Below are 57671 nucleotides of genomic sequence, written 5' to 3'. Positions count from 1 at the left end.
TCTTCAGTTGTGAAAATAGAGTAAGAAGTAAAACGTGTTTTTGATAGGCCGCTTATATGTGTAGGTAAAGAAATGTAGTCGTTATCGCGGAAGAATTCCATCAGTTCAATATCCTCAAATTCTTTTCGGTCAACTTGTTTGTTTGTATAGCGGCGTTGAAGTTGTTTTAAAGATTCATTCCAAGAAATTGCTTTTGTGTCGTATACCATTGTTCTATCTCCTTACTGTATGTAATTATTAAGAACATACGTTCCAATCTAGTATACTCTTTTTATTAGAAAAGGGAAAGCAAAAAATAATGTAAGCTTGGATTTCCAAGCTTACATTATTGATGCGTCCGTCATAATCTCTATTTTTCATTATAAGTTAGATAAGAATAAGAAACAAGATGATATATATAATGTTGAGAGTTTTCAAATTTCTGTATATTATAGGTGTACTAAAGTGTAAGGGAATGAGAGGCATGGCATACGTAATTTCACTGCAAGGGCCGATGGCAAGCGGAAAAACAACATTGGCTAAAAGATTAGAAGAGAGAGGATATTCGGTTATATATGAAAATCCTTATCCAATTGTAGAAAAGCGAAAGCAATTAAATTTGGATGTGAATTCAAAAGAAGGGTTTATCATAAATCAAAAAATGTTTATCGAAGTAAAAATAAAGGAGTTTCAAAATGTGAAAGATTCAGTTGTTATTTTTGATCGTGGACCTGAAGATATTGAATTTTATACACTTTTTTATCCAATGATTATAGGGAAAGAGTGGGATATAGAAACTGGATTGAAAGATGAATTATATAAATTAAGAGAATGTCGTTCAGATGCTATTTTTTATTTAGATGTGACGAAAAAGAATGTATATGATAGAAAAAATAACGATAGGACAAGAAAACGAAGTACATTTGATGAGCAATTTAAATTAGTAGAAACGGAAAAAGATTGGTATAGACAATTTCCTGTAACTTATTTGGACACGAATAGATTAACAGTGGACGAATTAGAGGCATATTTTATGAGATGGTTGAAGGAGAAAGCGTTATGAAAAAAATACTTTTATTCGTATATCCAACATTTGCGGAGTTTGAAATAACGGTAGCTACAGCATTGCTGAAAAAGAAATATGACATCATTACAGTAGGTTTAACTAAGGAATTGGTTATAAGTGAAACTGGGTTGCAAGTGCAGCCGCATATAGAAGTAAGTGAAGTACGTGTAGATGAGTATGAGGGGATACTTATTCCAGGTGGAGAAGAAGTACAGTTAAAAGATGCAAAAACTCTTTTTTCAATCATTCGTCAATTTCATGAACAAGAAAAATTAGTGGCGGCAATTTGCGCTGGACCGTATGCGCTAGCAAAAGCAGGCTTATTTAAGGGGATTTCTTATACTGCGACCATAGATTATCAAAAATTCGATTGTTTTCCAGTAAAAAATTTTGTGTATGAAGAAGTTGTGAAACATTCAAATATTATTACAGCACAGGGGCATGCATTTGTAGCATTTGGAATAGTGATTGCCTCTTATTTTGGAGTGGCAGACGAACATAATACAAATTTTTATTGTGGTAAAGGCAATGTAGTAATGGAGAAACTTTTACGAGAAAACGTGTAAAAGCTAGCAAATGCTAGCTTTTTTCTTTTTTACACCGATAAATTACTAACGTTTTTGGATCGCGCCATATACCGTTATGGAGAGATAATTCCTTGTTGATTTCTTCTGTTAGCCATTCTTTCATCTCGGCTTGAAGATACATATTATCGGGTATATTTAGCGATGGAAACATGCTAGAAATATAGTTTACTATTGGGGTAGCATGATGAAAAACGAGCGCATTATGAATAACTGTTTCTTCAACAGTTGGAAAAACGGATTGTAATATCTCTTTACCGTTTTCTAAACAAAATGGAGTGACTGATGATGTTGTTTTCGGTAAATCAAATGCGTCTAACATGCGGTTGCACATTTCAATTATACGAGGTAGTGTAACGTTAGAATTTGTTGTAGCTAAAAGTGAGCCGCCGGGACGAATTACTTTATGTAATCCTTGAATTGTTGTTTCAACGTCTTTCACATGGTATAACATATGTCTTGCAATTATTAGGTCATAACAATTTGTTTCAAAAGGAAGTTTATTAGCATCCCCTCGTTTCCATTCTATTAAGTTATTCGTCTTAGCAGCTTGAGCAAGCATAGCTTCGGATTGATCCAACCCGGTTAATGGGCCTTTATGACCATTTGTTTGTAAAAGGGAAAGGAATTTTCCACTAGCGCACCCAACCTCTAATATGCTTTCTTCCCCTTGAAGTTGTAAATGTTCAATAACGATTTCATCTAAATTCACTTGTTTTTCTTCGTAATGTTTATGCGTATCGATACGTGTTTGTAAATTGTTACTGACGCTATATTGCCGTTTTACATCATTCATTTTTTCACATTCCACCTTCGTGCAAAATTGCTGAATCACATGTGTTAATACGTCGGTTTTCTTTAAACCTTCATATTGAAGTGCAGATTCAAACCTTTCAAGTAATTTTTCTTCAATTCGAAAATGAATATCTTTTCGCTTCGTCATTGAAATATCGCCCCTTTGCATCTGTTAGTGAGACTATAGCATGTCTGAAAAATTTGTGTAAATCATTTGTGTACACAAATGGAGAAGATGAAAAAAATGTTTGAATGTGAGTTTAAACTATTGACGATTTAACCGTTTTCATATATTCTTAAATTAAGAAATATTCAAATAATTAAAAGAAATGAGAGAGTCACATGCTTCTTCAAGGAACACATCGAATTGGTCGTATGGCCATGTTGTTGGCACTTGCGGATGAGAATGAAAGCCCTGTATTATCTATTCCAAAAGGTTGGAAGTATTGTACGGGGAAAGTGGGTTCGATGAATTCGCAAAAAGTTGTAGCAGCAATGGAAACAGCGGCTAAGAGCAACCAAGTTATTGAAACAGATGTTTACAGAGAAACACATGCACTTTATCATGCAATTATGGAAGCATTGTACGGAGTGACGAGAGGTCAAATTCAGTTAGCAGACGTTCTTCGTACAGTAGGACTTCGATTTGCGATTGTGCGCGGTAGACCATACGACGGAAAAAGAGAAGGCGAATGGGTTGCTGTTGCGCTATATGGAACGATTGGTGCACCTGTAAAAGGATCTGAGCATGAGGCGATTGGTTTAGGAATTAATCACATATGATTTGCCCATAGTCTATTAGTTAGAAGGGGGCCTTACTTTTTTAGGACAGAAGTCTGTCTTAAAAAGATAAGGTCCCCTTTTGCCTTTTTAAGGAGGAAAAAAAGAATGATTACGTTAACAGGACACACATTGACAATTGAAGAAATGAAGAGATTGTTACTTGAAGGGGAAGGTGTAACAGCCTGTCCAACTAGTATGCAAAAGGTGGCGGAGTGCCGCGAAGTTGTTGAGAAAATTGTCGAGGACGGAAAAGTCGTTTATGGTATTACAACTGGATTTGGAAAGTTCAGTGATGTGCTTATTCAAAAAGATGATGTAAAGGCACTTCAACACAATTTAATTCAGTCACATGCATGCGGTATAGGCGAGCCATTCCCTGAAGAAGTATCACGCGGTATGTTAATTTTACGAGCGAACACGATGCTTAAAGGAGTATCTGGTGTTAGACCGCTTGTTGTAAATATGCTTCTTGAGTTTGTAAATCGTAAAATTCACCCAGTTGTCCCGCAACAAGGTTCACTTGGTGCAAGTGGAGATTTAGCACCTTTATCTCATCTCGCTCTCGTATTATTAGGCGAAGGTGAAGTGTTCTATAAAGGGAAACGCGTTCATGCAATGGTTGCTCTTACAGAAGAAGGGCTTGAGCCAATTGAACTTGAAGCGAAAGAAGGTCTTGCGTTAATTAATGGTACGCAGGCGATGACAGCACAAGGAGTTCTTTCTTATATAGAGGCAGAAGCAACGGCGTATCAAGCTGAACTAATTGCTTCGATGACAATTGAAGGGTTACAAGGCATTATTGATGCATTTGATGAAAATGTTCATAAAGCACGTGGTTATAAAGAGCAAGTAGATGTAGCAAGCAGAATTCGTGACATTCTTCATGATAGTAAGTTAACAACAAAACAAGGAGAACTACGTGTACAGGATGCCTATTCACTTCGCTGTATCCCGCAAGTACACGGTGCTTCTTGGCAAGTTTTGAATTATGTGAAAGAAAAATTAGAAATTGAAATGAATGCAGCAACGGATAATCCGCTAATCTTTGATGGCGGAGAAAAAGTAATTTCGGGCGGGAATTTCCATGGTCAACCGATTGCGTTTGCGATGGACTTCTTAAAAGTAGGAATGGCGGAACTTGCAAATATTTCGGAGCGTCGTATTGAGCGTTTAGTAAATCCGCAATTAAATGATTTACCTCCATTTTTAAGTCCAGAACCAGGACTTCAGTCTGGTGCAATGATTATGCAGTATGCAGCAGCATCACTTGTTTCTGAGAATAAAACGTTAGCACATCCAGCGAGTGTAGATTCAATCCCGTCGTCAGCTAACCAAGAAGATCATGTAAGTATGGGAACAATTGCTTCACGCCATGCACATCAAATTATTCAAAATGCAAGACGTGTTCTTTCAATTGAGATGATTTGTGCAATGCAAGCAGCAGAATATCGTGGTATTGAAAACATGAGTACAGTGACGAAGAGCTTCTACCATCAAGGTCGTCAGCAAGTACCTTCTATTACAAATGACCGTATATTCTCAACGGATATTGAAAATATTGCGCATTGGTTAAAAACGAATTATTCGATAAAAGAAAGATTAGATGTAAACGCAGCACTATAAAATGAGAAAAGGGAGAGATTGAAATGGAAAAAGTACAACAAACAATTCGCGCGCCAAGAGGTACAGAGTTACAAACGAAAGGGTGGGTGCAAGAAGCTGCACTTCGTATGTTAATGAACAATTTAGATCCTGAAGTTGCTGAAAAACCAGAAGAATTAGTTGTATATGGCGGAATTGGCCGTGCAGCTCGTAACTGGGAAAGCTACAATGCAATTGTAGATTCATTAAAAACGTTAGAAAGCGATGAAACGTTACTTGTTCAATCAGGAAAACCAGTTGCCATTTTTAAATCACATGAAGATGCACCGCGCGTTCTGTTAGCGAACTCAAACTTAGTACCAAAATGGGCGAATTGGGATCACTTCCGAGAACTAGAGAAAAAAGGACTTATGATGTACGGACAAATGACAGCTGGTAGCTGGATTTACATTGGAACACAAGGGATTCTACAAGGAACATATGAAACATTTGGTGAGGCAGCTCGTCAACATTTCGATGGTTCATTAAAAGGTACATTAACACTTACTGCTGGTTTAGGTGGTATGGGTGGTGCACAACCTCTTGCTGTAACGATGAATGGCGGTGTTGTCATTGCTATTGATGTAGATAAGCGCAGCATCGATCGTCGTATTGAAAAGAGATATTGTGATAAGTATACAGAATCATTAGAAGAAGCATTGGCTATTGCAAACGAGTATAAAGAGAAGAAAGAGCCTATTTCAATTGGATTATTAGGTAATGCAGCAGAAATTTTACCTGAGTTAGTAAATCGTAATATTATCCCTGACTTAGTTACGGACCAAACATCTGCTCATGATCCATTAAACGGTTATATTCCAGTAGGTTATACGTTAGAAGAGGCAGCGAAACTTCGTGAAGAAGACCCAGAACGTTACGTACAATTATCAAAAGAAAGTATGACAAAGCACGTAGAAGCAATGCTTGCGATGCAAGAAAAAGGCGCAATTACATTTGATTATGGAAATAACATTCGCCAAGTTGCTTTCGATGAAGGTTTGAAAAATGCTTTCGATTTCCCAGGATTTGTTCCAGCATTTATTCGTCCATTATTCTGTGAAGGAAAAGGACCATTCCGCTGGGTAGCTCTTTCTGGTGATCCAGAAGATATTTATAAAACAGATGAAGTAATTTTACGAGAATTCGCTGACAATGAGCATTTATGTAACTGGATTCGTATGGCGCGTCAACAAGTGGAGTTCCAAGGGCTTCCATCACGTATTTGTTGGCTAGGTTACGGTGAGCGTGCGAAGTTTGGCCGCATCATTAATGAAATGGTGGCAAATGGTGAATTATCAGCACCGATCGTTATTGGTCGTGACCATTTAGATTGCGGTTCAGTAGCATCTCCAAACCGTGAAACAGAAGCGATGAAAGACGGTAGTGATGCAGTAGCAGACTGGCCAATTTTAAATGCATTAATTAATAGTGTAAACGGTGCGAGTTGGGTATCTGTTCACCACGGTGGCGGCGTTGGTATGGGTTATTCACTTCACGCTGGAATGGTTATTGTTGCAGATGGAACAGAAGCAGCAGCAAAACGTATTGAGCGCGTATTAACTTCTGACCCTGGTATGGGTGTTGTTCGTCACGTTGATGCAGGATATGACTTAGCAGTGGAAACTGCGAAAGAAAAAGGCGTTAACATTCCAATGATGAAATAAGGGGGAGAAAACATGCTGGACACTTTACTAATAAATATCGGTCAATTACTAACAATGGATCAAGAAGATGGCTTGTTAAGGCGGGAAGCGATGAACACGCTTCCTGTTATCGAAAACGGTGTGGTTGGAATTGAAAATGATGTAATCACTTTCGTTGGAACAGCGGAAGAAGCGAAAGGACTTCAGGCGAAAGAAGTTATTGATTGCGGCGGGAAAATGGTTTCTCCTGGTCTTGTTGATCCGCATACTCATCTTGTATTTGGTGGATCTCGCGAAAATGAAATCGCACTAAAATTACAAGGAGTTCCGTACTTAGAAATTTTAGAACAAGGCGGAGGTATTCTTTCAACTGTAAATGCAACGAAACAGGCGTCGAAGGAAGAACTTGTTCAAAAAGCGAAATTCCATTTAGACCGTATGCTATCTTTCGGAGTTACTACTGTAGAAGCGAAGAGCGGTTACGGATTAGATGATGAGACGGAATGGAAACAATTAGAGGCAACAGCACAATTACAAAAAGAGCATCCGATCGATTTAGTTTCCACATTTTTAGGTGCTCATGCAGTTCCGAAAGAATATAAAGGTAGATCGAAAGAATTTTTACAATGGATGTTAGACTTATTGCCAGAAATGAAAGAGAAGCAATTAGCGGAGTTCGTTGATATTTTCTGTGAAACAGGTGTGTTCTCTGTCGAAGAATCAAAAGAGTTTTTATTAAAAGCGAAAGAGCTTGGCTTTGATGTGAAAATTCATGCGGATGAAATAGACCCTCTTGGTGGTGCGGAAGCAGCGGCAGAAATTGGTGCAGCATCAGCGGACCATTTAGTTGGCGCTTCTGATAAAGGGATTGAAATGCTTGCAAACTCGAATACAGTAGCAACATTATTACCAGGAACAACTTTCTATTTAAATAAAGAAAGCTTTGCTCGTGGTCGTAAAATGATTGATGAAGGTGTTGCAGTTGCGTTAGCTACAGACTTTAACCCAGGTAGCTGTCCAACTGAAAATATTCAGCTTATTATGAGCATTGCGATGCTAAAACTGAAAATGACACCAGAAGAAGTGTGGAATGCCGTAACGGTTAACTCATCATATGCCATTAACCGTGGTGATGTAGCTGGGAAAATTAGAGTTGGTCGTAAGGCAGATTTAGTTTTATGGGATGCTTATAATTATGCTTACGTACCGTATCATTACGGCGTAAGTCATGTGAATACAGTATGGAAGAATGGTAATATTGTATATACAAGAGGTGAACAATCGTGGAGCACGGCCACTATTTAAAGAAGAATGCAAAGTTTATTGATCGTGAAGTGACAAAATGGAGTGAGATGATTAAAGATTGGGAGGAAGGCGTAGAAATATTCGGTGCTGCCTTAATTGGAGCACCCCTTTCTAAGCCATCTATTAGTCATTCAGGAGCAAGTTTTGCTCCAAAAACAATTCGTGCGATGTTAGATGCATATAGTACGTACGCAATTACAGAAGAACACGATATGAAAGAAAGTGTCTTATATGATTGCGGCGATATCACGATGCATGTGACGGATATAAAAGAAAGTCATAACCGAATTGCGAAAACAGTTGGTCATGTAACGAAAGTAAATCCGAACATGATACCAATCGTTCTTGGTGGTGACCACTCGATTAGTTTTCCGAGTATAACAGGCTTTACAAACAGTAAAGGAAAGGTCGGGATTATTCAATTTGATGCTCATCATGATTTACGTAATTTAGATGATGGAGGCCCGTCAAATGGTACACCATTCCGTAGTTTATTAGAAAATGATGTCATTACAGGGAAACAACTTGTTCAAATTGGAATTCGTAATTTTTCTAACGCACGTGCGTACCATGAATATGCAATAGAGCATGGCGTAACAGTGTATACAATGAAAGACGTACGAGAGCGAGAAATAAAAGATATTATCACGGAAAGTATTGAAGTATTAAGAAAACAAGGTGTGACTTCTATTTATATTTCTCTTGATATGGACGTACTAGACCAAGCGTTTGCACCAGGTTGTCCAGCAATTGGGCCTGGTGGAATGGATAGTACGACTTTACTAGATGCGATTGAATTCCTTGGTAAAGAACCGCTCGTTCAAGGAATGGATATAGTAGAGATTGATCCAACTCTTGATTTTAGGGATATGACGAGCCGAGTAGCTGCGCAAGTAATTATGAGTTTTCTTTTAGCGAGGGAACCAATTAGTAAGCGGGTTAGTATATAGACGGAAAAGTAGATCTTTATCTATGCATTATCAAAAACACATTACTACTTAAAAGTAGTGATGTGTTTTTATGTTAAAAGAGAATGAATGTGTATGGAACCGTTAATAAAATTGCGGGTTGTTATAGTGTATTGTGTAAATTTAATTTCTTGCTTCTGAAGTGTTGACTTGTAAAATAATTTTATGATAAAATAAAATTTTTGCTAAAAAACTAAAAGTATGTTAAGCTTGAGAAGGTTACCATATATGGAGGTGGATTATTTGTTTCAAATTGGCGATAACATTGTTTATCCAATGCAGGGAGCAGGTATAATTAAAGCCATAGAAGAGAAGGAAATCTCAGGAGAAAAACAACAGTATTATGTTATAAAAATGTCGGCTAGTAATATGGAACTAATGATTCCAGCAGGGAGAATATCGAATTCGAATATACGACCAGTTACGGATATAACCGCATTAGTACACATAATGGATATTTTTCAACATGGGGAGTCAGATAGATTACTTACGTGGAAACAAAGGTATAAATTGAACACTGATAAAATAAAGACGGGTAAAATGCAAGAAGGTGCTGAAGTTGTGCGTGATTTAATGCGTATACAGAAAGAAAAAGCACTTAATGCAAGCGAAAAGAAGATGTTAGATAACGCATATGAATTTTTGATTAGTGAGCTGGGATTAATTGAAGGTATCACAGAAAATCAGATAAAAAGCTTTTGTTAAGGTTCATTACAAATAATGTATTATATCCCAAAAAAGATCTTGAATTTTTTGGGAACATAATTATAGAAAATTTATCATTTCAAAGACATTCAACTCTTTCACACCACTTTTAGAGCATTACCTCTATTGTTATTACTACAATCAAATCCATTTTTATTTTTTAATTTCATTTATGAATGTTCGAAGTTTAATTGAATACTTCGATAAAATAGTTACTTGATTTTTGCAATCCTGATTCACACTGGCACGGACGAGGAGCCGTAAGGATGAAAGAGAGGTAGGGCTTTCATTGTTTTAGGTATATAAGTTATTATTTTTAGAAGAATACTGAACCATATTCACTTCTATTGATAAGGTATTTTTTATATTAAAGAGATAAATGAATTGACAACCATATATGTTCAACAAAAAAGGTTTCCTTCTAAGGAAACCTTTTTAATATTATTTATAGCATTTTATTTTTTTTTATATTCGAATTTTTTATTGTAAAGTCGTAAAAATTGACGTTACTATCTAAAAGTAAGTATGATGCGATTATAGTAAGATTTTTTAGGGGGAAGAAAGATGACAAGTTCAAGTAATAAAGCAGCGAGTATTTATGAAGGAACAAATGTAAACGCTGGGGGATCTTTTGAAAACGTTGAAGAAACAAAGTTGTTTGATCCAATTCAAATTGGAGCTTGGTCTCTTCGTAATCGTATAGCAATGGCACCAATGACAAGATGCTTTGCAGATAATGAGACTGGAGCAGTGGGTGCTGATGTAGTGGAATACTATAGAAAGCGTGCTGCTGACGGAGTTGGATTAATTATTACAGAAGGAATTGTCATTAGTCCAAGAGCGAAAGGGAATCCAGGAGTACCAGGAATTTATACACAAGAACAAATCGATTCTTGGAAACCTGTTACAGAGGCAGTACATAAAGAAGGCGGGACGATTATTGCTCAAATATGGCATGTTGGGCGTATGAGTCATCATGAAATAATTGGTGGACAAATGCCGCAAGCACCATCTGCTATCGCTGCAGAGGGAAATGTTCCACGTTTTCGTAAACCGTTTGATACGCCAGAAGCAATGACGTTAGAAGAAATACAAGAAGTGATTGGTCAATACGCACAAGCTGCGAAAAATGCAATCGAAGCTGGATTTGATGGAGTAGAAATTCACGGTGCACACGGATATTTAATTGATCAATTTACGTATGAGTCTGCGAATAAGCGAACAGATAAATATGGCGGTAATTTAAAACAAAGGTTAACGTTTATGAAAGAAGTAACGGCTGCTGTAATAGAAGCTGTTGGAGCTAATAAAACACTTCTTCGCTTCTCTGCTTTCAAAGGTGATAATCCTACTTATATGTGGGAAAATCCTGAGCTTGCAATTGAAACGTTCGTAAATATGTTCAAAGAAGTTGGATTAACGATGATCCATCCTTCAACGATGAATTATACGCAAGGAATTGCTGACGGAAAGAATTTTCATCAACTAGTAAGAAAATATTGGGATGGTACAATTGTTGGGGTTGGTAATTTAAATCCGAAAGAGGCCGAAGAAGCGTTGCAAGAAGGAACGATTGATGTAGTGGCATTCGGCAGACCGTTAATTGCTAATCCAGACTTTGTTCATCGAATTAAACATGCTGAAAGTTTAGTTGAATATGACGCGAAAGAGCATCTTGTTACGTTAGTATGAATAAAGATAAAAGGAGAACACATCGAGTGTTCTCCTTTTATTATGGGATTTTATAGGGGGAAGCGGGATGAGTGAAACGCTACTCGTTATTATTAGTATATTACTATTTTTAATGTTGCTTTTAATCGTCTTTTTTATCATTACATTTTTTATAAAAAAACGAACACATCATTCTATTTTAAAGTTACATCCATACTTAGGAAGAATGCGCTACTTACTGGAAAAGATAGGGCCTGAATTTCGACAATATTGGTTTGATCATGATACGGATGGAAAGCCTTTCTCACGTTATGATTTTCAAAGTGTTATGTTTTTAGCGAAATATCGCTCTGAAATACTTGGTTTTGGATCAAAACGAGATTTTGAAGCTTCTGGCTATTATATTGCTAATACATTATTTCCGATATTGACTGAGGAATTAAGTGTGAATCTCACGCAAGAGCGAGAAGGTAAAAAGTACGTGATTCATAAAGAAGGGTTATTTTCAAGAAGAGAAAAATTGACAGCGGATACAACGAATCTTTGGCTGTACGAAGAAGATGATGCAATTATAGTCGGTGAGAACCGTAAATATCCGTGGAAGCTACATGGTATGTTTGGTGCATCTGCGACTTCTTACGGCGCGATTGGAGAAAATTATATTTTAGCGAGTGGTTTTGGAGCAAAAATGGCAGGCGGATCGTGGATTAATACTGGTGAAGGTGGCGTTATTCCAGAACATTTACATACAGGAGCAAATATCCTTGCGCAAATTGGTCCAGGGTTATTTGGATACCGCGATGAGGACGGTAATTTTTCAATGGGAAAATTCAGGGAGAAAGCAAAAGAAAGTAATATTAGAGCATTCGAATTGAAATTTGGGCAAGGTGCTAAAATACGTGGTGGTCATCTAGAGGGACAAAAAGTAAATGAGAAAATTGCTTCTGTTCGCAACGTCAGAAAGGGAGAGACGATTAATTCACCGAATCGATTTTCATTTTTAAAGAATGCAACGGATACACTTTGTTTTATTCAACAGTTGCAAGAAAGCGGCGGTAAACCAGTTGGAATGAAAATTGTAATTGGTCAGCAGGAGCCTTTGGAAGATTTATTTAAAACGATGAAAGAGTTAAATATCTATCCAGATTTCATTACAATTGATGGTTCAGAAGGTGGATCAGGAGCGACGTATAAATCGATGGCAGATAGTATGGGAATGCCGCTTATTCCAGCGTTACTGACATGTATTGATACAGCGAATCATTATGGTGTTCGGGACAAATTCAAAGTGTTTGCATCGGGGAAATTAATCACACCAGATAAAGTGGCGATTGCTTTAGCGATTGGAGCGGATGCTGTAAGTTCAGCCCGCGGATTTATGATGGCAAGCGGCTGTATTATGGCCCTTCAATGTAATTCTGGCCAATGTCCATCTGGTGTAGCCACGACGAATCCGCATTATCAAAAAGCGTTAGATCCGTATGAGAAGAAGTGGCGAGTCATGAATTATATTATTAGTATGAGATATAGTTTATTTTCATTAGCAGCGGCAGCGGGAGTGAAGAGCCCGCGCCATTTAACTAGAGAGCATATTGTGTTTAAAGACGAGATGGGGAGAGTAGTTCCTCTTTCGGAATTGTTTCCTATAGTAAATCAAATCTAAAAGTATATTTGATATGTAAGATTTTTCAGAGGAATAATCATATTGTTTGGAAAAATTAGGAGTATAATAGGGAAGTGTTTTTAAAAATGACTATTTTTAGGGAGACATTCACTTGCAGCAAGGTTCGTACAGTATTACAATTTTTTTACTCGTCATAGGGCTCGTTATATTTAGACGCATGCGTTCTATGAATCGACCAATTAAAAATAAAGGAAGACGATTACTATTGCCATTATTCTTCTTATTACCAGGTTTTTCTTTATATGCTGCACCGATACAACTTGTTGGTTGGCAAATTGGTATAGCTGCTGGGATCGGTCTGTTATTGTCAATTCCACTTATTATTTTAAGTGGGTATGAAGTTAGAGAAGATGGCCAAATTTATGCGAAAAAAAGTATCGCTTTTATTGCTACATTTTTAGTTATCGTTCTTTTACGTGCTTATTTTAGAAGACATTTACAAGGTTTAGATCCAAAGTCAATTGGCATTCTTTTCTACACTCTTGCGGTTTGTTATATAGTACCCTGGCGTATTGGATGCTATATGAAATTTCGTAAAGTATATGTAGAGAAAGAGAAAATTGAGATGTCAATAAGCTAAAAGTCATACATTTGTATGGCTTTTTCTTTTAAAATTTATCGGGTAAACGAATGAAAATAAGGTGTGAAAAAAACATTGTTTAATTTTCTGAATATTTTTACTTAAATTTCTTGAAAAATCATTGTAATCCACTGGGATAAAGGCGTTTATAAAGGTTTTCACATGTAATGAAAAGTGCTCGTTCACTTGAAAGAACAAAAAATGTTTGTTAAGGTAGGGAACCATAAGCGAATACAAGAAAATAGAAAAAGTCATTTTTCGAAATTTTGAATGGCTTATGGGCTAAGGGAGAGATTTGGTGAAGATTGAAATTATGGTTTCGCTTGCTATTTATATGGCAGGTATGTTGTATATCGGATATTGGTCTTATAAGAAGACATCCGATTTATCAGATTATATGTTAGGCGGAAGAGGACTCGGTCCAGCAGTTACAGCTTTATCAGCTGGTGCTTCTGACATGAGTGGTTGGATGCTAATGGGATTACCTGGTGCGATGTATGCAACAGGATTATCAAGTGTATGGATTGCGATAGGTTTATTAATAGGTGCTTATGCAAACTATTTAATCATTGCCCCGCGTTTACGAACGTATACAGAAGTGGCAAATGATTCAATTACGATTCCAGACTTTTTAGAAAATCGGTTTAAAGATCGTACGAAAATACTTCGTTTTGTCTCCGCTATCGTCATTTTAGTATTTTTCACATTTTACGCGTCGGCTGGTTTAGTTTCAGGTGGACGTTTGTTTGAAAATTCTTTTAACCTGGATTATAAAATTGGTTTATTTGTAACAGTGGGTGTCGTTGTTGCGTATACACTATTTGGTGGTTTTCTAGCCGTAAGTTGGACGGACTTTGTGCAAGGGTGTATTATGTTTATTGCGCTTGTACTAGTGCCAATTGTTGCTTTTACGGATGTCGGTGGTGTAACAGAAACATTCAATACGATTAAGCAAGTTGATGCATCACATTTAGATATGTTTAAAGGGACTACAATACTTGGTATTATTTCATTTTTAGCATGGGGTCTTGGGTATTTTGGTCAACCACATATTATTGTCCGCTTTATGGCAATTACCTCTATTAAAGATTTAAAAACTTCTCGTAGAATCGGTATCGGTTGGATGACGATTTCAATTATAGGTGCAATGCTTACTGGTCTAATTGGTATCGCTTATTATGCTAAAAATAATGCGACATTACAAGACCCAGAAATGGTCTTTGTAACATTCTCAAATATTTTATTCCATCCATACATTACAGGATTTTTATTATCAGCTATTTTGGCTTCGATTATGAGTAGTATTTCCTCACAATTACTTGTTATTTCAAGTGCAGTAACAGAAGACTTTTATAAAACATTTTTCCGTCGTAACGCAAGTGACAGAGAACTTGTATTTATCGGTAGATTATCAGTATTAGTAGTAGCTATGATCGCAGTTGTTTTAGCGTATCATCCAAGTGATACAATTTTAACACTTGTAGGTTATGCCTGGGCTGGATTTGGTTCAGCATTCGGACCAGCTATTTTATTAAGTTTATATTGGAAAAGGACGAATAAGTGGGGCGTTCTTGCAGGTATGATTGTTGGTGCAGTAGTTGTTATAGCATGGGTACAAATTCCAAGTTTAAAAGCGACTATGTATGAAATGGTACCTGGATTCTTCTGTAGTTTATTAACTGTTATCGTTGTAAGTTTATTAACGAAAGAACCCGTTAAGGCAGTTCATCGTGAATTTAATGAGATGGAAGCAGTGCTGGAAGAGGAAACGAAATAATTAGCGAAGAGAGTAGACGAAACTGGCGTTTACTCTCTTTTTATTTAAAATGAAAATACGAAATTCGTTGACAACTAAAAGTAAGTAACTTATAATAAATTTGAGTTCAAGATAATTTATGTTACGAATACAGATTTTAAATAGAGTAAATATTTTTTGAGAATTATCTCGAATTTGAGATGATTTTGATAAAGTAGACATTCAAGTGTGATATTATAATTAATATCTCGAATTCGAGATAAGATTATAATGACGGATTTTACTTTTCAGTATGGACAAAATGAATAATGAATTTTAATGAATAAAAGTTTTTAAAATGAAATAAAAAGGGGCGGAGAAAATGACAAAGAAAACGATGGGAATTCACCACATTACAGCAATCGTAGGACATCCACAAGAAAATGTAGATTTTTATGCTGGTGTATTGGGGTTACGTTTAGTGAAACAAACAGTGAATTTTGATGATCCAGGTACGTACCATCTTTATTTTGGAAATGAAGGAGGAAAGCCTGGAACAATTATTACGTTTTTCCCATGGGCAGGTGCTCGTCAAGGTATTATTGGAGATGGTCAAGTAGGAATTACGTCTTACGTTGTACCAAAAGGTGCAATGGAGTTTTGGGAAAATAGATTAGAAAAATTCGATGTTTCGTATACAAAAATGACTCGTTTTGGAGAACAGTATTTAGAATTTGATGATCCGCATGGTTTGCATATAGAATTAGTTGAAAGAGAAGAAGGCGAATTAAATAATTGGAGTTTTGGAGAAGTTACACCAGAAGTAGCAATTAAAGGGTTTGGAGGTGCTGTTCTTTTATCTGCACAGCCTCAAAAAACAGCTGAATTGTTAGAACATATTATGGGTCTTGAGAAAATTGGAGAAGAGGGTGAATTTGTTCGATTCCGTTCTTCTGCTGACATTGGAAATATTATTGATTTGAAATTATCAACAATCGGTCGTGGCCAAATGGGCGTTGGCACAGTTCATCATATTGCTTGGAGAGCGAGTGACGATGCAGATCAGCTAGACTGGAAAGAGCATATGACTCGTTTTGGATATCACGTAACTCCTGTACAAGACCGAAATTATTTTAACGCGATTTATTTTAGAGAACATGGTGAAATCTTATTTGAAATTGCAACAGATCCTCCTGGTTTCGCTCATGATGAATCGTTAGAGACGATGGGTGAGGAATTAAAGTTACCGGAACAATATGAACAACATAGAAAACAGATTGAACAAACGCTTTTACCATTTGAAGTGAGAAATTTAGATTAAAGTGATTGAAGGGGGAAAAGGATTATGATGAAACATGTTTTTCAAAAAGGAAAAGATACGTCAAAACCAGTGTTGTTATTACTTCATGGCACAGGTGGTAATGAATTAGATTTACTATCACTTGCAGAAATAGTTGATCCGGAAGCGTCGGTATTAAGCGTTAGGGGAAATGTGTTAGAGAATGGGATGCCGCGTTTCTTCCGCCGATTAGCAGAAGGCATTTTTGATGAAGAGGATTTAATTTTCCGTACGAAGGAATTAAATGAATTTTTAGATGAAGCGGCTAAAGAATATAAATTCGATAGAAATAACATTGTAGCTATCGGTTATTCGAATGGGGCAAATATCGCAGCAAGCTTATTATTCCATTACGAAAATGCATTGAAAGGTGCTGTGCTTCATCACCCAATGGTACCAAGAAGAGGAATGCAATTAGCAAATTTAGCAGGGAAATCTGTGTTTATTGCTGCTGGGACAAATGACCCAATTTGTTCATCAGCAGAGTCCGAGGAATTGAAGGTACTATTAGAAAATGCAAACGCGAATGTAACAATACATTGGGAAAATCGAGGGCATCAATTAACGATGGGTGAAGTAGAAAAAGCAAAAGAGTGGTATGACAAAGCATTTTAAAAAAGAAGCATCTGCTAACGATTAGCAGATGCTTCTTTTTTATTTAAGACTGGATTGCAAGATGAGATGAAGAAAGTGGTAGCTCAATATCAACAATCGTACCTTTATTTAATTCGCTTGAAATGTGTAATTTACCATGATGTTCTTCAATTATTTTGTAACACATCATTAATCCTAGTCCTGTGCCTTTTTCTTTTAAACTATAAAAAGGTTCGCCTAGACGGGAGATACGATCTTCTGGAATGCCACAACCTTCATCGATAATTCGTATTAAGATGAAATTATCCTCTAATGGTTTTGTTTGAATGAAAATATTTCCGCCATTTGGCATCGCTTCTATCGCATTTTTTAATATGTTTATAAAAACTTGTTTTAATTGGTTACCGTCACATTGAATATCATATACGTAATCAAAATGATCCATGATGATATGAACGCTATGCATAATTGCAGTCGGTAAAATAAATGTAACTACCTCTTCAATTAAAGTTTGTATGTTACAAGTTTGGATAGATAATACTTGTGGCTTAGACATCGCCATAAATTGACTCGTGATGGATTCCATTTGTGAAATCTCACTTAACATAACATCGATATACCATTTTTGCTCCTCATTTATTTCAGGGAGGAGCAACGTTAGAAAACCTTTTAGAGAAGTGAGTGGATTTCGAATTTCATGGGCAATTCCAGCTGTCAGTTGTCCGACTACTGCGAGCTTCTCAGATTTTCGTAATAACTTTTCAGTTTCTTTTAGCTCAGTAACATCTCTCCCCATCACGATAAGACCTTTGCGAGAACCGTCAGGATGATAAAGCGGGACTTTTGATATACTTAAGATTAGATCGAAATCATCTCTATGTATAATAAATTCCTCGCCATGAAGAATTTGTCTTTGTTGCCATGCTAGTTCATCAATTTCTTCACAATGTAAAAAAGCTTCTCGGTATGCTTCATTATATTGAATGAGTTCGCTATCTTTTTTCCCATGGTAAGGTACATGATGGAAATTGAAGCAAGAAAGTGCGTAGTCATTTGCCTCAAGCCAGCGCCCTTCATGATCTTTAAATATAACAAAGGCAGGCATGGAGTTTACTAATGTACGTAATCTCTTCTCACTTTCTTTTAGCATATTCTCAATTCTTTCTGATTTTTCAAGCGGCTTCATAATAGCATATACGCCAGTAAGACGATTTTGAACAAAAATAGGAACTAGTTTTGTCACAACATCTAATAAGAATCCATTTTTATGATAAATAGATAAGATATACTCTTGTTGATTATCCGCTTCAGTATTCTTTATATTTTGTAATACTTGCTCAGAAATATGGGCTTCTAAAATAGAGGTAATATTTTTCTGTTCTAATTCTAAAGAAGTGTAACCTAATATTCTTTCGGCAGAAGGATTTATATGTAGAATAACTCCTTCTAAATTTAATGAAATAATACTATCAGGATTGTGTTCGAACAGAGATGCGTACATTTCTGTTAATGAACGATCTTGTATATGGTTTCGCAAACGTCTAGAAATGTTCGGATGACGTTTTTTTTGAGTTGGTGAATATTTTTTACGACTCATAATAGTTCCTCCGTACAAATAGCATCTAAAAAGATTTGTCTATTCATAACTATAATATAGATGTAATGTGTATTTCTATAAAAAATGGAAGTTATAGAATAAATTTTGTTTTTTTTATTTTTTGCAAGGTGAATGCAGGATGTTAATAAGGGGAGCTTATATTGTTTTATAAACCTCTTGTAAGTTACAGACGGCTGTTTTCCGTATAACATTAGGGTAGAGGAGGGGGAGAGAAAATGAAAAATTATATTCAAGGGATTAATCACGTGCAAGTAGCTGCACCTGTAGGGTGTGAAGAAGAGGCGCGTGATTTTTATGGGAATACGATTGGTATGGAAGAAATTCCAAAGCCAGAAAAGTTGAAAAAACGAGGTGGATGTTGGTTTAAATGCGGAAATCAAGAAATCCATATTGGTGTGGAGCGGAACTTTACACCAGCTAAAAAGGCTCATCCAGCTTTTTATGTGAATGAAATTAATGAATTTAAGCAAACACTTATAGAGCAAGGTGTTAAAGTGATTGATGATTATGCACGGCCAGATGTAATTCGATTTTACGTGTCAGATCCATTTGGAAACCGAATTGAATTTATGCAAAATAAAGACTAGGTGGATTCCCACCTAGTCTTTAACTTCTTCTGAAAAGTCCTAATACTTCTACAGTTTCTGTAATATTAACGAATGCATTCGGGTCGATTTCAGAAATTGTTAGTTTCATACTTGCTAATTCTTCACGAGAAACGACGGTCATAAGTACACGCTTTTTCTCGCTTGAATAAGCACCTTCGCCATCAAGTAACGTTATTCCACGTACAACAGTTGAAAGAAGTTGTTTTTTCATTTTTTCTGCTTCATTTGTTACAATCATAAGTGTAACTTTACGATGTTTTGTATGAACAGCATCAATTACTTTACCAGTTACATAAATTGAAAGTAAGCTTGTAAGTGCAACATCCCAGGTGAAGAAGAATCCTGCGATTATTACAACGACTGCATTTAAAATAATAAGGAATCCGCCAAGTTTAATGTCTCGCTTGCGGGATAAAAGCATACCGATAATATCAAATCCACCAGTGGATCCATTACAGTTAAAAACAAGACCAATACCAGCTCCGGCGATGACACCTCCGAAGATAGAAGATAACAATGGATCTGTTGCTACGACTTTTACTGGAACGTAGTATAATGCAACAGATAATACAACTACAGAGACAACTGTGTTAAAAATTACTTTTTTTCCAAGACCTATGTACCCTAAAATAAGGATAGGTAAGTTTAATACAAAGTTAATAATGCCTGTGTTTACAGGGGTTACAATTCCTAAAATAATAGCAATTCCGCCAATTCCACTACTTAAAATTTTGTGGGGGATAAGGAAAAGATTAAAGGCAACCGCAATAATAATAGAACCGATAATAACACCAAGGAATCTGACCATTTCTTTCCCGTCCTTCACTGAAAAATTCATATTATTTCAAGATTATATATGATATTGAAAGTTTTGGGTAAAAACAGTTTATTTCGGTAAATTAGATTAATCAAAAGAATTTGAGTATTTTATTATTTGAAAGGGGATACGGTTGTGAAGATAAAAACATATCAACAGAAAAGCCCGTTGAAGCAAGAATGTGAGGATTCTTATTTTTGTAATAAAGAAAAAAAGATTTATGGTGTATGTGACGGTGCAACACCACTTGTCCCGTTTGGTGATGAAAATGGACATAATGGAGCATACATCGCTTCGCATTTATTTGCAAGTTATTTTACTTCATTACGAGAGAATCATAGGTTACGATTTGCAGTTGCAAAAGCAAATGAAGCATTGCAAAGCAAAATGTTGGAATATAAAGTAGATACGAGAAAGAAAGATCATTTGTGGTGTACATGTATTGCGGCAGTTCAAATAGATGGTGAGAAAATTGAATATGCGCAGCTTGGGGACTGTATGATTGTCGCAACTTTTCAAAATGGAACGATGCAAGTATTAACGAAAGACACAGTTAAAGGAATTAGTAACCGAGCAAAAAGGAAGAGGGAAGAAGATCGTAAGAAAGGTTTATCTGTCCCGGAGGAACATGTTTTTCAAGATGTTCGAGAACAGTTAAAGTACAATCGTTATCTTGCAAATATGCCAAATGGTTATTCAGTTGCAAATGGAATGAAAGAAGCGATACATTATTTACAACATGGTGAATTACATATAGATGAAGTGAGTGGAATTTTTATTTGTTCAGACGGGTTATTTCACCCAGATTGGCCACTCGAACAAACAGTTGCATATATAAGAAAGAATAGTATAAACGAATATGTAGCAATCATTGAAGAGCTGGAAGGGGAAAAGAGAATCAGACCAGATGATAAAACGATTATTATGATTGATTTTTAAGAGGAGGCAGTTCAAATGGAAATTAAACGTGTCAATCTAACATTTCAAGATGAATTAGTTCCTTTAGAAAAAGTAAACAAACTGATTATTCACCATACAGCTGAAGATGGATGGGACGTGTATAAAACGCATGAATTTCATCAAACTGTAAAAGGGTGGAGTGGGATTGGTTACAACTATTTTATCGAAGAGGACGGAACTGTAGTGGAAGGACGAGGTTTACATATTGGAGCGCATGCGAAAGATCATAACCGCCATACAATTGGAATATGTATGACGGGAAATTTTGATAAATACGATCCAACTCCTGCACAAGTGAATGCATTATATTCTTTATGTAAAATATTTATGAAGAAATTTGCTATAAAGAAAGAGAATATACTCGGTCATAGGGAGTTAGAAGGAGTTACAAAAAGCTGTCCTGGTAATCGTTTTTCTATGGTAGAGTTAAGGAAGATATTATCTTAAATATAGAGGAGTAACAACGATGATGAATATAAAAATACCAAATGATAAAAAAGAAGAGCTTGTAGCACAAATTCAGCAATTTTTCATGGAAGAAGATTTAGATGAAATTGGACGTTTCCAAGCAGAGCGTTTAATAGAAGAGATGATTAAATTAGTTGGACCATTTGCATACAATCAAGCAATTGGAGATGCAAGAAAGCTTGTAAGTGAGAAATTAACGAATATTGAAGAAGATTTATACGTGTTAGAGAAGAATGAAGGAAAATAAAAAAGAGCCGATGGGCTCTTTTTTATTTTTCTTTCTTATGTTCTTTATATTCATGTACTTTTTCTTTCACATTACCAACTGTATCTTTAGCAGTGCCTTTCACCTTATCCCATTTTCCTTCAGCTTGTAATTTCTTATTGTCAGTTACTTTCCCAACAACTTCTTTTACTTCACCCTTTACCTTATCAATGGCACCTTCTACTTTTTCCTTTAAACCATGATCATTCTTAGTCATACATTTCTCCTCCTTGTAGTTTGATTAGAATTCTCTTTTCATGTTGCAAGTTGAATGATGTATCTAGTAATAGCGTAACAAATCTAGTTTGAATATTCAAATGATTAATAGGATAGAAAAGGAATTGTCATAGAATGTATAAGATTGTAATGGAAGGAGAAAGAATGTTGATTATATGTCTTTTGCAGTCCATATTGATTTCGTATAAGCAATTTTCATATGGGCACGCTCCATATTATTTTGACTTCCGCTACCGAACCTTGCTTGTCCGACTATTAAATGACAGTTTTTCGCTAGGGCTTTTTCTATTCGTTTTTGAATTAAGGCAGTATGACAGCCTTTACGCTGAAATTCTGGCAAAGTAGCAGAAGCAGCTAATGAAGCAATCCCATTATTTATGTACAGGACACCAATGCCTGCAGGAGTGTTTTGAACTTCGGCTATGAAAAAATGCCAGCCGGGTTTATTGTAGAGAATTTCGTTATTTTGGCGCACGCCATCTTTTGTAAAGGCTGGCATGTTAAATCCACGTACATATATGTCTGCAAAAATATGAAATTCATTTTCTTTTAGTTGGCGTACTGAAATGGTAGAAGGAAGAAGGGATGGGTCTGCTCTCGGTATACTATATAAAGCGGTATGAAAGCTGGATTGGTAAAATCCTTTTTGAGATAAGTATTGAAATAATTCAGCTGTACCTTGAGCGGGTGTAATTTCAAAACGATAAGGGATTTGTAGCGATTGATAATAAGAGATAATTTCATCTATCTCATCTGTATTTGTAAATGTAATCCCTTTTACCGTATTAAAAGCTGGACCAGCAATTATTTTTGATGAAAAGGCAGTGGCACTCCCGAACTTTTTCATTTGTACTTGCATTGGATTTCCGTTTATTGTTTGTAGTGCCTTTAATCTAGAAGAAAGCATATGTATTTCTGCGCTTTCAATTTCTTGTGCTGTATTGAGCGTCATAATAGTACTCATAAAATTCCTCCGTTAATAAATATATTTCATAGTACATATACGATGTTTGTTGAGAGATTCCTGTTGAAAGGTAAGAGAATAAGAGGTTTTTTGGAAGGGAAATGGAAGTGAACTGTCGAAGGGAGTGGAAACAGATTAAAGGTGGTGCTCTCATGAAACAGAAAGACGTGCAGACATGCTCTAATTGTGGTTCTCATAACATAGGAGAAGGTGAGTTTGTCGGTTATGCACAAATACGGAAAAAGGAGACGATGTTCACATCTTCACCAGTAGATGCTTATATTTGTACAGATTGCGGGAATATCCTTTTATTAAAAGTACGGCATTATGAAAAGTTTAAGCAGAAGCCGTTATGATTATGGAGAAGTGTTTTTATTAGGGAAGTTAATAGGAGTAATATTTTACATATATGTGAGTATGCCTTATATAAGGAGATGACAACATATACTGTCGTTATATGACATACAAAAATGTATAGAAGAAATTGTGAATCAATGTGAGGAAGAAAAATTAGTCCTTATTGGAATATTTCATATCGAAAGCTCCTTTAAATGAATAAGGGAGTTTTTTGGTTTTTTGTAACAATAATTACCTTTAATTGTTATAATTGGTTATTAGGAGAGAGTGTTTTGTTAACGCGATAATCATAGAAGAAACTAGCTAAATCGTATAGAAAACCGCTATATAACACAATCGCAACCGTAAGTTGACAAAGTGCAACCACAGGAAGATAGAGATAAGGGCAATGTTTACATACAATTTAGGTAAGAAAACAAAGGGGGACACACATATGGGATTTGGTGAAAAGCTTTTTAAATTAAGAAAGGAAAAGGGCCTTTCTCAAGAAGCGTTAGCTGATAAATTAAACACAACAAGGCAAGCAGTTAGTAAATGGGAAAACGGTCAAGGATTTCCTGAAACTGAAAAGTTAATAATGATTGGAAATGTATTTGAAGTATCACTCGACTATTTATTAAAAGAAACTGCTGAGCAAAGTAATGAAAATATGGAGGGCTATTATGTAAGTCAGGAAATGGCAGAAGGGTATATAGTGTATGGGCAAAAAATTTCTAAATATATTGCGTTAGGATTTAGTTTGCTCATTTTATCGACAATACCGTATTTATTATTTAAAGAAAATGCAACAATGTCGACATTCCTTGTCATTATTATTGCTGTCCTTGGAATTGGAGCAATGATGGTACCGGCAACGATAGAAGAGAGTCGATACAATGTATTGAAAAAAGAAGAGCTACTATTTGATCAAAACTTTCTAAAAGAATTGACAAAAAGATATGCGATTATTAAGAAGAAGTATGCTGCAGTGATGATTGTTGGATTTTGTTTTATAGCAGCAGGAGCGATACCATTTGTATTTGAGAAAAAGCATATCACTTCAGGAGAATTAGTACAGTATCACCCTTATTGTGTTGTACTTATTGCTATCGGAGTTTATCTTTTTGTTCGTATGTTAGGAGTATTAGAGGCGTATCGAATTTTAGTAGAAAATAAAGAATATAGTAATCGTCTTATTTTTAAACTGAAAAAGAAAGTGAGAGAAAAAGTGGATAATTTTTAATAGGAGAAAACATATTTTTATTAAAAGTTAAGATAGGAGTGTAATGATGTCAAATCTTCTAGAAATTGAAAATTTAAGTAAATCATTTGGAAATAAAGTTGTTTTAAGAGATGTTTCCTTCAATGTGCGGTCTGGATCAATTGTTGGATTCATTGGTAACAATGGAGCTGGGAAATCAACAACCTTTAAAACAGTATTACAATTAATTTCTAAAGATAATGGTACAGTAAAAATATTTGGTAAAGAAAATATAAATAAAGATGCCAAGATTAAGGAAAAGATAGGAGTCGTATTTGATGCTATGAATCTACCGGCTCATCTTACGATAAAGCAACTAAACAAAGTTTTTGAAAAGATGTTTGAATCTTGGGATCAAGATAATTTTTATCGATTAGTTCATTCTTTCTCTTTACCTACTAATGAGAAAGTAGGTAAATTCTCGCGTGGAATGTCAATGAAACTAACTATAGCTGTTGCGCTGTCACATAATGCAAAATTATTAATCCTAGATGAAGCGACGGGAGGTCTCGATCCTTCATCTAGGGAGGAGGTGTTGGAGGAATTAAAAAGTTTTGTGAGTAAAAGTAATGGTGGTATACTACTTTCTTCTCATATTATGAGTGATGTAGAAAAAATAGCTAGCCATCTTATCATTATAAAAGATGGAGAAATTTTATTGAATGAAGAAAAGAATAAGGTTTTGGACAATTATGCCATTGTAGATGTTGATGAGGAACAACTAACTTTAATTAACAAAGATATAGTTGTGGTGAAAAGGAATAATGGTTCTTATTTCAATGTACTTGTATCAGATGTGCATAAACTACCAAATGGGATTGCTCATAGAACCATTTCGATAGAAGAAATGAGTGTCTTATTAACGAGGAGTGAAAAATAAATGAGAGGTTTATTATTGACAAACTATTATCTAGTGTATCGAACTTTCTTTATGTTCATGGGAATAGCGATATTAGGAGCAGGATTCGTTTTTTATTTTGGTGATGCTTCAATGTACCGTTTAATTGCTACGTTTATTATCTTTTTTGCTGCGATTCCTGCACTTGAAGTTATTAAATATGAGAGTAAGTCAGGTTATGAAAAGTATGTACTTACTTTACCGGTTACTAGAAATAACATTGTACAAAGTCACTACCTTTTCTATTTTTTAGTTGTAATTATTGGTACTGTATTATCATATGGCATATTTTATGTACATGGTTTCATTTCAGATACACCAATTGATGATGGTATATTTAATAGTGTTTCTTTAGGGACGTTCATCATTCTTAATGCCGGAGCGATAGCCTATCCACTCCTGTATGTTTTTGGAGCAGAAAAATCTGATGTTATTACAATTGGAGGCGCATGTGGGGGACTTGTTACTTATTTCGGATTACAAAGTGTAATTGGCTATCTAATAGAACAATTTCCATTATCAAATTTAAATTTATCTGTATACGTTTCAATTCTATATACAATATTTGGCGTTATCATATATATCTTTTCTTTTGTTATTTCGGTATTTATATATCGTAAGAAGGAGTTTTAGTATGTTTTTTCTTAATATTTTCTGAATTATTTCCAAAGAAATAATTCAGAAAATACAGAAAAATGTCGTAATCACTTGTAGAAGTCTGTTATAATGAACGAAATGAAAACGCTTTAAAGGGGGATATAACCAATATGATGATGAATGTACCGTTAACAATTAGTTCTATGATGGAAAGAGCAGAAAAACTGTTTTCAAAGAAAGAAATTGTTTCACGGACACATGATACAGTTACGACGTTAACGTATAAGCAGTTAGGTGAAAGGACGAGAAGGCTTTCTAGTGCGTTACAAAAGCTTGGGATTAAAGAAGGCGAGCGTATAGGAACGTTAGCGTGGAATCATCATCGACATGTGGAAGCGTATTTTGCTATTCCTGGTATTGCTTCCGTTTTACACACAATTAATATTCGTTTATCTCCTCAACATATTTCATACATTATTCAGCACGCAGAAGATCGAATTCTACTTATAGATGAAGATCTCGTACCACTCGTTGAAAATATTCAATCACAATTATCAACTGTACAAGCCTACATTATTATGACTGATAAAGATGAACTTCCCAATACTACGCTAGAACCTGTATATCATTATGAAAAGCTATTAGAAGAAGGCGATCCAACTTTCCAATTTGTAAAAGATATTGATGAAAATACACCTGCTGGTATGTGTTATACGTCAGCGACTACAGGAAACCCAAAAGGTGTTGTATATACGCATCGTAGTACTGTATTACATTGTATGGCACTCGGTTTAGCGGATACAGCTGCTTTATCGGAAAGTGATGCGGCGATGGCAATTGTACCGATGTTCCATGTGAACGCTTGGGGGCTTCCTTTTGCAGCTACTTGGTTTGGAACTAAACAAGTACTGCCAGGACCAATGTTTACTCCAAAAATTTTATTAGAGATGATTCAAGCTGAAAAAGTAACGATAGCAGCAGGTGTGCCGACAATTTGGCTCGGTGTATTACAAGAGTTAGAAAATAATAGTTACGATTTATCTAGTATAACGAGAATATTATGCGGTGGTGCTGCTGCACCGAAAAGCGTTATTAAAGCATTTGAGAAAAAATATAATGTTCCTTTCGTACATGCATATGGTATGACTGAAACAAGCCCACTTGTAACACTTGCACGTTTAAAAAGTTATGAAACAGAATTATCATATGAAGAGCAATTAGAAATCCGCTCAAAACAAGGGTATCTTGTCCCTGGTGTAGAGATGAAAGTAGTCGGTACAAACGGTGAAGTGAAGTGGGATGGTACTGAGATGGGAGAGTTATGTTTACGAGCACCTTGGATCGCTGAAAGCTATTATAACGATGATCGTACTGTCGAAGGATTCCGAGACGGTTGGTTATATACTGGTGATGTTGTTACTGTTGACGAGGAAGGCTGCGTGAAAATTGTTGACCGTACGAAAGATGTTATTAAAAGCGGAGGTGAGTGGATTTCTTCAGTTGACCTTGAAAATGCATTAATGGCACATGATGCTATATTTGAAGCAGCCGTTGTTGCCGTTCCACACCCGCAATGGCAAGAGCGTCCAGTTGCCTGCGTTGTACAAAAGGCAAATAGCACTGTTACAAAAGAAGAACTATATGAATTTTTAAAACCACAGTTTGCGAAGTGGTGGTTACCAGACGATATTGTATTTATGGAAGAAATACCGAAAACATCTGTTGGGAAGTTTTTAAAACAGGCGCTTCGGAAAGAACTTGAGCATTTGCATGAAGAGAAATAATTGAAAAAACATTTGTAAACCTATATTTAAAATAAGTTGACAAAGACTAAATAGAAAGATAATATAACTCCTATAATATGTTATCTAAAAATCATTTTAAGTTTACAAATAGGAGAAGCAAATATGAATACAAAAAACTTAGTTTTCGTCGCTTTATTTAGTTCTATTATGGGAGTGTTAGGGTTAATACCTCCAATTGCTCTTGCTATTACACCAGTTCCGATTACATTACAATCACTCGGTGTTATGCTTGCTGGTGGATTGTTAGGATCACGTCTTGGTGCGTTAAGTCAGCTTATTTTCTTACTTATAGTTGGAGTTGGAGCACCATTACTTGCTGGCGGACGCGGAGGTCCAGGCGTATTTGTTGGGCCAAGTGCAGGATATTTACTTGGTTATATTGTAGGAGCGTTTGTCATTGGTTATTTAATTGAGCGTTTACGTGAAGTTTCTATAATAAAGGTATTATGTATTAATATAATTGGTGGTATTTTTGTAGTTTATGTATTTGGTATTATTGTACAAGCTTTCTTTATGGATGTTTCTATATGGCAGACGATGAAAGTAAGTGCCGTATTTTTACCAGGTGATTGCATAAAAGCGATTATAGCAGCAATTCTTGTAACGAAATTACATCGTTCATTGAAACATATTATTACGCCTGCTCTAAAGAGTGGGAAATATACAAATGCGGGATAAGAAAGAGAAGAAACACGTTCATTGCGTGTTTCTTTTTATTATTTTGTAAAGAAAGGACGTCTCAAATGGCGATTACAAAAGAATATAAAAAGTATGCCTCTGTACAAACAAATAAAATAGCAATAAAGGAAAATGATCGAGTATTAACATATAAAGAGTGGTTTGAGTCAGTATGTAAAGTAGAAAACTGGTTGAATGAAAAAGAATCGCAGAATAAAACGATAGCAATTGTATTAGAAAATAGTATGGAGTTTTTACAACTATTTGCTGGTGCTGCGATGGCTGGATGGGTTTGTGTGCCGTTAGATATAAAGTGGAAAGAGGATGAGCTCAAAGAAAGAATTGCAATTAGTAATCCGGATGTGATTGTGACAGAGCGATATAAGGTAAAGGATTTACCGGTTGAAGAAGGAAGAGTAATTGAAATTGATGAGTGGAAAAGAATGATAGAGAACTATCTTCCTACATATAATCCTGTAGAAAGTGTACAAAATACTCCGTTTTATATGGGATTTACATCAGGATCGACTGGAAAGGCCAAAGCATTTTTACGTGCACAACAATCGTGGGTTCATAGTTTTGATTGCAATATACATGACTTCCATATGAAAAAAGAAGATTCTATTTTAATAGCTGGGACACTCGTTCATTCTCTTTTTTTATACGGTGCAATAAGTGCATTATATGTAGGGCAAACGGTGCATATAATGAAAAAGTTTATTCCAGATCAAGTGCTGGATAAGTTAGAAACGGAACACGTTTCGGTCATGTATACAGTTCCGACAATGCTATTTTCTTTATATAAAGAAAATAGAGTAATAGAAAATGAAATGAAAATTATTTCGTCAGGAGCGAAATGGGAAGCTGAAGCGAAAGAAAAAATAAAGAGTATATTTCCTTATGCGCAAAAATATGAATTTTACGGTGCATCGGAACTAAGTTTTGTAACAGCACTTGTTGATAAAGAGAGCGATAGAAGGCCAAATTCAGTAGGAAAACCTTGTCACAATGTGCAAGTTCGAATATGTAACGAAGCAGGAGAAGAAGTACAGAAAGGCGAGATAGGAACTGTTTATGTGAAAAGTGATCAGTTTTTTATGGGCTACATATTGGATAAGGTTTTAGTTCCAGAGTTGACTGCGGATGGCTGGATGACAGTGCGAGATGTAGGTTATGAAGATGAAGAAGGCTTTATATATATAGTGGGTAGAGAGAAGAATATGATTTTATTTGGAGGAATTAATATTTTCCCAGAAGAAATAGAAAGTGTATTACATGAACATCCAGCTGTTGATGAAATAGTTGTAGTTGGTGTGAAAGATAGTTATTGGGGTGAAAAACCTGTCGCCATCGTAAAAGGAAGTGCTACGAAGCAACAATTAAAAAGTTTTTGCTTACAACGATTATCCTCGTTTAAAATACCGAAAGAATGGCATTTTGTAGATGAAATACCGTATACAAATAGCGGGAAAATCGCTCGTATTGCATCAAAAAATATGATTGAAAAACTGGAGAAAATATATGAATAGAGCGGTTATTGTAGAAGCGAAAAGGACACCTATTGGTAAGAAGAATGGGATGTTGAAAGATTATGAAGTTCAGCAATTAGTAACGCCGCTTCTTACGTTTTTAAGTAAAGGAATTGAGAGAGAAATAGACGATGTCATATTAGGGAATATTGTGGGGCCGGGAGGGAATGTTGCAAGATTATCTGCTTTAGCGGCAGGACTTGGTTATCATATTCCTGGTGTAACGATTGATCGGCAATGTGGTGCCGGATTGGAAGCGATTCGCACCGCATGTCATTTCATTCAAGGCGGCGCAGGTAATTGTTATATTGCAGGAGGAGTAGAGAGTACAAGTACATCACCTTTTCAAAATAGAGCGCGATTTTCACCAGAAACAATTGGCGATCCTAATATGGGAGTAGCAGCTGAATATGTTGCAGAGCGTTATAATGTAACGAGAGAAATGCAAGACGAATACGCTTGCCTTAGTTATAAACGGACACTGCAAGCAGTAGAAAATGGATATTTACAAGATGAAATACTTTCGTTTAATGGATCTTTTGACGAAGCTATAAAACGAGAAATGAATTATGAAAGAATGATTAAAAGAACAAAGCCCGCATTTTTGAAAAATGGTACAGTAACGGCAGGTAATTCGTGCGGTGTAAATGATGGAGCATGTGCTGTTCTTGTAATGGAAGAGGGGCAAGCCCGAAAACTAGGATACAAGTCTGTTCTTCGTTTCGTCCGCAGTGCTGTAGTTGGAGTGGATCCAAATCTTCCGGGGACTGGTCCGATATTTGCGGTGAACAAATTATTAAACGAAATGAATATGAAAGTAGAGGACATTGATTATTTTGAAATAAATGAAGCATTTGCTTCAAAGGTTGTTGCTTGTGCAAAGGAGTTACAAATTCCTTTTGAAAAATTAAATGTAAATGGTGGTGCAATTGCGCTCGGTCATCCGTACGGTGCATCTGGAGCTATGCTTGTGACACGTTTGTTTTATCAAGCGAAAAGAGAGCATATGAAATATGGAATTGCGACGTTAGGAATTGGTGGTGGAATAGGGCTTGCGCTATTATTTGAGAAAGTAGAAAACTAGAAAGGGACTAGTTTTCTACTTTTTGAGGAACATAAGCATTGCTACCAGGTTTTGCTTTTATTTCATTCCAAGCAGCGATAGCATCAGCTTTTGATTTCCCTTTATTATTTGGATCTTCGAAAAAGTCACGAGTGAAACGATTGTATTCAAACTGCGCGCTAATAGTTGTTTTGTATGTAGGATCTTTTTTTCGTTCGTTTTCTTCATACCAAAACGTTAGCGCGTCTTCATATGTTTTTCCGACATTCTCTTTAAAAAACTTTTGAAGAGCTACTGTAAAGCGGAAGTTTGCTCCGATTTTTTCTTTGAAAAAAGCACGAACATCTTCGCTGCAGCGGTGATTGTTAGTAATAATCGTTTGAAGAGAAAGTTGTTTATAAGAGAGGGAAGCTTTACTCACCTTTTGACTAGAGCTGTTTTTTAATATTTTACCAGTATGTAAATAATGTGAGATACGCTCGGTTATTTCAATCTTAGAGCCACTAGCTGGCAAACCATGCTCACGACAAAATGTTTGGAGTTCTGCTTTTAACCAATAAAAGTTTTGGAAATCTTCAAGTGATATAGACTTTGTTAAAGGTGGACGCATAGATGTAACAGCTTCTTTCTTCCATAATTTTCTTTAATTATAAAACATACGTTCTTTTTGTGGAAGGATTAATTTGTAAATATAACGGGAAGAGGAGATTACATATGGAAAGTGTAATGCAAGTTAGTGTTAGGGGAATTTTAATTGAAGATGAAAAAGTATTGCTAGTAAAGCAAAAAGTTGCTAATCGCAATTGGTCTTTACCTGGGGGAAGGGTAGAGAATGGTGAAACGTTAGAAGAAGCGATAATTCGAGAAATGAGAGAAGAAACAGGGTTAGAAGTGAAAATTAAGAAGCTACTGTATGTTTGTGATAAACCGGATGCTAGCCCATCTTTATTACATATTACGTTTCTGCTTGAAAGGATTGAAGGTGAAATTACGCTACCTTCTAACGAGTTTGATCATAATCCGATTCATGATGTGCAAATGGTACCGATTAAAGATTTAAGTCAGTATGGTTTTTCGGAAATTTTTATCACTCTTATAAGTGGCGGTTTTGCAAATGCAGGGAGTTATCAAGGGTTGAAACAACATATAGGCCTGTAAATATAGTTGAAGGATAGCAGTTAGCTATCCTTCATAAACATGTTTTACACTGCTGACTGTAAAGAAGAAACAAGTTGATTTAAAAACTCTTCTCCGGTCATAACCGCTTTCCCGCCGCCGCGCGCACTTTTTTTATTTCCGCCACCTTTTCCATCAATTGTAGGAAGTGCCTCTTTTAAAAGAGCATTCATATCTAGAGTGATTGATTTTCCGCAAGCGAGGATGCATTGTAGTTTGTCCTCATTTTGAATAACGAAATATGTAATGGCATGCTCTTGTTGTTCTGTAATAATAGCAGAAAGTTTTGCGATTTCTTGCATAGAACGATTTGTAAATACTTGAGAAATAAGTATGCTAGCATGTATTTCGGCAGGCTGTTGCAGTAGTTCATTTGCCTCTGCATATAATAATTTTTCATTCATTGTTTGTATTGCTTTTTCGTTTTCTTTTTGGGAAGTAAGAAGTTGTGCTACTTTTGTTGGAATATCAATCTCGCTACTGTTTAATTGTTTAGAAACATCCTTTATAATTTGTTGCTGTTGCCCCATAAGTTTTAGTGTGCGCCAGCCAGCTATAAACGTTAATCGTATGCCGCCTTTATTACGCTCCCATCCTAGTACTTGAATAGGACCTACTTCACCTGTACGTTTCGGGTGTGTTCCGCCACAGCCGTTATAATCAAAGTTTTCGATAATAACAACGCGTATATTTTCTGTCATAGTCGGTTCTTTACGAAGGGGTAATGTTTTCGCTTCTTCTAAGTTCATCCACAGGGTACGGATTGGATGGTTTTCGAAAACAATTTTGTTTGCAATTTGTACCGCTTCTTCAACCGTTTCTGCATGAAGATTTTCTGTTTCTAAATCGATTGTTACCGTTTCTTTACCAAGATGGAATCCAATCGTAGGTATGTTAAAATGGTCCCAAAAAGCAGCAGATAAAATGTGCTGAGCCGCATGTTGCTGCATATGATCAAAACGGCGCTCCCAATTAATTTTACCTTCTACTTCTTCTGTATGTAATTGTTCGGTAATGAAGTGGCGGATTTCGTCATTGACTTCTTCAACATCGAGTACAGCAATTCCATTTAAAGTTCCAGTATCATGGGGCTGCCCGCCACCTGTCGGATAAAATGCTGTTTCATTTAAAACAACGTATAAGTTACCGTCTTTATCATAATCTTGCTTTATGACTTTCGTAGTAAAGTCTTTTTTATAAGCGTCAGTGTAATATAATTTTTGCTCCAATTTTCTTTCCCCTTTCGTGTTCACTAGTTTCATTGTAAAGCAATCGAAATTAGTTTCCTAATATTTCAGAAGAAAGAAACTATTTTTAGAATTTTCTTGCTATAATAAGAAGAAAATGCGGGGGTGGAATGAATATGTTATATGAAAACGGCGTAGATAAACTGCTTAGTTTAAGCAAAAATATTTCTGAATTGTATCGAGAATTAAATGAAATGACCCGGATTTTAACGGATTGTAATCGAGAAAGTGTGAAGTTTGATCGGTTATATGTAAAAGAGGTACTGTGGAAGAAAGAAGATGTAATAGAGAAATATGATCAGCTGCTTGTGCAACTTTGTATAAATGAATGCTTTGATTTAAAAAGTGTCATTACAGGGGAATATAAGTATACATATGAAGAAGTAGAAAACATAGTTTTACAATTTAATGAAAAGTATAATGTCGCAATCTTAATTAAAGATGTGTGTAAAGAATTACAGTTCACATATGGAATTGATATGGACATAACGAGAACAACTCGGGTATCAACAGCTCAAGTATAGAAAAAGGAAAAGAAAGCAGATCCTTTGCTTTCTTTTTTTTATGTAAGAACGGGGAGAGTAGGTTTAGTGATGAAGGGGAAGTTACAAAATATTCATCCGTTAGGAATGACAATTATAATAGGGACTTTATTTGCGAGGTTCGCCACGTCAATGAGCATTCCTTTTTTAGCAATTTATTTAACGACTGTTAAAGGTGTATCAGCTGGAATGACAGGTGCTATTATCGGAACGAGTGCACTTGTTGGTGTTTTTGCTAGTTTTATCGGAGGGAATTTATCAGATCGATTTGGCCGGAAAACGATTATGCTCTGGTCCATGATCGTTTGGATTTTTGTGTTTATAGGTTTTTCACTTGCGGATCATGTTTTAAGTTTCTTTTTATTAAACGCTTTAAATGGATTATGTAGGTCGTTTTTTGAGCCAACATCAAGAGCATTATTATCAGATTTAACGAAACCAGAGTATCGTTTACTCGTATATAATTTGCGTTACGGTGCAATCAATGTTGGAGTGGCGATTGGCCCTCTTGTCGGATTACAGATTGGAAGCGCAAAATCTACAATTCCTTTTTTAGTAGCAGCTGGAGTGTACATTCTATATACAGCTATATTAGCATTCCAATTTAAGAAGTATCCAATTGAAAAAAAGAAAATAAATACAGAAAAACCTGTCACAATGTTAAATGCAATTCGCATTTTGCGAAAGGATGTCGTATTTTTAGTTGCTTTAGTCGGTATTATTTTGAGTAATTGTGGTTTTTCTCACTTAACGACAACAGTATCTCAATATTTTGCAAATGCACATATATTTCAGGATGGAGTGAAATTATTTTCATATATGTTAGCTTTAAATGCGATTGTTGTAGTGATTATCCAATACCCTGTTATTCAAATGTGCAAAAAGTATACACCGTTAACATCAATTATGGTGGGGACTTTATTTGTAAGCGGAGGATTATTTGGCTTTGGAATAGTAGAATCTATGCTAAGTGCTGCCGTTTGTACAATTATTTTTACAATTGGAGAAGTCTTAATGTTTTCGATGACGGATGTATTTATTGATGATATTGCTATTGCGCATCTAAAAGGAACATACTTCGGTGCGATGGGCTTTTCGGGAATTGGAGCAGTAATAGGTCCGTGGTTTGGAGGAGTACTTCTCGATTACTACGGCTACCAAAATGGGTTTGTAGTATTTTCAGCACTAGCTATATTTTCAACTGTGGCATTTCCTGTGCTTTTAGTTACAAAAGGTTTATCGAAAAAAAGATATGATGCAAATTCTAATATAGAAATGCATGCGAAATAACATAAGCCCCAGTAACCAACTGGGGCTTAGTTTATATTATATTAACTCTTAATTTGAAAAAAGAACTTTTTTTTCATGCTTATCAGCAACTTCATTTTTGGAAATATGAATGGCTAAAAATCCGTTTTCTAAGCAGGCTAGCATCTTTTTATAAATGATAGTAGTAGGTAAAGGGATTGTTCGTTGTAAGGAAATGTTTTTATGAAGTATGCATATAGCTAGGCCTGTCTCTAACTTTTTAATGAGTACATTTTGTTCAGTGACATTTTGTACATCTGTTTCCAAAATATATTCTTCTTCGGTTTCGCAAAGGTCGATGTGAATTTGATTTGGAAAGCTAAAGTTACTATAAGAATCGGAACAAAATTGATCCATCCATTCTTCGAAACCATCAACATGAAAAAGACAATTCTTCTTTTTCTTGCCCATGTAAGACACCCTCCGTAAAATATCAATTCATATCATGTTATGCATGAATGAAACAGAGGTGAAGAATAAATGATGAAATACAAACATTTTATGTTGAATGTGCACGGTATGTGAATATTTTTTATTACATATCATGATGTGCATGTTTTTTTTGGCGTGAATGGTTACGGTTTTTTACTTTATGAGATCCGCTTAATGGCTCAGGTTGTCCTTTTTTTTCTTTAGATTCACGATTGTTTTTACTCATTATATGTGACACCTCCTCTTTCTTTTTAGAATGAGAGAAGTTGACGATTTTATACAAGAATGTTTTTAGAAAAAAAGGTAAAGATAAAGGGGACTAACTATTATAGAAAGGGGATTATATAATGCCATATCATAAAGATAAGCAACAAGCCTTTCAAGCGGCACAGCAAGGAGTTACACAAGCAGAAAATGCATTTAATAATATTGTGAAGAATGACCCTAACTATGGTCATGATTTAAAAGAGTTACGCCAAGAGGTTCAGGAAGCATATGAACAAATTCAAAATGCACTAGAGGTAGCTTCAGAAACACAACGTCCACAACTTGAGCAATATGAAAATAATCTCCAAAATATAATGCGAAATGTAGATCAATTAGAAAAGTAAATGAGGTTGTTGTCTATTCGACAACCTTGCTGCTTTAGTGAACGTTATGTTAAAACAGAAAATTCTTTTAATAGTTTTTTCTTTATTATGCGCAGTACATATATTTCAAGTGGAAAAAGTGGAAGCGAAAATGTTGCTCAGAAAAGAGTTAGAACCAACTGGTTATGTAACATGGGAAGTACCTAATAATGAAAAAATTATTGCAATTACATTTGATGATGGGCCAGATCCAACATATACACCGCAAGTTTTAGATTTGTTACGTCAATATAAGGCTGAAGCGACATTTTTTATGATTGGATTTCGAGTTCAGCGCAATCCATATTTAGTGAAGCAAGTGTTAAAAGAGGGACATGAAATTGGAAATCATACGATGAATCATTTGTACGCAAGTAATTCGTCAGATGAAAAATTAGAAAATGATATTTTAGATGGAAAGAAATTTTTTGAAAAATGGGTGAAAGAACCTTTGCTATTCCGTCCTCCTGGCGGATATATTAACGATGCTGTATTTAAAACAGCGAAAGAGGCTGGCTATCAAACTGTTCTATGGTCATGGCATCAAGATCCACGTGATTGGGCAGATCCAGGGGTTGAATCCATTGTAAATCATGTAGTGAAAAATGCTAAAAGTGGCGATATTGTATTGTTACATGATGGAGGAAATGATCGTAGTCAAACGGTAGCAGCGCTAGCAAAAATTTTACCTGAGTTGAAAAAGCAGGGCTATCGATTTGTAACGGTTTCGGAATTACTACGTTATAAACATTAGAAAAAATCCCAAAGAAAAAATCCCAAAAGGAAAATAGACCTTTTGGGATTTTTCTTTACTGGTTCTTTTTACGTTTCTTATTATTTTGTCGCTCTGCTGGAGTTAAAGGCTCGTTTGCAAATTCTTCATTGTAACCAGTTCCTTGTCCTTGTGCAGATGCAACATTCATTCCTGAAATAGTATGATTTGCTTTTCTTTTACCCATTTTATTTCACCTCTATAACATTTTTTGTATGTTGAATGATGAGCAGTTCATAGTATGTATGAACTGTAAGTAAATCGCTGATAGAGCACTTTACTTTATGATAATAGTATTCATAAGGAGCATGAAAGCTATTCAAATTTAGAAACATAAAGAAAACTTATGATAATCTATAAGTTTCTTATTATTTACTTATTTAGAAAGTTGTAATAAGATATTATCGTAAGGTATTGAAAAGTTTGTCTACATTTTATATTCAGACAACTTAGTCACGTTTAACAGGGGGGAAACATAATGGTCAAACATAATCCATTTCAATCACGTGCAACTTTTGAAGTAGATGGAAAAACGTATCATTATTATGATTTGAAAGCGCTTGAAAATGCAGGGGTTGGCAACGTATCTCAATTACCATATTCCGTGAAAGTTTTACTTGAATCAGTACTTCGTCAAGTAGACGGACGTGTAATCACAGAAGAGCATGTTACAAATTTAGCGAAATGGGGAACGAAAGATGTGCAAGATATCGATGTTCCATTTAAACCATCTCGTGTAATTTTACAAGATTTCACTGGTGTTCCAGCTGTTGTTGATTTGGCTTCGCTTCGTAAAGCAATGGCAGACATGGGTGGGGATCCTGACAAAATTAATCCTGAAATTACTGTAGACCTTGTAATTGACCACTCTGTACAGGTTGATAGAGCGGGTACGGCAGACGCGCTTGCATTCAACATGGACTTAGAGTTTAAACGTAATGAAGAACGTTATAAATTTTTAAGCTGGGCACAAAAATCATTTGATAACTACCGTGCAGTTCCACCAGCTACAGGCATTGTACACCAAGTAAACCTTGAATATTTAGCACCAGTTGTTCATGCTGTGAAAAATGCTGAAGGTGACTTAGTTGCATACCCGGATTCATTAGTTGGAACAGACTCACATACAACAATGATTAACGGTATCGGCGTTCTTGGATGGGGCGTTGGTGGTATTGAAGCAGAAGCAGGAATGCTTGGACAGCCTTCATACTTCCCAGTACCTGAAGTAATCGGTGTGAAATTAACTGGCACACTTCCAAGTGGTACTACGGCAACAGACGTTGCATTAAAAGTAACACAAGTATTACGTCAAAAAGGTGTAGTTGGTAAATTTGTTGAGTTCTTCGGTAATGGACTAAAGAGTATGCCTTTAGCTGACCGTGCAACAATTTCAAATATGGCACCAGAATACGGCGCAACTTGTGGATTCTTCCCAATCGATGATATTTCATTAGAATACTTACGTTTAACAGGTAGAGATGAAGAGCAAATTCGTATTGTTGAAGAATACTGTAAAGCGAACGGTTTATTCTATACAGCAGATAGTAAAGATCCAATCTACACTGATCTTGTTGAAATTGATTTAAATACAATCGAATCTAACCTTTCTGGACCGAAACGCCCACAAGATTTAATTCCACTTTCAGATATGAAAGATGCGTTCCACAAAGCTGTTTTAGCACCAGTTGGAACACAAGGACTTGGATTTAATGAGCAAGAGTTCGATAAAGAAGTGAAGGTTACATTAGAAGATAAAGAAGTAACGATGAAAACAGGTGCAATTGCAATCGCTGCAATTACAAGCTGTACAAATACATCAAACCCATACGTATTAATTGGAGCAGGTCTAGTTGCGAAGAAAGCAATTGAAAAAGGACTTGTAGTACCTGAGTACGTAAAAACATCATTAGCACCAGGATCTAAAGTTGTTACTGAGTACTTAGATAAATCCGGTTTAACAACATATTTAGATCAATTAGGTTTCCAAACAGTTGGTTACGGTTGTACGACTTGTATCGGTAACTCTGGTCCATTAGCGCCAGAATTAGAAGAATCAATCGCAGCAAACGACTTACTAGTAACATCTGTTTTATCTGGTAACCGTAACTTTGAAGGTCGTATTCATCCTCTTGTAAAAGCAAACTACTTAGCATCACCACCACTTGTTGTGGCATATGCACTTGCAGGTACTGTTGATATTGACCTGAAAAATGATGAAATCGGTAAAGATGCAAATGGCAATGCTGTTTACTTCAATGATATTTGGCCATCAGCTAAAGAAATTGAAGATGTAGTTCAAAGCGTTGTTACATCTGAATTGTTCAAGAAAGAATATGCACAAGTATTTAACAGCAATGAGCGTTGGAATGAAATCCAAACTTCAAACGAAGCTTTATATACTTGGGATAATGATTCAACATACATTCAAAACCCACCATTCTTTGAAGGTTTATCTAAAGAGCCAGGTGAAGTTGAAACGTTATCAGGTTTACGCATAGTTGGTAAATTTGGTGATTCTGTAACAACAGACCATATTTCACCAGCAGGTTCAATTGGTAAGCACACACCAGCTGGACGCTACTTATTAGAAAACGGCGTACAACCAGTTGACTTTAACTCTTACGGTTCTCGTCGTGGTAACCATGAAGTTATGATGCGTGGTACATTTGCAAACATCCGTATTAAAAACCAAATCGCACCAGGAACAGAAGGCGGATATACAACATATTGGCCAACTGGTGAAGTAACATCTATCTATGATGCTGCTATGAAATATAAAGAAGATGGAACAGGTCTTCTAGTTGTTGCTGGTAAAGATTACGGTATGGGAAGTTCTCGTGACTGGGCTGCGAAAGGTACTAACTTATTAGGTATTAAAGCAGTAATCGCAGAAAGCTTCGAACGTATTCACCGCAGTAACTTAGTATTAATGGGTGTATTACCACTTCAATTTAAAGAGGGCGAAAGTGCTGAAACATTAGGCCTTGTTGGTAACGAGTCATTTGAAATTCAAATCGACAAATCAGTTAGACCACGCGATCTTGTAAAAGTAGTTGCAACTGATTTAGATGGCAACGAAAAACAATTTGAAGTAGTAGCTCGTTTCGATAGTGAAGTAGAAATTGACTACTACCGTCACGGTGGTATTCTGCAAATGGTTCTTCGTGAGAAAATCGAAGAGTCAAAAGTGTCGAACTAAATAATTGAAATGAACAATAAGGAAGCTAACAATAGTTAGCTTCCTTATTTTATGGAAAGGGATGAAACCATATGGTTTCATCCCTTTCTTTTTAATATAAAAAATGGGGGAAACGTCATGAAAGAATATAAAAGAATATTGTTACCATTACGACAGGAGAAAATATTAGTTATAGCAGCCATTTGTAGTGGAATTATAGCTGCTATTTTAAACTTATCGCGTCCAATCTTCATGGGGGTAATTGTAGACAATCTTATTCAAAGGGAGTTAAGAAGTGCCTATTTATATATAGCTTTGTTTGCGGGTAGTCGCTTTTTGATGTGGACGAACAATCTTCTATTTGATTATATAAGTTCAAAAGCGAGTCAACGTATATTACAAACGAAACGTATAGAATTATTGCGTCACTATTTCTCATTACCGTTTGAAGAGAGTGAGAAGATCAAGCAAGGGGAGTTAGAAACTTGGGTCGTATCTGATATTCCGAACTGGATCAGATTATATGGCTTTATATTAATAGAGTATATACACGCTATTGCCCAATTTATTGGAGCTTTCATAGCACTACAACATATAGATATACAGTTTATATTGTGGGTAACTCCGTTTTTATTTTTAAGTACAATTGTTCCAATACTGATGGGAAAAAAGGTAAGAGATATTGCAAGCGTTGCTCAAAAAAATCAATCGAGTGTTGTAGAGATGGTGTCACAGTTTGTAAAGGGTATACAAGATTTACGTAGTTTACAAAAAGAAAAATGGGCTATTCGCTTATTTAAAGGAGTAACGGCACAATCTTATAAATCGGAAGTAAAGAAGACGATGATGCAACACTGCATTGGAGTAGTTGGAACAGTGATTGAAACAGGGGCATATATCGTTGTTCTCATTATAGGCGCGCAAAAAATAATGAAGGGAGAAATGGAAGTTGGCTCAATTGTTGCCGTGTTAGCCACAATTGAAATGCTCTTTTTTCCAGTCCGTTACGTTGGCGATTTATTAATGATGACACAAGTTGCAGTCGCTTCGGCAAATAGAATTTTTTCCTTTTTAGATAAACGAGTGGCAGATAGTAAGGTAGAAAGAGCGATGGGGATGACAGTAACAAATGTTTCATTTCAGGAGAATGATGAAGAGAAATGCAGAATTCATAATATTGATTTGCAAATTAATCCAGGTGAACTCGTTATCATTGTCGGAGAAAGTGGTGCAGGAAAAACAACGCTTTTAAAATTAATGACAGGTTTGTATAAACCATCTAACGGTAGTGTTGTTTATTATGGTCAAAAGGCTCGAATGACTACAGTGTGGCAAGAACCACGTTTTTTCCGAACGACGGTAACAGAGAATATGTATTTCGGGGAAGAGGGTTTAGAAAATCAGTTAGAAAAAAATAGTGAACTTATAAATGCAACGCCGATTATTAGAGGGTTACCTGAAGGGAGTCAAACTGTACTACATAAAAGCGGTGAAGAGTTTTCGGGGGGGGAAAGAAAACGTCTTGCATTATTACGTGCCATTGTTTCAAATCCGAATCTTATTATTTTAGATGAACCAACTGCGGGATTAGATCCGAGCAACCAAGAAACTATTTGGAATATGATAGAAGGATTAGGAAGAGAGGTAACGAGAATTGTGGCAACACATGATGTAGAGAAAGCGATACTAGCAGATCGTGTTGTCATAATGAAAGAAGGACGTATTGTTGCATGTGGAAGTCCTAAAAAATTAATAAATAGTCATTCGTTTTGCAAGTGATGTGAATAAAGATAAGAGTACTGCTCTTATCTTTATTCAGCATCATTTATTTGATACTCGATAGATTCTGAATGATTCAGATCAACGTTAAAGGTAGCGGTCGTAAGGAAAGTGGCAATTCCAAGAATTAAGAAAAGGACGAATGAGACTAGAGAGACGTAGAGACAAATACGCCCTACTTTCTTTTTTTTAAGGTCTTTACTAAAGAGTGAAATGATCCATGTAATAATACCGACTGGGTATAAAAGAAAACTAAGAATATATAATGTTGTTTTTTCGAATGAATTCATAAAAAATCCCCCTTTTGTTGTAGGTTTATAACTACGAGAGTAAAAAGGTGAATGGGTCCATAAGAAGATAAGCAACACTTCATTTATTTTTCTAATTATATGATAAAAAGGAAAAAATTTCACTTCAAATAAGAATATTCTAATTATTTCGACTGTGAATATTTCCAAGCTCGTCCGTATAAGCTAAAATAAGGTATATAGTATTTGGGTAATTAGGTTAATAAGAAGATAAATACGTTAGGGTGATATAAAATGTGGCGGAAGCTTACGATTATTGTAGTGTTACTTTGTTTAGCGGGATATGCAGCTTATGAACAATTTGGTAAAAAAGATCAGGCGGTACAAGGGGAGCAAGAAAAAAGTGAAGCTGCTATGAAAGAGATGATTGCAAGTAATGGTATCGAAATAGGGAAGAGTGCGCCAAACTTTGAATTAACGAAGTTAGATGGAACGAATGTAAAGTTATCGGATTTAAAAGGAAAGAAAGTGATTTTAAACTTTTGGGCAACGTGGTGTGGACCATGTCAGCAAGAAATGCCGGATATGGAAGCTTTCTATAAAGAACATAAAGAGAACGTAGAAATTTTAGCAATAAATTATACGCCTTCAGAAAAAGGTGGGGGAGTAGAAAAGGTAAGCAATTTTGTTAAAGAAAAAGGAATTACTTTTCCTATTTTATTGGACAAGAACATTGATGTGACAACAGCGTATAAAGTAATTACGATTCCAACTTCGTATTTTATAGATACAAAAGGTGTCATTCAAGATAAGTTTATTGGGCCGATGACGCAAAAAGAGATGGAGAAAAGAGTTGCTAAATTAAAATAATGGTGAAAAGGTAGAGGTGGAGAGTTCCCATTTCTGCCTTTTCTTTTTCAAGTAGTAATAACTTCATGATATGATGTAAGAAATATAAACGTTTAGAGATAAAGGAGTGTATGGAGTGGGGAATGTATCCTTACCGTTAGATTATGTTGTAATTGATTTTGAAACAACAGGATTTAACCCTTATAATGATAAAATTATTCAAGTTGCAGCAGTGAAATATCGTAATCATGAATTAGTAGATCAATTTGTTTCATACGTGAATCCAGAGCGGCCAATTCCGGACCGAATAACGAGTTTAACAGGTATTACTAATTATCGCGTTTCAGATGCACCGACGATTGAAGAAGTGTTACCTTTATTTTTAGCATTTTTACATACAAATGTTATTGTGGCCCATAATGCTTCTTTTGATATGCGCTTTTTGAAAAGTAATGTAAATATGCTAGGGCTACCTGAACCTAAAAATAAAGTAATTGATACTGTATTTTTAGCGAAGAAATACATGAAGCATGCGCCTAATCATAAACTTGAAACGTTAAAGCGAATGCTTGGCATTCGTTTAAGTTCTCATAATGCATTTGACGATTGTATTACGTGTGCCGCTGTTTATCAAAAGTGTGCAGCTATTGAAGAAGAAGGGAACCGAAAAGTAAATAAGGCTGTGCTTGATGAAACTGCGGTATACGAAGCGGTGAAAGAAATGCTTGTATGTAATAAACGTAATGTAGAATGGCTACGTTGTATGAATGTAGGAAGTTATTTAGATATAAAAGCTTTTTATCCAGTTATGAGAGTAAAGGTAAAAGGGCGAAAGAAATATGTATTAACAGAAATATTAGAAGATGATGTGAAAGAAATATGTACAAGCTTAAAATGTGAACCAGCGTTAAAAAGTGAAGTTGGTAATACGAGAATTATGCTTAATAGCTTAGAGGATGTTATGAAATTAGAAAGTTATATTTTAGAACAGTATGATTTTGTGTTACAGGCGCTTCATGATTATAAAGAAAATGAAATGAATGCAGATGAAAAGTTGAAAGAGTATTTAAATATTATGGTATGAAAAACTCCGTGTGCAATATATTGTACACGGAGTTTTTTTAGGAGTACTAAAACATAAAATTTTCTTACAAATCTGATTAAAGAGTTTTTCGTTTGCTCATACTATGTAATAAGAAAGCGAAGGAGAGAGGGTGAACAACATGAGAAGAAGTCGCCGTAAATCGTTTGAAGAACTTGTAAATGAAAATAAACAACAATTATTAAGCGATCGTGATGCAATTGATCGCATTGAAGAGCGCATCGAAAAACGTTATGAAATGAAACTTTTTAAGCAAGCTGAATAATTCTTAACACTAGTACGATACTAGTGTTAAGGAGGCGATAGTAATGGGTAATCCGAAAAAAAATTCAAAAGACTTTGCACCAAATCATATTGGAACACAATCGAAAAAAGCTGGTGGAAATAAAGGAAAGCAAATGCAAGATCAAACAGGTAAACAACCGATTGTTGATAACGGTTAAAAAGGAGAATGTTATCATTCTTCTTTTTTGTGAGGAAATGAAAGATGAGTTTTTAGCAGTAATATGAAAAAAAGGGCTGACTTTTGTCAGCCCTTTTTCGTAATCGTGAAATTTTCAACGAGTAAACGCCAATTTTGCGGGAATGGTAAACCGATTTTCCAGTAACTAATACCACCTATACCTTGTTCTTTCATTAAATTGAATTTACTTTGAACAGACCGTGAATCTTCAAACCAAACTTCGTGTTGCACGCCGTTTTCATCAAAATAATTAAAATGAGGAGCTTGGGCTGTGAAATCATAACGAATAGGAACATTATATTTACGAGCTAGTGCAACAGCTGCGACGGAGCTAATTGCTTTTGCAGGTGGATTTCCTTGTTTAAATGGAAGTTTCCAATCAAACCCGTATAAATTTTGCCCCATCATAATTTTTTGTGGAGGCATTTGAGATTTTGCATATTGAAGTACTTCTTTCACTGGACCGATAGGAGAAATCGCCATCGGTGGCCCGCCCTGCCATCCCCAGTCATATGTCATAATGACGACGAAATCAACAATTTGCCCTTGCGCTTTATAATCATGAGCTTCGAAAAATTTGCCCTTTTGATTGGAACTTGTTTTCGGTACGAGAGTTGTGCTCAATGTGTACCCACTAGGTAAGCGTGTTTTTACATTTCGTAAAAAGCGATTATACGCCTCGCGGTCTTCAGGTGCTACACTTTCGAAATCGAAATGAATGTCTCGCATGCCATATTTTTCAGCTGTTTGCAAAATGTTAGTAATAAATTTGTTTTGAATCGTTGCGTCGCGTAAAATAACTGATGTTAGATCGGCACTGAAATTACCATTTTCAATATTTGTAATAACGAGCATAGGGATTGTTTTACCTTGCGTTGCAATATTAGCAATTTTAGCTGTTTCAGTAGGTTCTTTTAATGTGCCATCTCTTTTTGCCTCAAAACTAAAATAGGCTAAGTATGTTAAAAATGGATTGATGGCGCGTGTCGCATTAACTAAACTCTCTTTAATCGGTATAGTTGAAGGTTGTAAATAAGCGATGGATTCTACAGCTCGTTTTGTGCCTTTTGGTACATACAATTGTTGTCCGACATGGAGAATAGATTTTAAAGATAAATTATTAACTTTAGCTAAACTAGCGAGGGGGACATTATATGTTTGAGAAATTCGATATAGGCTGTCACCAGGCTGTACATAATAATTATTTCCTTTCGTATTAACGATAAGTGCCTGACCAACAACGAGCGTTTCAGCTGGATTTAGTCCATTGTCTTTTACTATTTCGTCAGGTGTTGATCCATATTTTGATGCCAAGCTATATACGCTATCACCACTACGAACAGTTACAATTTGAATCATATGCTGGCTCCTTTCAGTAAAAGATTCACTGTTTTTATTTTATTTTTGATGTTACTGTATTATGATTAAATGTATGCAAGGTAGCAGAAGTGAAAGAAGGCGAATACATATGTTTGTAGCAGAACATGAAGTTGAAATCCGTTATGCGGAAACAGATCAAATGGGTGTTGTTTACCATTCAAACTACTTAGTGTGGCTTGAGTTAGGTCGCACGAAACTTATACAAGATTTAGGTTTTTCATATGTTGAAATGGAGAAAGAAGGAATTATTTCTCCTGTGTTAGATTTACAAATTTCATATCGTAAAGCGATGCGTTATGGAGAAAAGGCAATCGTAAAAACATGGGTCGATACTGTGAGCCCGCTTCGCGTTGTATATGGATATGAAATATATAATGGTGATGGTGATCTTTGTATTACTGCAAGTACGACGAATATTTGTGCGAAAAAAGAAGGGTTCCGCCCTGTATCATTTAAAAAGTTATATCCTGAGTGGTATGCGAAATATGAGGAAATTAAGAAAAAATAAAAAAGCGTGGCAGAAGCCGCGCTTTTTTATTTTTCATAATTAAATTGTGGGAAGTCGTCACCTTCATGAAGTGTAACAGATAAATTATGTCCATCGAAGAACCATTCATCATCGCCTTCAATAAAGAAGTTAATACCTTCTTCTTGAATTTGAACAGCAGGGTGTGCAGGATCATCTTTACGAATACCTAAAGAAAGTCCTTTTTGCACAGTACTGCAACCACCGTATTGTACGAAAAAGCGTAGTGTTTCATTTGATTGTAAGTTTAATTCATTTTTATACCATTGTGCTGCTTCTTTTGTTACGGAAAGATTCATGTATAGTTCCTCCAAGTTATGTTGCTTTTTCTTTAGTATAAAAAATAACGCAAAAAGACGCTATTAATATGCTTCACGTTTTCTTTTTGCGTTATGTGGGTTACGATCTTATTTTTGCTTTTTTGAAAAGTTTGCTTTTGGTTCAGTTTTATTTATAATTCGTCCGATATTTGCACGGTGTTTATAAATAACCATACCTGCTAATAAACACATCGCAATAATGAAGATTTTATCCCCGCTAACAATGGATGCAATAACAGCAACAACTGCTGTTACCATAGAAGAAAGTGATACGTATCTTGTTGTAAATAAAAGGGTGAAAAATACAACAGCCAATATTGCAAAAACAACTGGTGAATAGCATAATAGCACCCCAGCAGAAGTTGCAACTGCTTTACCACCACGGAATTTCGCGAAAATCGGGTAGACATGTCCAAGAACAGCCGCTAACCCGAACCATAGTGGGTGAATATCTAATCCGAAAATCATTGGTAGACTTGTTGCTAATGTCCCTTTTAAAATGTCAGCAATTGTAACGGTAAAACCTGCTTTTTTCCCTAATGTACGGAATGTGTTTGTTCCGCCTAGATTACCGCTCCCGTGCTCACGAATATCGATTCCGTAGCCAATTTTTCCAACAACTAGTGCAAATGGAATCGAGCCAAGCAAGTAGGCAACGATAAATAAAAGATATGTAGTAACCATAAGTTCAGTCTCCTTTATTCAAATGTGTTGATAAAGGGTAAAAAGAGTTTTTCCCGTATATTGTACCATACATTTGTAAAGAGCACATTTCTTTTTTGTAAATGAAAAATTCATTATTTCGTGAAAAAAATTTCACAGTAATGTTACATTTCTCACAGAAACAGCAAGACTATATGTAGTAACATTTTAATCAAAAGACAACAACATATTGGTGGAGGGTTATAAATGTTACAAAATAATACACGTGGAGAAGAATTAATGAAAGTGTTCGAGACGATAGTCCACGGCAATGAACAAGATTTAATGCAAGAAAATGCAAATGTAGACGGCCGCTCTCCAATGGGTGTAATGGGAACATTCGCATCTGAGAGTGCAAAATATTATGCTGTTGAGAATTTATTGTCAGATCAAGTGAAAAAAGCGATAAATGAAAATATATTATATCCACATGATTTAGATTTTTATGCGACAGGAACGACGACTTGTTCGCAAATTCCGTTAGCGCAAATGCTTGCTAACGGTTTTCATACTGGACATGGACATATGAGACAACCACAAGACATTAAAAGTGCATTGGCTCTTTCGTCTATTATTTTTCAAGCGAATCAAAATATGCAGCATGGCGGTCAATCGTTTGCACTCTTTGATATTGATTTAGCACCTTATGTACGAAAAACAATTGAGAGACATAAAAAACGATTACAATCATATCCGCTTACGAAAGAACAAATAGAAGAATTTGCATGGAAAGAAACGGAAAATGATACGTATCAAGCGTGTGAGGCTTTCGTTCATAATTCGAATAGTATGCATAGTAGGGGCGGAGGACAAGTACCGTTTATTTCTATTAATTACGGAACAGATACATCAAAAGAAGGAAGAATGTTAATTAAACAACTATTAAAAGCAACACAAGCTGGACTTGGTAAAGGAGAGACACCAATTTTTCCGATTCAAATTTTCAAGATGAAAAAAGGTGTGAATTTTGAAGAAAGTGATCCGAATTACGATTTATTTGAATTAGCATTAGAGACAACTGCAGAGCGATTATTCCCTAACTTTTCATTTTTAGATGCTCCGTTTAATGCAGTGCATTATGATGGAAGACCAGAAAGTGAAGTATGTTACATGGGATGTCGTACCCGTGTTATGTCTAATATACATGGAGAAGAAACAGCGATTGGTAGAGGGAATTTATCATTTACGTCTATCAACTTAGTGAAATTAGCGTTAATTAGTGGTTCAAAAGAAGCATTTTTTGAAGCGCTAAACTACTATTTAGATTTAGGAATTAAGCAGTTATTAGAAAGATTTGCGTATCAATGTACGAAGCGAGCAAGAGATTTTCAGTTTTTATATTCACAAGGTGTATGGCGTGGTGGAGAAGCATTGCAGCCTGAAGACTCCGTAGCTTCGATTTTAAAACAAGGGACGTTAAGTGTTGGTTTTATCGGTCTTGCGGAATGTTTAGTAGCTTTAACAGGAAAGCATCATGGGGAAGATGAAGAATCATGGAAACTTGGGTACGAAATTATTTCCTTTATGAGAGATAGAATGGATAAAGCGACAGAAGAACATCAACTGAATTTCTCGATAATTGCAACTCCAGCAGAAGGATTATCAGGAAAGTTTGTGAAAAAAGATAGAGAAGAATTTGGCGTGATTAGCGGTATAACGAACCATAATTACTATACGAATTCATTCCATATTCCAGTTTATTATAACATTCAAGCGATAAATAAAATCCGTTTAGAAGGCCCGTTCCATGCTCTCTGTAATGGAGGACACATTACGTATATTGAACTGGACGGAGCAGCGATGCATAACAAAAAGGCATTAAAACAAATTGTACAAGCCATGGCAGAACATGGCGTTGGATACGGTTCAATTAATCATCCTGTTGACCGTTGTAAGTGCTGTAGTTATCACGGGGTTATTGGAAATGAATGTCCAAGTTGCGGGAATGAAGATGAGGCTAATATAGAAAGAATTCGCCGTATAACAGGCTATCTTGTAGGAGATATGTCGAAGTGGAATAGTGCGAAACGTAGTGAAGAGATAGATCGGGTGAAACATAAATGAAAGTGATGAATATTATTCATGATAGTGTAGTAGATGGAGAAGGATTGCGGACAGTCGTGTTTTTTGCGGGCTGTCCGCATCGTTGTGTCGGTTGCCATAATCCGAAATCGTGGAATATTTGCAACGGAACGGAAATGACAGTAGAAGAAATTGTGAAAGAGATTGCAAGTAATCCATTAACTGATGTAACATTTTCAGGTGGAGATCCATTTTTTCAAGCTGCTGAAGTGAAAAAGGTAGCAAAAATCGTGAAAGATTTGAAAAAAACCCTATGGATGTATACAGGTTATACGTTAGAAGAGATACAGAGTTCCCAAAATAATGATATGATAGAGTTGATACATTATGGGGATGTTTTAGTCGATGGAAGGTTTGAAATTGAGAAAAAAGATTTAACACTTCCATTTCGCGGAAGCTCCAATCAACGTATTATTCGATTGAAAGAGTAAAAAGGCGGGATAGATTATATGAATAAAACAGTATTGCTTGTTGAAGACGAAAGAAGATTACGTGAAATTGTTAGTGATTATTTTCGTAATGAAGGCTTTGAAGTAATCGAAGCAGAAGATGGAAAGAAAGCGTTAGAGTTATTTGCAGAGCATGAAATTGATTTAATTATGTTAGATATTATGTTACCGGAAATAGATGGATGGTCTGTTTGTAGACGAATTAGAAAAGAATCAGCAGTACCAATTATTATGTTGACAGCACGTTCGGATGAGGATGATACATTGCTAGGTTTCGAATTAGGTGCAGACGAGTATGTAACGAAACCATTTAGTCCGAAAGTGTTAGTAGCTCGTGCAAAGACGTTATTGAAACGTGCGGATGGCGCGGTAGGAGTAGCGGAAGAAAATGCTATGTCTTTAGCTGGAATTGAAGTGAATCGTCTATCTAGAACTGTTTTAGTAGATGGAGAAGAAATTATATTGACACATAAAGAATTTGAACTTCTCGTTTATTTAATGGAGAACAAAGGAATCGTATTATCACGTCAACATTTATTAGACCAGTTATGGGGATATGACTATTACGGTGATGACCGAACGGTTGATACCCATATTAAAAAACTTCGAAATAAGTTAGGAGATAAAGCGAAGCATATCGGTACTGTTATTCGAGTTGGTTATAAATTTGAAGAATAATCTAGAACAATTTGTGTAATTTAGCCTAGGAAAATGGCAATTTTATACTCTCTTTTGAAGGTAGAATGTACAAAAAATACTTTTCTTGTCTACAATGTTAGATAGGAGTATTTTTTTAATTGGATTTCACGATGAGTTCACAAGAAGGACACAAAACGTGACTATACTGAAAATACGAATTCACCAGAGAGGGGAAATAAAACATGGGATATTACGACGGACCAAATTTAAATGAAGAGCATAGTGAAACGAGAGAAGTGAGAAAATCAGGTAGTAAAAAAGGCTATTTCTTCACAGGTTTAGTGGGAGCTGTAGTCGGAGCGGTTTCGATTAGTTTTGCAGCACCATATATGCCATGGGCTCAAAATAATGGAGCACCAGTATCATCATTTAGTTCGGATTCAAAAGTAGAAGGTACTGTAGTTCCTGTTGTAAATAAAGCGAAAAATGAAACTGATTTACCTGGTATGATTGAAGGAGCGAAAGATGTTGTTGTAGGCGTTATTAATATGCAACAAAGCGTTGATCCATTTGCAATGCAACCGACAGGTCAAGAACAACAAGCTGGTTCAGGATCAGGTGTTATTTATAAAAAAGCAGGAAATAAAGCATATATTGTAACAAACAACCACGTAGTAGATGGAGCGAATAAACTTGCTGTAAAGCTAAGTGATGGTAAAAAGGTAGATGCAAAGTTAGTAGGGAAAGATCCTTGGTTAGACTTAGCTGTTGTTGAAATTGATGGGGCTAATGTAAATAAAGTTGCAACTTTAGGTGACTCAAGTAAACTTCGTGCGGGTGAAAAAGCGATTGCAATCGGTAACCCACTTGGATTTGACGGAAGTGTAACGGAAGGTATAATCAGTAGTAAAGAACGCGAAATCCCAGTTGATATTGATGGGGATAAACGCCCAGATTGGCAAGCACAAGTTATTCAAACAGATGCAGCGATTAATCCTGGTAACAGTGGTGGTGCATTATTTAACCAAAACGGTGAAATAATTGGGATTAATTCAAGTAAAATTGCACAACAAGAAGTTGAAGGAATTGGATTTGCTATTCCAATTAATATCGCAAAGCCAGTTATTGAATCACTTGAAAAAGACGGAGTAGTAAAACGTCCAGCTCTTGGAGTAGGTGTCGTTTCGTTAGAAGATGTGCAAGCTTATGCAGTCAATCAATTGAAAGTACCGAAAGAAGTAACTAATGGTGTTGTATTAGGTAAAATTTACCCAATATCACCGGCAGAAAAAGCTGGTTTAGAGCAATATGATATTGTCGTAGCATTAGATGATCAAAAAGTAGAAAATTCACTTCAATTCCGTAAATATTTATATGAAAAGAAAAAAGTAGGCGAGAAAGTAGAAGTCACATTCTACCGTAACGGTCAAAAAATGACGAAAACAGCTACTTTAGCAGATAATTCAGCTACAAAGAATCAATAATCGAAATAAAAGAAAGTCTCTTTCATATTGAAAGAGACTTTCTTTATCGGCTATACTAAAGGAATAGGAGGGATTAATTATGACAATTGAAAACCCAACTCGTACGGAAATTGGTGAAGTGTTAAAGAAAAGCAAAACAATTGCGGTTGTTGGATTATCAGATAAGCCAGAACGTACATCGTATATGGTTTCAAAAGCAATGCAAGATGCTGGATACCGCATTATTCCAGTTAATCCAACAGTAAATGAGGTGCTTGGAGAAAAGGCAGTTTCTTCACTAAAGGATATTAAGGAACACGTTGACATTGTAAATGTATTTCGTCGCTCAGAGTTTTTAATGGATGTTGCAAAAGAATTTGTCGAGATTGATGCAGATGTTTTTTGGGCACAATTAGGAGTACAAGATGAAGATACATATAAACTTTTAAAAGAAAAAGACTATACTGTAATAATGGATCGTTGTATTAAAGTAGAACATGCGATGACAAAATAGTATAGACTTAAAGTTAGAAAGATTGATTCAGCCCTCATTATAGATAAGTAGGGCCGATGAACGAGGTGTTCATCATGAGATTTTTTAAAGGCTGTTTTTGGGGATTGTTATTTGTAATCCCATTTTGGATTTTGATCATTTGGATCATAATAAAGGTTTGGAATGTGTAATCTTGGAATACATATCCATTTCTCGTTGACAAACGATTATTTTTCTGAAATAGTAGCCTAGAGGAATCCTTGTGAGAAAACAAGGATTTTTCTATTGAAAATGGTATATAAAAGAGATAAGATAACTTGCCAAAACTATAGTCGAGGCGTTATTCTATAATAGAAACATATGTTCTGATTTTGGATTAGGAAAGGGGCAAGGAGTTTGGCGAAGCATCAGTTCCAATATAATGAAGATGCGATTCAAGTGTTAGAAGGACTTGAAGCCGTTCGAAAACGCCCGGGTATGTATATCGGGAGTACGGATAGCCGTGGATTGCATCATTTAGTATATGAAATAGTAGATAACTCCGTTGACGAGGCGTTAGCGGGATTTGGCGACGAAATTTCTGTCGTAATACATAAAGATAATAGTATTAGCGTTATAGATAAAGGGCGAGGAATGCCTACGGGAATGCATAAACTTGGGAAACCTACACCTGAAGTTATTTTAACTGTACTTCATGCAGGTGGTAAGTTTGGTCAAGGTGGCTATAAAACGAGTGGTGGTTTACACGGTGTTGGGGCATCAGTTGTAAACGCCTTGTCAGAATGGTTAGTAGTAACAATTAAACGTGATGGTAACATTTATGAACAACGCTTTGAAAATGGTGGCGTTCCTGCAACAACGTTAGAGAAAATCGGGAAAACAAAAGAGTCTGGTACAACAATGCATTTCAAACCAGATACAACGATTTTTAGTACGACAAATTACAATTATGAAACATTATGTGAGAGATTACGTGAATCTGCATTCTTATTAAAAGGAATGAAAATCTCAATAAAAGACGAACGTAATGATTTAGAAGATATATTTCATTATGAAACAGGAATTGAAGCTTTCGTTTCATATTTAAACGAAGAAAAAGATTCAATTCACCCGGTTGTATATTTCACTGGTGAACAAAACGGGATTGAAGCAGAACTAGCATTCCAGTTTAATGATGGTTACTCAGAAAATATTCTTTCGTTTGTAAATAACGTACGTACAAAAGATGGTGGAACACACGAAGCTGGATTTAAAACAGCAATGACGCGTGTGTTCAATGAGTATGCTCGTAAAGTTTCATTATTAAAAGAAAAAGATAAAAATTTAGAAGGTACAGATATTCGTGAAGGTGTAGCGGCTATCGTTTCTGTACGTGTACCAGAAGAAGTACTGCAGTTTGAAGGACAAACGAAAGGGAAACTTGGTACAAGTGAAGCTCGTTCTTCTATTGATGCCATTGTATCAGAGCATCTAGCTTACTTTTTAGAGGAAAACCCGGATGTAGCTACACTTCTTGTGAGAAAGGCAGTTAAAGCAGCGCAAGCACGTGAGGCTGCTCGTAAAGCGAGAGAAGAAGCACGTAGTGGTAAGAAAAAGAAAAAATCAGAAGGTACTTTAAGCGGGAAGTTAACACCTGCACAATCACGTAACCCTCAGAAAAACGAATTGTATTTAGTAGAGGGTGACTCGGCTGGCGGTTCAGCAAAGCAAGGGCGAGATCGTCGTTTTCAGGCGGTACTACCATTGCGTGGTAAAGTAATTAATACGGAGAAAGCAAAGCTTGCTGATATTTTTAAGAATGAAGAGATTAATACAATTATTTATGCAATTGGCGGCGGTGTAGGAAATGAATTCGCTGTTGAAGATATTAACTACGATAAAGTTGTTATTATGACCGATGCAGATACGGATGGAGCTCATATTCAAGTATTGTTATTAACGTTCTTCTACAGATATATGAAGCCACTTATCGAAGCCGGTAAAGTGTTTATCGCACTTCCTCCTTTATACAAGGTAAGTAAAGGGAAAGGTAAGAGTGAGGTAATTGAATACGCTTGGTCAGATGAGGAATTAGACGGTGTAACGAAAAAAGTTGGCAAAGGCTATATGTTACAACGTTATAAAGGACTTGGTGAAATGAATGCGGATCAATTATGGGAAACAACAATGAATCCTGAAACGCGTACATTAATTCGCGTGAAAATTGATGATGCAGCAAGAGCAGAGCGTCGCGTTACAACATTAATGGGCGATAAAGTAGAACCGCGCCGTAAATGGATTGAACGTAATGTACAGTTTGGTATGCAAGAAGAAGGAAATATTTTAGAAAATGAAATGATTATGGAGACGGAGGTGGAATAACATGCAAGCAGAGAAGTTTCATGACCTCCCGCTTGAAGACGTGTTAGGTGACCGCTTTGCACGTTATAGTAAATATATTATTCAAGATCGTGCACTTCCAGATGCACGTGATGGCTTAAAGCCAGTACAAAGACGTATTTTATATTCTATGTATGTAGAAGGTAATGTACATGATAAAGCGTTTCGTAAATCAGCTAAAACAGTAGGTAATGTTATTGGTAATTATCATCCACATGGAGATTCCTCTGTATATGAAGCAATGGTTCGCTTAAGCCAAACTTGGAAAGTACGTAATGTTTTAGTTGAAATGCATGGTAATAACGGTAGTGTTGATGGGGACCCAGCGGCAGCGATGCGTTATACGGAAGCTCGTTTATCACCAATCGCATCTGAATTATTACGTGATCTTGATAAAGAAACAGTTGAATTCGTGTCAAACTTTGATGATACGAGTGAAGAACCGGTTGTATTACCAGCAGCGTTCCCGAATTTATTAGTAAACGGATCTACAGGAATTTCCGCTGGTTATGCAACAGAAATTCCTCCGCATCATCTTGGAGAAGTTATTGACGCTACAATGATGCGTATTGATAAGCCAAATAGTACTGTTGATGATTTATTAACAGTTATGAAAGGACCAGATTTCCCAACAGGCGGTATTATTCAAGGGATTGATGGTATTAAAAAGGCGTATGAAACAGGAAAAGGTAAAATTATTATTCGCGGAAAAGCAGAAATTGAAACAGTGCGCGGTGGGAAACAACAAATTGTAATCACTGAAATTCCTTACGAAGTGAATAAGGCAAACCTTGTAAAGAAAATGGATGAATTACGTCTAGATAAAAAGTTAGATGGCATTGCTGAAGTACGTGATGAGACGGATCGTACTGGTTTACGAATCGTTGTTGAATTAAAGAAAGAAGTAAACGCCGAAGGTATTTTAAATTATTTATATAAAAATACAGATTTACAAATTCCATATAACTTTAATATGGTAGCGATCAATAATCGCCGTCCAACACTTATGACATTACCGAAAATTTTGGATGCTTATATTGGACATCAAAAAGAGGTTATTACGAGACGTTCACAATATGAATTAAGAAAAGCAGAAAATCGTCAACATATTGTAGAAGGTTTAAAGAAGGCATTATCGATTTTAGACCAAGTAATCGAGACAATTCGAGCTTCAAAAGATAAACGTAATGCGAAAGATAATTTAAGTGCAAAATTTGGCTTTACAGAAGCACAAGCAGAAGCAATTGTATCCTTGCAATTATATCGCTTAACGAATACAGACATTACGGCGTTACAAGAAGAAGCAGATGAGCTTAATAAGAAAATTCTAGAGCTACAGTCAATTTTACAAAGTGAAAAAAGATTACTTCAAGTCATTAAAACTGATTTGAAGAGAGTTAAGAAAACATATAGTGATGATCGCCGTGCTATTATTGAAGAACAAATTGAAGAAATTAAAATAGACGTAGAAGTGATGATTCCACAAGAAGATGTCATCGTTACTGTAACGAAAGAAGGATATGTGAAACGTACTGGATGGCGCTCACATAATGCATCAAACGGCAAAGACTTCGGTATGAAAGAGGGTGACATCTTACTTGAACGATTCGATACGAATACGACTGAAACAGTTCTTTTATTCACAAGTAAAGGGAACTATATATATCTTCCAGTATACGAAATGCCAGATATTCGTTGGAAAGATTTAGGTCAGCACGTTGCAAATATCGTTTCACTCGACCGAGATGAAACGATCATTTGGGTAACGGTTGTACCGAACTTTGAGGAAGAAAAACGATTTATCGTATTTGTAACACGAAATGGTATGATAAAGAAAACAGAATTAAATCAATATAAAGTTCAGCGTTATTCAAGGGCATTCGTTGCTGTAAACTTGAAAAAAGGTGATGAAGTTGTCGATATATTTGCGACAGATGGAACGAGTGATATCGTTCTTGCTACACATGGTGCATATGCACTTATTTTCCATGAAGATGAAGTAAGTCCAGTCGGTGTAAGAGCTGCTGGTGTGAAAGCAATTAATTTAAAAGAAGATGACTATGTCGCTTCTGGTAAACCGTTAAATGGTGACAAAGATCAACTTATTCTCGTAACGCAGCGCGGTGCTGTAAAACGTCTAAAAGCATCAGAAATTGAGAAATCAACGAGGGCGAAACGAGGTCTTGTTATTTTCAAAGAGTTAAAACGTAATCCATACCGCATTGTCGGTATTGAAATTGTTCGGGACGATGAATTAGTTTATATGAAGACAGAGAAAAATATTGTAGAAGAGATTGATCCGAAAGCGTATCGAAATAAAGACCGGTATAGTAA

General features: G+C 35.8%; 60 protein-coding genes (2 of these 60 running past the window's edge). 45 read left to right on the top strand and 15 right to left on the bottom strand.

All coding sequences use genetic code 11. The annotated features are described in order from the left end of the window. Positions 1-209: the 5' portion of a hypothetical protein gene (locus tag AC0ONG_RS16695; RefSeq protein WP_000262400.1), read on the bottom strand. It extends 88 nt beyond the left edge of the window; only the first 209 of its 297 coding nucleotides appear in the window; its start codon is at positions 207-209; its stop codon lies beyond the left edge, outside the window. Between the two features lie 254 nt (positions 210-463). Here AC0ONG_RS16695 and AC0ONG_RS16690 point away from each other — a divergent pair, with 254 nt between their 5' ends. Continuing rightward, entirely contained in the window at positions 464-1042 is a 579-nt protein-coding gene (locus AC0ONG_RS16690; RefSeq protein ID WP_000332115.1) for an AAA family ATPase, read from the top strand. Continuing rightward, positions 1039-1611, top strand: a complete 573-nt coding sequence (locus tag AC0ONG_RS16685; protein WP_000722190.1) for a DJ-1/PfpI family protein — start codon at positions 1039-1041, stop codon at positions 1609-1611. The genes AC0ONG_RS16690 and AC0ONG_RS16685 overlap by 4 nt, the downstream gene beginning before the upstream one ends. Before the next feature lie 13 nt (positions 1612-1624). On the opposite strand, the gene AC0ONG_RS16680 is transcribed toward AC0ONG_RS16685, so the two are convergent. Next, positions 1625-2572, bottom strand: a complete 948-nt coding sequence (locus tag AC0ONG_RS16680) for a class I SAM-dependent methyltransferase (RefSeq protein WP_474203619.1) — start codon at positions 2570-2572, stop codon at positions 1625-1627. Between the two features lie 194 nt (positions 2573-2766). On the opposite strand from AC0ONG_RS16680, the gene hutP reads away from it, so the two are divergent. The 12 genes from hutP (at position 2767) to AC0ONG_RS16620 (ending at position 17093) form a co-directional block, all read left to right on the top strand. Then, positions 2767-3207 (top strand): hut operon transcriptional regulator HutP, encoded by a 441-nt coding sequence (gene hutP, locus AC0ONG_RS16675; RefSeq protein WP_016098817.1) that lies wholly within the window; start codon positions 2767-2769, stop codon positions 3205-3207. A gap of 105 nt (positions 3208-3312) precedes the next feature. After that, complete coding sequence (gene hutH, locus AC0ONG_RS16670; RefSeq protein ID WP_079245832.1) at positions 3313-4830, top strand: histidine ammonia-lyase; 1518 nt, start codon at positions 3313-3315, stop codon at positions 4828-4830. Between the two features lie 23 nt (positions 4831-4853). Then, on the top strand, positions 4854-6512 hold the full coding sequence (gene hutU / locus AC0ONG_RS16665; protein WP_000416938.1) for a urocanate hydratase: 1659 nt from the start codon (positions 4854-4856) through the stop codon (positions 6510-6512). A 12-nt stretch (positions 6513-6524) separates the two neighbouring features. Beyond that, on the top strand, positions 6525-7796 hold the full coding sequence (hutI, locus tag AC0ONG_RS16660) for an imidazolonepropionase (protein WP_079245830.1): 1272 nt from the start codon (positions 6525-6527) through the stop codon (positions 7794-7796). Further along, on the top strand, positions 7775-8746 hold the full coding sequence (hutG, locus tag AC0ONG_RS16655) for a formimidoylglutamase (RefSeq protein WP_136997498.1): 972 nt from the start codon (positions 7775-7777) through the stop codon (positions 8744-8746). Before hutI ends, hutG begins: the two co-directional genes overlap by 22 nt. 261 nt (positions 8747-9007) lie before the next feature. Next, positions 9008-9469: a CarD family transcriptional regulator gene (locus AC0ONG_RS16650; protein ID WP_170264802.1), complete on the top strand. Its 462-nt coding sequence runs from the start codon at positions 9008-9010 to the stop codon at positions 9467-9469. A 564-nt stretch (positions 9470-10033) separates the two neighbouring features. Continuing rightward, on the top strand, positions 10034-11161 hold the full coding sequence (locus AC0ONG_RS16645) for an alkene reductase (protein ID WP_000204597.1): 1128 nt from the start codon (positions 10034-10036) through the stop codon (positions 11159-11161). Between the two features lie 67 nt (positions 11162-11228). After that, positions 11229-12803: an FMN-binding glutamate synthase family protein gene (locus AC0ONG_RS16640; RefSeq protein WP_000005159.1), complete on the top strand. Its 1575-nt coding sequence runs from the start codon at positions 11229-11231 to the stop codon at positions 12801-12803. Between the two features lie 112 nt (positions 12804-12915). Continuing rightward, a complete protein-coding gene (locus AC0ONG_RS16635) occupies positions 12916-13404 on the top strand; it encodes a cytochrome c biogenesis protein CcdC (RefSeq protein WP_001183916.1) in 489 nt (162 codons plus the stop codon). 298 nt (positions 13405-13702) lie between these two features. Beyond that, positions 13703-15181 carry a sodium/proline symporter PutP gene (gene putP / locus AC0ONG_RS16630; RefSeq protein WP_000687593.1) on the top strand — a complete coding sequence of 493 codons (1479 nt, stop codon included), beginning with the start codon at positions 13703-13705 and terminating at the stop codon, positions 15179-15181. Positions 15182-15521: 340 nt separating this feature from the next. Then, a complete protein-coding gene (locus tag AC0ONG_RS16625) occupies positions 15522-16460 on the top strand; it encodes a ring-cleaving dioxygenase (protein WP_000163260.1) in 939 nt (312 codons plus the stop codon). A 24-nt stretch (positions 16461-16484) separates the two neighbouring features. Next, positions 16485-17093, top strand: coding sequence for an alpha/beta hydrolase (locus tag AC0ONG_RS16620; protein WP_000975496.1), 609 nt, complete (start codon positions 16485-16487; stop codon positions 17091-17093). A gap of 43 nt (positions 17094-17136) precedes the next feature. Here AC0ONG_RS16620 and AC0ONG_RS16615 read toward each other — a convergent pair whose 3' ends face one another. Then, positions 17137-18669: a BA3702 family sensor histidine kinase gene (locus tag AC0ONG_RS16615; RefSeq protein ID WP_000087650.1), complete on the bottom strand. Its 1533-nt coding sequence runs from the start codon at positions 18667-18669 to the stop codon at positions 17137-17139. A gap of 236 nt (positions 18670-18905) precedes the next feature. On the opposite strand from AC0ONG_RS16615, the gene AC0ONG_RS16610 reads away from it, so the two are divergent. Then, entirely contained in the window at positions 18906-19277 is a 372-nt protein-coding gene (locus AC0ONG_RS16610) for a VOC family protein (RefSeq protein WP_000800779.1), read from the top strand. A gap of 19 nt (positions 19278-19296) precedes the next feature. On the opposite strand, the gene AC0ONG_RS16605 is transcribed toward AC0ONG_RS16610, so the two are convergent. Further along, entirely contained in the window at positions 19297-20106 is an 810-nt protein-coding gene (locus AC0ONG_RS16605; protein WP_000251344.1) for a YitT family protein, read from the bottom strand. A 126-nt stretch (positions 20107-20232) separates the two neighbouring features. Here AC0ONG_RS16605 and AC0ONG_RS16600 point away from each other — a divergent pair, with 126 nt between their 5' ends. From AC0ONG_RS16600 to AC0ONG_RS16590, 3 genes are read left to right on the top strand one after another with little or no spacing between them, the layout of a single operon-like run. Further along, entirely contained in the window at positions 20233-21054 is an 822-nt protein-coding gene (locus AC0ONG_RS16600; RefSeq protein ID WP_002162635.1) for a protein phosphatase 2C domain-containing protein, read from the top strand. 15 nt (positions 21055-21069) lie between these two features. Continuing rightward, entirely contained in the window at positions 21070-21522 is a 453-nt protein-coding gene (locus tag AC0ONG_RS16595) for a peptidoglycan recognition protein family protein (RefSeq protein ID WP_000403997.1), read from the top strand. Positions 21523-21541: 19 nt separating this feature from the next. Continuing rightward, a complete protein-coding gene (locus AC0ONG_RS16590; RefSeq protein WP_000981064.1) occupies positions 21542-21790 on the top strand; it encodes a DUF2164 domain-containing protein in 249 nt (82 codons plus the stop codon). 22 nt (positions 21791-21812) lie between these two features. Here AC0ONG_RS16590 and AC0ONG_RS16585 read toward each other — a convergent pair whose 3' ends face one another. Next, the gene (locus AC0ONG_RS16585; protein WP_000164528.1) at positions 21813-22025 is read right to left on the bottom strand and encodes a CsbD family protein; all 213 of its coding nucleotides are present in this window, start codon (positions 22023-22025) and stop codon (positions 21813-21815) included. 171 nt (positions 22026-22196) lie between these two features. Continuing rightward, positions 22197-23009, bottom strand: a complete 813-nt coding sequence (locus AC0ONG_RS16580) for a GNAT family N-acetyltransferase (protein WP_000104275.1) — start codon at positions 23007-23009, stop codon at positions 22197-22199. Positions 23010-23161: 152 nt separating this feature from the next. On the opposite strand from AC0ONG_RS16580, the gene AC0ONG_RS16575 reads away from it, so the two are divergent. The 8 genes from AC0ONG_RS16575 to AC0ONG_RS16540 all read left to right on the top strand — a co-directional run bounded on the left by AC0ONG_RS16575 (position 23162) and on the right by AC0ONG_RS16540 (position 31197). Further along, positions 23162-23365: a hypothetical protein gene (locus tag AC0ONG_RS16575; protein ID WP_000810206.1), complete on the top strand. Its 204-nt coding sequence runs from the start codon at positions 23162-23164 to the stop codon at positions 23363-23365. A gap of 434 nt (positions 23366-23799) precedes the next feature. After that, a complete protein-coding gene (locus AC0ONG_RS16570; RefSeq protein ID WP_000505595.1) occupies positions 23800-24588 on the top strand; it encodes a helix-turn-helix domain-containing protein in 789 nt (262 codons plus the stop codon). Positions 24589-24634: 46 nt separating this feature from the next. Further along, positions 24635-25486 (top strand): ABC transporter ATP-binding protein, encoded by an 852-nt coding sequence (locus tag AC0ONG_RS16565; protein WP_000067342.1) that lies wholly within the window; start codon positions 24635-24637, stop codon positions 25484-25486. Next, positions 25487-26137, top strand: coding sequence for an ABC-2 transporter permease (locus AC0ONG_RS16560; protein ID WP_001214692.1), 651 nt, complete (start codon positions 25487-25489; stop codon positions 26135-26137). 134 nt (positions 26138-26271) lie between these two features. Next, the gene (locus AC0ONG_RS16555) at positions 26272-27885 is read left to right on the top strand and encodes a long-chain fatty acid--CoA ligase (RefSeq protein ID WP_000980213.1); all 1614 of its coding nucleotides are present in this window, start codon (positions 26272-26274) and stop codon (positions 27883-27885) included. Positions 27886-28008: 123 nt separating this feature from the next. Beyond that, positions 28009-28584 (top strand): biotin transporter BioY, encoded by a 576-nt coding sequence (locus tag AC0ONG_RS16550; protein ID WP_001093321.1) that lies wholly within the window; start codon positions 28009-28011, stop codon positions 28582-28584. 65 nt (positions 28585-28649) lie between these two features. Continuing rightward, positions 28650-30113 carry an acyl-CoA synthetase gene (locus tag AC0ONG_RS16545; RefSeq protein ID WP_001018651.1) on the top strand — a complete coding sequence of 488 codons (1464 nt, stop codon included), beginning with the start codon at positions 28650-28652 and terminating at the stop codon, positions 30111-30113. After that, positions 30106-31197, top strand: coding sequence for an acetyl-CoA C-acyltransferase (locus AC0ONG_RS16540; protein ID WP_016077381.1), 1092 nt, complete (start codon positions 30106-30108; stop codon positions 31195-31197). The genes AC0ONG_RS16545 and AC0ONG_RS16540 overlap by 8 nt, the downstream gene beginning before the upstream one ends. A gap of 7 nt (positions 31198-31204) precedes the next feature. Here the strand turns inward: AC0ONG_RS16540 and AC0ONG_RS16535 are convergent, their stop codons facing one another. After that, complete coding sequence (locus AC0ONG_RS16535; RefSeq protein WP_001247734.1) at positions 31205-31786, bottom strand: DUF6434 domain-containing protein; 582 nt, start codon at positions 31784-31786, stop codon at positions 31205-31207. Positions 31787-31890: 104 nt separating this feature from the next. Between AC0ONG_RS16535 and AC0ONG_RS16530 the strand changes: the two genes are divergently transcribed. Then, a complete protein-coding gene (locus AC0ONG_RS16530; protein WP_000446732.1) occupies positions 31891-32334 on the top strand; it encodes an NUDIX hydrolase in 444 nt (147 codons plus the stop codon). 44 nt (positions 32335-32378) lie between these two features. On the opposite strand, the gene AC0ONG_RS16525 is transcribed toward AC0ONG_RS16530, so the two are convergent. After that, the gene (locus AC0ONG_RS16525; protein WP_016077382.1) at positions 32379-33581 is read right to left on the bottom strand and encodes an alanyl-tRNA editing protein; all 1203 of its coding nucleotides are present in this window, start codon (positions 33579-33581) and stop codon (positions 32379-32381) included. A 134-nt stretch (positions 33582-33715) separates the two neighbouring features. Here AC0ONG_RS16525 and AC0ONG_RS16520 point away from each other — a divergent pair, with 134 nt between their 5' ends. Continuing rightward, positions 33716-34123: a hypothetical protein gene (locus tag AC0ONG_RS16520; RefSeq protein WP_000965142.1), complete on the top strand. Its 408-nt coding sequence runs from the start codon at positions 33716-33718 to the stop codon at positions 34121-34123. Between the two features lie 69 nt (positions 34124-34192). After that, positions 34193-35431, top strand: a complete 1239-nt coding sequence (locus tag AC0ONG_RS16515; protein WP_002082353.1) for an MDR family MFS transporter — start codon at positions 34193-34195, stop codon at positions 35429-35431. A 48-nt stretch (positions 35432-35479) separates the two neighbouring features. Here AC0ONG_RS16515 and AC0ONG_RS16510 read toward each other — a convergent pair whose 3' ends face one another. Both AC0ONG_RS16510 and AC0ONG_RS16505 read right to left on the bottom strand, forming a co-directional pair. After that, complete coding sequence (locus tag AC0ONG_RS16510) at positions 35480-35860, bottom strand: Hsp20/alpha crystallin family protein (RefSeq protein ID WP_000516758.1); 381 nt, start codon at positions 35858-35860, stop codon at positions 35480-35482. Positions 35861-35984: 124 nt separating this feature from the next. Continuing rightward, complete coding sequence (locus AC0ONG_RS16505; RefSeq protein ID WP_000042142.1) at positions 35985-36107, bottom strand: small acid-soluble spore protein P; 123 nt, start codon at positions 36105-36107, stop codon at positions 35985-35987. A 121-nt stretch (positions 36108-36228) separates the two neighbouring features. On the opposite strand from AC0ONG_RS16505, the gene AC0ONG_RS16500 reads away from it, so the two are divergent. Together AC0ONG_RS16500 and pdaB are read left to right on the top strand one after the other, a co-directional pair. Beyond that, positions 36229-36492 (top strand): hypothetical protein, encoded by a 264-nt coding sequence (locus tag AC0ONG_RS16500; RefSeq protein WP_001146295.1) that lies wholly within the window; start codon positions 36229-36231, stop codon positions 36490-36492. A gap of 46 nt (positions 36493-36538) precedes the next feature. Beyond that, positions 36539-37264, top strand: coding sequence for a polysaccharide deacetylase family sporulation protein PdaB (pdaB, locus tag AC0ONG_RS16495; protein ID WP_000917688.1), 726 nt, complete (start codon positions 36539-36541; stop codon positions 37262-37264). Positions 37265-37319: 55 nt separating this feature from the next. Here pdaB and sspO read toward each other — a convergent pair whose 3' ends face one another. Continuing rightward, positions 37320-37469, bottom strand: coding sequence for a small acid-soluble spore protein O (gene sspO, locus AC0ONG_RS16490; RefSeq protein WP_000518060.1), 150 nt, complete (start codon positions 37467-37469; stop codon positions 37320-37322). Between the two features lie 291 nt (positions 37470-37760). On the opposite strand from sspO, the gene acnA reads away from it, so the two are divergent. Then, a complete protein-coding gene (gene acnA, locus AC0ONG_RS16485) occupies positions 37761-40484 on the top strand; it encodes an aconitate hydratase AcnA (protein WP_000238553.1) in 2724 nt (907 codons plus the stop codon). 117 nt (positions 40485-40601) lie between these two features. Continuing rightward, positions 40602-42242 (top strand): ABC transporter ATP-binding protein, encoded by a 1641-nt coding sequence (locus AC0ONG_RS16480; protein ID WP_000666385.1) that lies wholly within the window; start codon positions 40602-40604, stop codon positions 42240-42242. A 32-nt stretch (positions 42243-42274) separates the two neighbouring features. On the opposite strand, the gene AC0ONG_RS16475 is transcribed toward AC0ONG_RS16480, so the two are convergent. After that, positions 42275-42532 (bottom strand): hypothetical protein, encoded by a 258-nt coding sequence (locus AC0ONG_RS16475; RefSeq protein ID WP_001083890.1) that lies wholly within the window; start codon positions 42530-42532, stop codon positions 42275-42277. Between the two features lie 252 nt (positions 42533-42784). Between AC0ONG_RS16475 and AC0ONG_RS16470 the strand changes: the two genes are divergently transcribed. The 4 genes from AC0ONG_RS16470 (at position 42785) to sspN (ending at position 44884) form a co-directional block, all read left to right on the top strand. Then, on the top strand, positions 42785-43360 hold the full coding sequence (locus AC0ONG_RS16470; RefSeq protein WP_000269061.1) for a redoxin domain-containing protein: 576 nt from the start codon (positions 42785-42787) through the stop codon (positions 43358-43360). A gap of 115 nt (positions 43361-43475) precedes the next feature. Further along, the gene (locus AC0ONG_RS16465) at positions 43476-44423 is read left to right on the top strand and encodes a 3'-5' exonuclease (RefSeq protein WP_000528760.1); all 948 of its coding nucleotides are present in this window, start codon (positions 43476-43478) and stop codon (positions 44421-44423) included. A 139-nt stretch (positions 44424-44562) separates the two neighbouring features. Beyond that, positions 44563-44706: an FbpB family small basic protein gene (locus AC0ONG_RS16460; protein WP_001254699.1), complete on the top strand. Its 144-nt coding sequence runs from the start codon at positions 44563-44565 to the stop codon at positions 44704-44706. A gap of 43 nt (positions 44707-44749) precedes the next feature. Next, the gene (gene sspN, locus AC0ONG_RS16455; protein ID WP_000527987.1) at positions 44750-44884 is read left to right on the top strand and encodes an acid-soluble spore protein SspN; all 135 of its coding nucleotides are present in this window, start codon (positions 44750-44752) and stop codon (positions 44882-44884) included. 86 nt (positions 44885-44970) lie between these two features. Here sspN and AC0ONG_RS16450 read toward each other — a convergent pair whose 3' ends face one another. Continuing rightward, positions 44971-46263, bottom strand: a complete 1293-nt coding sequence (locus AC0ONG_RS16450; protein WP_000614855.1) for a glycoside hydrolase family 18 protein — start codon at positions 46261-46263, stop codon at positions 44971-44973. A 109-nt stretch (positions 46264-46372) separates the two neighbouring features. Here AC0ONG_RS16450 and AC0ONG_RS16445 point away from each other — a divergent pair, with 109 nt between their 5' ends. Then, positions 46373-46792 (top strand): acyl-CoA thioesterase, encoded by a 420-nt coding sequence (locus AC0ONG_RS16445; RefSeq protein ID WP_000495808.1) that lies wholly within the window; start codon positions 46373-46375, stop codon positions 46790-46792. A 26-nt stretch (positions 46793-46818) separates the two neighbouring features. Here the strand turns inward: AC0ONG_RS16445 and AC0ONG_RS16440 are convergent, their stop codons facing one another. Both AC0ONG_RS16440 and plsY read right to left on the bottom strand, forming a co-directional pair. After that, positions 46819-47109 carry a HesB/YadR/YfhF family protein gene (locus tag AC0ONG_RS16440; RefSeq protein WP_001054452.1) on the bottom strand — a complete coding sequence of 97 codons (291 nt, stop codon included), beginning with the start codon at positions 47107-47109 and terminating at the stop codon, positions 46819-46821. Between the two features lie 108 nt (positions 47110-47217). Next, positions 47218-47814 (bottom strand): glycerol-3-phosphate 1-O-acyltransferase PlsY, encoded by a 597-nt coding sequence (plsY, locus tag AC0ONG_RS16435; protein ID WP_000258974.1) that lies wholly within the window; start codon positions 47812-47814, stop codon positions 47218-47220. A gap of 225 nt (positions 47815-48039) precedes the next feature. Between plsY and AC0ONG_RS16430 the strand changes: the two genes are divergently transcribed. The 7 genes from AC0ONG_RS16430 to parC form a co-directional block, all read left to right on the top strand. Then, positions 48040-49896 (top strand): anaerobic ribonucleoside triphosphate reductase, encoded by a 1857-nt coding sequence (locus AC0ONG_RS16430; RefSeq protein WP_000940082.1) that lies wholly within the window; start codon positions 48040-48042, stop codon positions 49894-49896. Then, positions 49893-50345 carry an anaerobic ribonucleoside-triphosphate reductase activating protein gene (gene nrdG, locus AC0ONG_RS16425; protein ID WP_000867079.1) on the top strand — a complete coding sequence of 151 codons (453 nt, stop codon included), beginning with the start codon at positions 49893-49895 and terminating at the stop codon, positions 50343-50345. Before AC0ONG_RS16430 ends, nrdG begins: the two co-directional genes overlap by 4 nt. A gap of 18 nt (positions 50346-50363) precedes the next feature. Next, complete coding sequence (locus AC0ONG_RS16420) at positions 50364-51041, top strand: response regulator transcription factor (RefSeq protein WP_001044679.1); 678 nt, start codon at positions 50364-50366, stop codon at positions 51039-51041. Between the two features lie 203 nt (positions 51042-51244). Then, complete coding sequence (locus AC0ONG_RS16415; protein ID WP_000542642.1) at positions 51245-52486, top strand: S1C family serine protease; 1242 nt, start codon at positions 51245-51247, stop codon at positions 52484-52486. A 79-nt stretch (positions 52487-52565) separates the two neighbouring features. Beyond that, the gene (locus AC0ONG_RS16410; protein WP_000151394.1) at positions 52566-52979 is read left to right on the top strand and encodes a CoA-binding protein; all 414 of its coding nucleotides are present in this window, start codon (positions 52566-52568) and stop codon (positions 52977-52979) included. Positions 52980-53354: 375 nt separating this feature from the next. Beyond that, entirely contained in the window at positions 53355-55319 is a 1965-nt protein-coding gene (gene parE / locus AC0ONG_RS16405) for a DNA topoisomerase IV subunit B (RefSeq protein ID WP_001062195.1), read from the top strand. A gap of 1 nt (position 55320) precedes the next feature. Next, on the top strand, positions 55321-57671 hold the 5' portion of the coding sequence (gene parC, locus AC0ONG_RS16400) for a DNA topoisomerase IV subunit A (RefSeq protein ID WP_001147460.1). 73 nt of this gene lie beyond the right edge of the window; 2351 of the gene's 2424 nt are visible here — the first part of the coding sequence; it begins with the start codon at positions 55321-55323; the stop codon falls past the right edge of the window.

Source organism: Bacillus sp. TCT6, assembly GCF_056033845.1.
The sequence above is the reverse complement of the archived record's forward strand: the minus strand, read 5'-3'. Positions and strand labels throughout refer to the sequence as shown.

Excerpts from the sequence above, each read along its gene's own strand:
- hutU (WP_000416938.1), top strand. The coding sequence starts at position 4,854 with ATGGAAAAAGTACAACAAACAATTCGCGCGCCAAGAGGTACAGAGTTA.
- AC0ONG_RS16685 (WP_000722190.1), top strand. The coding sequence starts at position 1,039 with ATGAAAAAAATACTTTTATTCGTATATCCAACATTTGCGGAGTTTGAA.
- AC0ONG_RS16550 (WP_001093321.1), top strand. The coding sequence starts at position 28,009 with ATGAATACAAAAAACTTAGTTTTCGTCGCTTTATTTAGTTCTATTATG.
- acnA (WP_000238553.1), top strand. The coding sequence starts at position 37,761 with ATGGTCAAACATAATCCATTTCAATCACGTGCAACTTTTGAAGTAGAT.
- AC0ONG_RS16605 (WP_000251344.1), bottom strand. The coding sequence starts at position 20,106 with ATGGTCAGATTCCTTGGTGTTATTATCGGTTCTATTATTATTGCGGTT.
- sspO (WP_000518060.1), bottom strand. The coding sequence starts at position 37,469 with ATGGGTAAAAGAAAAGCAAATCATACTATTTCAGGAATGAATGTTGCA.
- AC0ONG_RS16450 (WP_000614855.1), bottom strand. The coding sequence starts at position 46,263 with ATGATTCAAATTGTAACTGTTCGTAGTGGTGATAGCGTATATAGCTTG.
- AC0ONG_RS16555 (WP_000980213.1), top strand. The coding sequence starts at position 26,272 with ATGATGATGAATGTACCGTTAACAATTAGTTCTATGATGGAAAGAGCA.
- AC0ONG_RS16640 (WP_000005159.1), top strand. The coding sequence starts at position 11,229 with ATGAGTGAAACGCTACTCGTTATTATTAGTATATTACTATTTTTAATG.
- pdaB (WP_000917688.1), top strand. The coding sequence starts at position 36,539 with ATGTTAAAACAGAAAATTCTTTTAATAGTTTTTTCTTTATTATGCGCA.
- AC0ONG_RS16565 (WP_000067342.1), top strand. The coding sequence starts at position 24,635 with ATGTCAAATCTTCTAGAAATTGAAAATTTAAGTAAATCATTTGGAAAT.
- AC0ONG_RS16590 (WP_000981064.1), top strand. The coding sequence starts at position 21,542 with ATGATGAATATAAAAATACCAAATGATAAAAAAGAAGAGCTTGTAGCA.
- AC0ONG_RS16470 (WP_000269061.1), top strand. The coding sequence starts at position 42,785 with ATGTGGCGGAAGCTTACGATTATTGTAGTGTTACTTTGTTTAGCGGGA.
- AC0ONG_RS16475 (WP_001083890.1), bottom strand. The coding sequence starts at position 42,532 with ATGAATTCATTCGAAAAAACAACATTATATATTCTTAGTTTTCTTTTA.
- AC0ONG_RS16460 (WP_001254699.1), top strand. The coding sequence starts at position 44,563 with ATGAGAAGAAGTCGCCGTAAATCGTTTGAAGAACTTGTAAATGAAAAT.
- AC0ONG_RS16645 (WP_000204597.1), top strand. The coding sequence starts at position 10,034 with ATGACAAGTTCAAGTAATAAAGCAGCGAGTATTTATGAAGGAACAAAT.
- AC0ONG_RS16615 (WP_000087650.1), bottom strand. The coding sequence starts at position 18,669 with ATGAGTCGTAAAAAATATTCACCAACTCAAAAAAAACGTCATCCGAAC.
- AC0ONG_RS16500 (WP_001146295.1), top strand. The coding sequence starts at position 36,229 with ATGCCATATCATAAAGATAAGCAACAAGCCTTTCAAGCGGCACAGCAA.
- AC0ONG_RS16545 (WP_001018651.1), top strand. The coding sequence starts at position 28,650 with ATGGCGATTACAAAAGAATATAAAAAGTATGCCTCTGTACAAACAAAT.
- AC0ONG_RS16540 (WP_016077381.1), top strand. The coding sequence starts at position 30,106 with ATGAATAGAGCGGTTATTGTAGAAGCGAAAAGGACACCTATTGGTAAG.
- AC0ONG_RS16505 (WP_000042142.1), bottom strand. The coding sequence starts at position 36,107 with ATGAGTAAAAACAATCGTGAATCTAAAGAAAAAAAAGGACAACCTGAG.
- AC0ONG_RS16430 (WP_000940082.1), top strand. The coding sequence starts at position 48,040 with ATGTTACAAAATAATACACGTGGAGAAGAATTAATGAAAGTGTTCGAG.
- AC0ONG_RS16620 (WP_000975496.1), top strand. The coding sequence starts at position 16,485 with ATGATGAAACATGTTTTTCAAAAAGGAAAAGATACGTCAAAACCAGTG.
- AC0ONG_RS16420 (WP_001044679.1), top strand. The coding sequence starts at position 50,364 with ATGAATAAAACAGTATTGCTTGTTGAAGACGAAAGAAGATTACGTGAA.
- AC0ONG_RS16480 (WP_000666385.1), top strand. The coding sequence starts at position 40,602 with ATGAAAGAATATAAAAGAATATTGTTACCATTACGACAGGAGAAAATA.
- AC0ONG_RS16585 (WP_000164528.1), bottom strand. The coding sequence starts at position 22,025 with ATGACTAAGAATGATCATGGTTTAAAGGAAAAAGTAGAAGGTGCCATT.
- AC0ONG_RS16535 (WP_001247734.1), bottom strand. The coding sequence starts at position 31,786 with ATGCGTCCACCTTTAACAAAGTCTATATCACTTGAAGATTTCCAAAAC.
- AC0ONG_RS16610 (WP_000800779.1), top strand. The coding sequence starts at position 18,906 with ATGAAAAATTATATTCAAGGGATTAATCACGTGCAAGTAGCTGCACCT.
- hutH (WP_079245832.1), top strand. The coding sequence starts at position 3,313 with ATGATTACGTTAACAGGACACACATTGACAATTGAAGAAATGAAGAGA.
- AC0ONG_RS16625 (WP_000163260.1), top strand. The coding sequence starts at position 15,522 with ATGACAAAGAAAACGATGGGAATTCACCACATTACAGCAATCGTAGGA.
- AC0ONG_RS16580 (WP_000104275.1), bottom strand. The coding sequence starts at position 23,009 with ATGAGTACTATTATGACGCTCAATACAGCACAAGAAATTGAAAGCGCA.
- nrdG (WP_000867079.1), top strand. The coding sequence starts at position 49,893 with ATGAAAGTGATGAATATTATTCATGATAGTGTAGTAGATGGAGAAGGA.
- AC0ONG_RS16445 (WP_000495808.1), top strand. The coding sequence starts at position 46,373 with ATGTTTGTAGCAGAACATGAAGTTGAAATCCGTTATGCGGAAACAGAT.
- hutP (WP_016098817.1), top strand. The coding sequence starts at position 2,767 with ATGCTTCTTCAAGGAACACATCGAATTGGTCGTATGGCCATGTTGTTG.
- AC0ONG_RS16595 (WP_000403997.1), top strand. The coding sequence starts at position 21,070 with ATGGAAATTAAACGTGTCAATCTAACATTTCAAGATGAATTAGTTCCT.
- AC0ONG_RS16680 (WP_474203619.1), bottom strand. The coding sequence starts at position 2,572 with ATGACGAAGCGAAAAGATATTCATTTTCGAATTGAAGAAAAATTACTT.
- AC0ONG_RS16560 (WP_001214692.1), top strand. The coding sequence starts at position 25,487 with ATGAGAGGTTTATTATTGACAAACTATTATCTAGTGTATCGAACTTTC.
- plsY (WP_000258974.1), bottom strand. The coding sequence starts at position 47,814 with ATGGTTACTACATATCTTTTATTTATCGTTGCCTACTTGCTTGGCTCG.
- AC0ONG_RS16570 (WP_000505595.1), top strand. The coding sequence starts at position 23,800 with ATGGGATTTGGTGAAAAGCTTTTTAAATTAAGAAAGGAAAAGGGCCTT.
- AC0ONG_RS16690 (WP_000332115.1), top strand. The coding sequence starts at position 464 with ATGGCATACGTAATTTCACTGCAAGGGCCGATGGCAAGCGGAAAAACA.
- AC0ONG_RS16415 (WP_000542642.1), top strand. The coding sequence starts at position 51,245 with ATGGGATATTACGACGGACCAAATTTAAATGAAGAGCATAGTGAAACG.
- AC0ONG_RS16410 (WP_000151394.1), top strand. The coding sequence starts at position 52,566 with ATGACAATTGAAAACCCAACTCGTACGGAAATTGGTGAAGTGTTAAAG.
- hutI (WP_079245830.1), top strand. The coding sequence starts at position 6,525 with ATGCTGGACACTTTACTAATAAATATCGGTCAATTACTAACAATGGAT.
- sspN (WP_000527987.1), top strand. The coding sequence starts at position 44,750 with ATGGGTAATCCGAAAAAAAATTCAAAAGACTTTGCACCAAATCATATT.
- AC0ONG_RS16520 (WP_000965142.1), top strand. The coding sequence starts at position 33,716 with ATGTTATATGAAAACGGCGTAGATAAACTGCTTAGTTTAAGCAAAAAT.
- AC0ONG_RS16440 (WP_001054452.1), bottom strand. The coding sequence starts at position 47,109 with ATGAATCTTTCCGTAACAAAAGAAGCAGCACAATGGTATAAAAATGAA.
- AC0ONG_RS16530 (WP_000446732.1), top strand. The coding sequence starts at position 31,891 with ATGGAAAGTGTAATGCAAGTTAGTGTTAGGGGAATTTTAATTGAAGAT.
- AC0ONG_RS16515 (WP_002082353.1), top strand. The coding sequence starts at position 34,193 with ATGAAGGGGAAGTTACAAAATATTCATCCGTTAGGAATGACAATTATA.
- AC0ONG_RS16575 (WP_000810206.1), top strand. The coding sequence starts at position 23,162 with ATGAAACAGAAAGACGTGCAGACATGCTCTAATTGTGGTTCTCATAAC.
- AC0ONG_RS16510 (WP_000516758.1), bottom strand. The coding sequence starts at position 35,860 with ATGGGCAAGAAAAAGAAGAATTGTCTTTTTCATGTTGATGGTTTCGAA.